Raw genomic sequence first — 45,178 nt, 5'->3', positions numbered from 1 at the left:
TAATTATTATTTAAGTCTACTAAAACGGTCAACCCTATATAGGCATTGACAACTTATTACTTATTACTTATTACTTATTACTTATTACTTATTACTTATTACTTAATATATTCCTCCAACTTTACGCTCCAGCAGCATTTTGTCTTTTGAAACTGGTAAATGTACAGGAGGATTTTCAAATGTAATTTTTTCATTTAATGCTTCGATAAATACAACAATTTTTTTGATTTCAAGCGGTGTTAATTGCAAGGAATCAGAACTCAACGTTTGATTTAAAACAGTCAAGCCTCTGCCAACACCACCCCCATTATTATAAAATTCTATTACTTCTGTCAAGTTGTTAAAAACACCATTGTGCATATAAGGCTTTGTATACGAAGCATTACGAATAGACCCTGTCCGAAATGCATTCTTCATTTCATCCGAAGGATAAATCGATGAACGGCCATTGTCGGTACTTAAGGCTGTAAATAAGTTATCTTTAGGAACGCCAATCACTTCAAATTCAGAATTCACATAGGGTGGTTTTACACCATTAAATTGAGGAACAAAATGACAGGTAGCACATTGTGCTTTGCCCATAAATAAATTAAATCCTTCCTGCACCATTGGATCTATAGGTTTCTTTTCAATCATCGCTTCATCAAATGGTGCATAGCTGTTACTAAATTTTGTGTAATATATTGTGAGCGCCGCTGTAAGATGATCAACAGTAATTTCTTTTTCCTGAGGCGTATATTTCAATAACTTTGTAAAACGCGTAGTGTATTCTTTACAGTTCAATACTTTCTGCAATGCTTCAAGTTCTGTACTTCCCATTTCCACAGGGTTTACCATTACACCCTTCGCTTGATTCTGCATTGTACTATGTGCACCATCTAACATCAATAAATGATTTTGACGAACATTCAGAAGGGAAGGTGTATTTCTCGGTAAACGATCTACACGATTAAATTGTAGAGCTGTTTGGTTTATAGTATCTGTAAAATATTGTGTAGGCAAATGACAGGAAGCACAGCTGCGCATATTATTGCCTGATAAGATGGGGTCATAAAATAACAGTTTACCCAGATCATTTATCTCCTTTAATACTACAGTATCGCTTACTCGAGAAAAAACACCTTTTGCATTTTGAGCGTAATACAAATCTTTATCAAAAATAGATGTACTATTCTTATTCAAAGAATAATCCACCATACTTTTACTAGAAACTTTATATTCAAGAATCATTTTTTGATTCAATACATAAAGTGGGTTTACGTACTGCTGAATAAATGTAAAATGGTCGAACGCATTTATTTCGCTCGATTGATTAAATACAAATTCAATTGTCTTTTTATACAGATTCAAATATTCATCATTCAACGTTGCAGAAGGAAAACGTTTATTATATGATCCATACATATGTTGAACATCTTTCAACATGCTTAATAATTCTGGCAGCACCAGTTCAGTATCGGGACACTCAAAACCTGTTGTATAAATTGCTGCCAAATTCAGCAGATACAATCGATTGCACAAATAAAAATGGTGGTAGCTATCCAATTGTTTTGTAATAGAATCAGCAAGATATACATCCGTTGCCTCAACAGATTCCTGTATCAACCGTTTCAGTTCTATTTTGTCAATTTCGTCCTCCTCTATATATAAATATGCTAAGGTTAATCCAGCGGCTTCTCTTTTATAAGGAGCTTCATGCTTTTCAAATACTTCGGTCTCCCACTCTACAGGTAATGGACCATTAATTTTTTTATACGAAATAGGTTCTAAATAACGCAGCCAAAAATCAATTCCTTTTAATTGAACCCGTGTTTGCTGTATCTTAATTTTTATTTTTTCAAGTTGTTCTTCATTAGACAAATCGCATTCATCGATTAATGAAACCAATCCTATTTGTTTTTGTTTAAACTCTTTTATTCTATTAGAATAGAGTGTTTGATAATCTGCGACATCATTTGAATCTGGTTTAAATATAAACGCAATAGATACAATTAATGTAGTTACGAGTATAATTAATGTTATATTTTTTTTCATTTTAATTTATATTCCGAAAACAAATAAACGGGTTACGTTTTAATACGTAACCCGTTTCAACAATTAAAAAAAATATTAATGCATTACAACGATTCTTAATTTTTTAGAATAGGATTCTGTTGTTATATCTACCAAGTATGTTCCATTACTTAATGAAGAAGTATTTAACAAAATATGTTGCTCTCCACTTTCTAAATGCTCTATAACTATTGGTAATACTACCCTTCCTTGGACATCGTAAACTGCAACAGTTACCTGCACATTATTATCAAGTATCAACGAAATTGTTGCAACATCATTTGTAGGATTTGGGTATAGTTTAATTATTGAAACCAACGATTCAGAAATGTCTACTCCTGTCGGTGGGTCAACAACCAAAGGATATTTCGTATCGAAGTTTGTGAACGCTAATAATTGTCCGCCTTCTACAAATTCACCCGCTATTCCGTAATGTGCTTGAACAACAGTTAAGAACATTCCTCTTCCTAAGATCGCTTCCATATCTATAACACCTGATGCTTCTTCATCTTGTGTTAAGAAGTTTACACCTCCATTCATGAATCTTGTGCTATCATGGTAAGCAATGACTTTCATTGCATCTGTAGCAATTGTGTACTGCCACATTTTGCCAATATGTGCATTACCACCAACATCTTCAACCATTAATACATGACCATAATTGTCAATAGTAATGTTGTCTAACATTTTCTGACCTTCTGTTCCATCAAGAACTGCTGTGATTGTTCCGCCAAGTTCAGGATTTGATGCATCTGTAAACGCTAACTTCCATAAACGGCTTGGTGATGTAATAGAATTCGTTGTTGCAAAGTAAAAATCATTCGGACTCTTTGGATCCCATGCACCATCTTCCGGACGTAAGAATGTTGTTACGTCTGCAGCAACACTATTATCGTTTAATTGTGTCAACGATAATGCTTTAACATCTCCCAAATCTTTTAACGTAAATGCTGTTTTTGCAGTAGGTACGCCAGCACTTGTTTCCATTTTCAAATCAGCTACTGCAACACCAAACAATTTACCGTTTGTTAAACCTGCTTTATCAATTACGGAACCTGTATTGGTTTTTGTTCCAACATAGAAATAAACCTGACCACCGTTACCATCATCCATACCGCCAACAACTGTTTTGTTGCCTTCAATAGGACTTGCAACTGAATTTTCCCATGAAAATTTACCTAATGCGGGAAGTTCATATGCGACACCTGCTTCTGCACCTGTTGCAATATGAGCAATTGCACGGCCTTCGCCACCTTCTTCACCGTTCATAAAAATACGATCCTGCGTACCCAATTGTGTTACGCTATTATAATATGCTGTCGGTGCAGCTAAATCTGCTGAACAAAATCTATTAAATGGTGTAGGCTGAGGGCTTGCTGTATTGTATGTTGTATAACCAGTTCCGTTCCATAGTTTAACAGTGTTCACTAAATCTGAACCACTCTCTACAGACAATGTTGATTTATCAATTACCCACTTCGATACAAATGCACCCATAACACCATGCGCACGTGCTACTCCTTTATCCGCGCCTAATTCATGATTCATCAACAACGTAAATGTACCATCGTTGTTGTCATATGCTCCAAGACCATCTGGTATACCAACCATTTTATAACCATTCACATCATCTTTCACACTTAGGATTGAAGTAAATTCCATTCCTGGAAAAGCTGGTAATAAATACGGATTTTGTGTTGTGCTAGCACCAGTATTTCCACTAGATACAATGTTGCTGCTATTTTTAGTGTCTGGATTTTTGAAAGCCAACAACTGACCACCTTCTACAAATTCACCTGCAATACCATAGTGTGTTTGATCAACTGTTAAGAACATGCCTTTACCTAAGATCGCTTCCATATCTATAACACCTGATGCTTCTTCATCTTGTGTTAAGAAGTTTACACCTCCATTCATGAATCTTGTGCTATCATGGTAAGCAATGACTTTCATTGCATCTGTAGCAATTGTGTACTGCCACATTTTGCCAATATGTGCATTACCACCAACATCTTCAACCATTAATACATGACCATAATTGTCAATAGTAATGTTGTCTAACATTTTCTGACCTTCTGTTCCATCAAGAACTGCTGTGATTGTTCCGCCAAGTTCAGGATTTGATGCATCTGTAAACGCTAACTTCCATAAACGGCTTGGTGATGTAATAGAATTCGTTGTTGCAAAGTAAAAATCATTCGGACTCTTTGGATCCCATGCACCATCTTCCGGACGTAAGAATGTTGTTACGTCTGCAGCAACACTATTATCGTTTAATTGTGTCAACGATAATGCTTTAACATCTCCCAAATCTTTTAACGTAAATGCTGTTTTTGCAGTAGGTACGCCAGCACTTGTTTCCATTTTCAAATCAGCTACTGCAACACCAAACAATTTACCGTTTGTTAAACCTGCTTTATCAATTACGGAACCTGTATTGGTTTTTGTTCCAACATAGAAATAAACCTGACCACCGTTACCATCATCCATACCGCCAACAACTGTTTTGTTGCCTTCAATAGGACTTGCAACTGAATTTTCCCATGAAAATTTACCTAATGCGGGAAGTTCATATGCGACACCTGCTTCTGCACCTGTTGCAATATGAGCAATTGCACGGCCTTCGCCACCTTCTTCACCGTTCATAAAAATACGATCCTGCGTACCCAATTGTGTTACGCTATTATAATATGCTGTCGGTGCAGCTAAATCTGCTGAACAAAATCTATTAAATGGTGTAGGCTGAGGGCTTGCTGTATTGTATGTTGTATAACCAGTTCCGTTCCATAGTTTAACAGTGTTCACTAAATCTGAACCACTCTCTACAGACAATGTTGATTTATCAATTACCCACTTCGATACAAATGCACCCATAACACCATGCGCACGTGCTACTCCTTTATCCGCGCCTAATTCATGATTCATCAACAACGTAAATGTACCATCGTTGTTGTCATATGCTCCAAGACCATCTGGTATACCAACCATTTTATAACCATTCACATCATCTTTCACACTTAAGATGGAAGTAAACTCAACTCCTGGAATAGCTGGTAATAGGTACGGAGTCTGAGAAGTACTTACGCCAGTCTTTCCTTGTGCCAAATAAGGTACAAGTGTTTTGTAATTGTTTAATTTATTTGCGCCTTTTAATCTATATGTAACCAAATGAGACTTAATATTTAAAGCAGTTGCTACGCCATCTTCATCAGGTGAATATTGTCCATAATCATTGTCGTTACAAATTGCAATTGTACTGTCGTTGATAATCGCTAAGCCTTCTGCTTTCTCTAATGTATGATCCCAACCTACTGTAAATAAGTCTAAGAAAAGTGTTTTTTTAACGGGAACAATATTATTTGTAGTCAAACCAGCAAGATTTACTAACGCTTCAACTGTTTTACCACCATACAATGCATTTGTTACTGGAGTAGCATCTTTAATATTTATTTTATAAATATTTTTTTTATCCGTTGCTCCTCTTAATGCCGCTTCAATAACTAAAAAAGTAGTATCACTGATAGCAGCCATATCACTTAACTTCCAATCTTTCAAACGGATTTGATCTCCGCCGGTTCCAATAATACCTTCATTCAAATACACAAACATTTTTGTTGTATTTGTAGCTGGATCAATTTCTAACAAGCGATGAACTTGAGTAGCCTCCCCAACTGATTTTGACGGATTTAATAATGGGCTTTGTATCATGGCATAAATTTTACCACTTGGTGTAATGGATATACCTTCAAAACCACGATTATTTTTACGATATTTAAATACGGTATCAATCGCAATGTCTTGCGCTTCCTTACCCACTAAATTTCCATAAGGAGTGAATCGGTTTACGACAACACCATTTGAATTCAACTTCCAAATTGTTGGACCACCTTCTTCGCAAATCCAAAAATTTCCTTGTTTATCAACTACGATACCTTCTGAATCTATACCCCAAATATCTTTAGGTGCAATCTTCGCATTAAAATTTGTACAATTTTTTACAGTATCAGTGGAAGCTTGCTCAACACTTGTACTACCAAAACCTGTAGGATTTAACAAACCCGTAGCGCCTGTTCCATTTGGACGCTTCATTGATATTGTTTGCAAAATTTGAATAGAGTCACCATGCACGCGAATTCTATGAATTTTAGGTGCATAGTTTGCAAATCCATAAATCTTGTCATAAGTAGGATGACAAGCGGCAGGGTTCGCATTTGCAGCATCTACATTTACTCCTCTATCAGAAACAGTCCAAAATTCTGAACCATTAGTACCTGCTATTGGGTAAAGGCCTGAGAAACCTGCTTCATGGTAATTTATATTTTGAAATGTCCCAATTAGCGCCGAATTATTATTCACATAATCTTGGAGCTTGACAACTTGCGCTGCTACTTCTACTTGAGCAGTAAGCAAAACGCCAAAGCAAACAAGTATGCTCTGTAAACCTTTTTTCATAACAATTAGTTTTTTTGTTTACATCAAAAGTACGATGCGTAGATTCTGAAGAAATTATGTAGCTATTATATAACTGTTATGATATAGGATTGCTGTTAACACATACTTAATATGCAAAATTTCATTAATACCTCGCAAACATGGACTGTATCGTCTGTTTTGCGACCTCTTACAATTGAACATTCCCCAATAGCATACTCATTTTTAATATTTTAAGCACTGTATCTTTTAAAAAAAATTGCATTAGGATACTACATCAAACAAGTACTGCGATGAGTATGAAAAACGATCTTTTATTATCCCTTATAAGTGTTTGTAGCTTTATGTGCTCATGCGAGACCAAAAAGAATAGAGAACAATTAAGCACTACCGCTCATTTAGAACAAAAAAAAAATTCAGATTCTGTTATCTCAAATATATCAGGTAATAAGAAAGTTTTTTTAATAAACCCTTTAAAAGAAAACATCCTTACTTCAAAAAAAGGAATACTATTTTCAATTCCTGCAAATGCATTTGTTAAAAAAGATGGCTTAAATCCTAAAGGGGAAGTGCAAATTGCTATTTCCGAATATCATAATCCCGCAGATATTCTGGTGTCAGGTATTCGTATGCAATACAAAAAACAAAAGGATTACATTCAAATGGAATCAGCGGGAATGTTTTCGATTTCAGCAACATTTAATAATGAAGAACTATCACTTGCAACAGGCAAAGATATTCAGGTACAGGTTCCTTCAAAAAATCGAGATGCAAATTTCAACTTGTATTATTTCGATCCGATTATAAATGAATGGGTTCAAACAACAGATTCATTGCCTATTTCAAATAACGAATCTAATTCAACACTTCCTTCGAAGAAAGTAAATGCAAATCAATTAGCGGCAGCGTCTGCAGCAATAAATGTCGAATGGATTGCAATAGAAGCCAACAAACGTGTCATTGATGGAAAAACAATCACACTCGTAAGACCTGATTGTAGTTATAAAAACAACAATTTTAATTTTACTGTTTCAACGGATCAATTCCCCGAACTCAACATGTATAAAGAAAGCGTTTGGGTGGGATGTAGTACCAGAGAAGAAAAGCAAGTAACATCCGCATTTGAGAGTGACACATTTATAAAGGCATCAATCATACAAAGGGAGTCGCCACTGAATATGTATTTAATTTCATTTGAATTCAAGCACACAAAATTTAATGCCTATATGAAAGTTGCGGGCAAAGATGCTATGTGCGAAATAAACGAAGAAATATATTTTTCATATTATAATAACCGTCCTATGGATGAAAAAAAAGTTGAAAAAATTAAAAATGATGTAAAAAAACATAAACAACAAGATGTAATTCTTAGACGTTTGGCGATCAACAAACTTGGCCTATGGAACTGTGATCGATTATATGTATTACCTGAAATAATGATTATTACTCCAAGATTCAGAAATAGTGTAACGGGTGAATACTATGAGTCGACAACAACTTATATGATTGATAAAAACTTAAACTCAGTATGGAGCTTCGCTAAAGAAATTACTCTAAATCCCAATTCTGAAAATATAGTTTTGTTTGTAAATACCAAAGGTCGGATGTGCTATGCGCGACTTAACACATTCGATAAAAAAGAAAAAACGTTTAATTTAATTATTGATGTGACAGAAATATCAGACACTCCAGACAGCACAGATGAGTTGGATGTACTTATTAAAAGTATGTAGCATAAAAAAACACCACTTAGATCGTGGTGTTTTTTTATTATGTAAAACGAATGTTTACATAATATCATCATCATCATCATCATCGTCCTCTTCTTCTCCTCCATTATATGGCAGATTCTTCTTATATACATGATACAAAATCCAGCTAAATGGGTAAATCCATATGATATCATTAAACACATTTACCCAGAAAAAATCTGGATCTAATTGTCCGGAAAAAATATAATTTAACGCTCCAATTGGCCCTAAGATTTTACCGATTAAACCAACCAATACTAGTGGCCAGTAACGTGCAGGATCCAACGAAGCAAAGTAATAGGCAATACCATAAACCCCTACAAGCATGCCAACACATTGCAATACAATGGTGACAAATATGGAATTGGTATCATCAAATAAAATTACAGTAGGCTGTATTAAAATCAATATCCCCCAAAATATATTGTAAACAGCTGCAAGTGTCAAGATCAATCTTGATAACATGCGTATGGTTTCTGGTTTCATAATTTTATAATTAAATTACATTCTACTACTTAATTATACCTAAGTATACTTGTAATTTATACGTTTACAGTCGACTTACAGTTCATGGTTTCTTAAATTACTTACCTATTTTTGTTATTTTTTGATCGAAGAATTGGACTTTTCTTCTTTTATAAGTTCAAAAGGTCCTTTTCTTTATACTTTATGGTTATATTTGTAAAGAATAACAGATTGGAAAAGAATTAATATGAAAAAAGTTGCCGATTATAGAAAACTATTAGGCGTAGATAAAACCGTTGAACTAAAGGAATTAAAAACCATTTACCGAACATTCATGAAAGAATGGCATCCGGATAAATTCAACGACAATGAAACAGCAAAGTTAGAAGCCGAAGAAAAAAGTAAAGACTTTATCGAAGCATATAATTTCTTGATGAGCATTGCTCCTGAAACAGTTGAATCGTTTAAGGAAGAATTCATGCATACCATCACAAATGCAAGCATGCTCGATTATCGCTACAAAGCACGTGTATTGGAAGTAAAATATTCTGATGGTAGCGTGTATGAGTTCTTTGATGTGCCAAGCAACATCTACAATAAATTATTAAACTCAGATGTTCCAGGCAGATTCGTTCGCCGCAACATCTGTGGTGGTGATTTTGTATATAGAAAAACAGCAAACCCCGCGAACATCGTTTAGTTGCTGTTCTTAAAAAAATAGAAGAAGAGACTCTTAATAGGGTCTCTTTTTTTGATTTAGGCTAAAAGCGGAACGCTTTTAGCTGAAATTAAATAGGTTATTTTTAAGATTTATTTTAACGATAAATCTTAAAAGGGGAAGTAATTGTTATCATATCCCACTTTTCAAAAGTCCCACTGTACAATTAAAAAGTTATTGAGTGATAACCCGCTTTTTAATCCAGCCATTAACCAATTATTTTGTGTCGAACGAACGCTGTCTTTTTTTGTTCTTTTTGATTCTGCAAATATTATTTTATCGTTCTTCCAACCTATTACATCCCAGCATCCAGAAAATGAATTTCCATTTGCCGTTGCTATACTATTTAATAATGTTTGAATAGAGCCATTTGTAATTGGATTGTGAATCTGATTTTTATATTTATCATCTACCCATTCAGATAAACAAATCGGTTCCATTTTACTTTTCCCATACGTCTCAATCCAACGAGATTCCCAGCCATCTGCTATAAAATATTGCATGATTGCTAATTCAGCAAACATGGGTTTTTCATTAATCTTAATAATTACTTTCCCTCCAAAAGTTTCTTTTACAGGTTCGCCATCCCATTTTTCGAATTTTAAGATACATTTAGGAACTTCAAAAATTTGTTCTCCAATTTTAAAAACTTCAAATTCGCTTGGTGTCAAATATTTTGGATACATATTTTTTATTTATCTTAAGTAAAGCCTTTAGTTCACTTGAAAATTCGTGAATACTTATTTTTTACATGTGTATCTATTGATGACTATTTTTAAAAAGTCGTTGGTAATTAAACCAACGACTCTCATTATTATATGTAAAAAAAGCTTTAAGCCTTTAGCATTGAGCCTTCGACTTACAAAGAAACTTTATCCAAATTCAGAAACTGTAAATCGCCTTTATCATCCAACGTTATGCCTACAACGCTTTCTTTTTGAATGCTTCCAGAAAGAATTTCTTTCGATAATTCATTTAAAATTAATCGTTGCATCACTCGTTTCAAGGGACGTGCACCGAACTGTGGATCAAATCCCAATTCACCTAATTTATCTAATACTTCAGAACTTGCTTCGATTTTAATTCCGTTTTCATCCAATCGTTTTTGAATCAAACTAAATTGGATGCCAACAATTTTACGAATCTCTTTTCGAGTAAGTGGTCTAAACATGATGATTTCATCTACCCGATTTAAAAACTCCGGACGAATGGTTTTACGGAGTAAATCAACAACTTGATTTTTTGTTTCTTCAACTACTTCATCTTCGTTTGCTGCAGTTAACTTATCGAAGTTCTCCTGAATGATATGCGCACCCATATTGGATGTCATGATGATGATGGCATTTTTAAAGTTCGCTACACGGCCTTTATTATCTGTCAATCGACCTTCATCCAATACTTGTAAGAGTACATTAAACACATCCGGATGGGCCTTTTCAATTTCATCCAATAAAATTACAGAATACGGTTTACGTCGAACGGCTTCAGTTAATTGTCCACCTTCGTCATACCCTACATATCCTGGAGGTGCACCAACCAAGCGACTTACCGCATGGCTCTCTTGATACTCCGACATATCAATACGCACCATAGCATTGTCGTCGTTGAATAAATAGTCAGCCAATGCTTTTGCCAATTCGGTTTTACCTACACCTGTAGTTCCTAAGAAAATAAACGAACCAATCGGACGCTTCGGATCTTGCAAACCGGCTCTACTCCGTCTTACGGCATCGGAGATCGCTTCTATCGCTTCAGCTTGTCCGGCTACACGCTTACCCAACTCTTCTTCTAAATGCAATAATTTTTCGCGCTCGCTTTGCAACATTTTTGAAACAGGTATACCCGTCCATTTTGCTACCACCTCTGCGATATCTTCAGGTGTAACTTCTTCCTTCAACATAGAAGAGCCTAAGGTTTTTTTCAGTTCTTGTAACTGCGCACTGAATTCTTCCAGATGCTTTTCTGCCTCTTGAATTTTACCATAACGAATTTCTGCAACCTTTCCGTAGTCGCCATTACGCTCGGCTTGATCCGCTTCCATCTTATAACGATCGATGTCTTCCTTCGCTTGTTTCAAACCATCAATCACACGTTTTTCTTCTTGCCATTTCGCCATCATCTGGCTTTTCTGCTCTCCTAATTCAGCAAGCTCCCGCGAAAGAAGCGTTTCTTTTTCTTTATTGTTTTCTCTACGAATCGCTTCGCGTTCAATTTCTAATTGCATAATTCTACGAAGTATTTCATCCAACTCTTGCGGCATCGAATCCAATTCAATACGCAATTTCGCAGATGCTTCATCCATCAAATCGATTGCCTTATCTGGTAAGTAACGATCGCTAATATAACGTTGAGAAAGTTCAACTGCTGCAATGATTGCATCGTCTTGTATGCGTATACCGTGATGTACTTCGTACTTTTCTTTAATTCCACGAAGAATTGAAATTGCATCTTGCGTATTGGGCTCGTCTACAATTACCGCTTGAAAACGACGTTCCAGCGCTTTATCTTTTTCAATGTATTTTTGATATTCTTTTAATGTTGTTGCACCAATTGCATGCAGTTCTCCACGTGCAAGCGCAGGTTTCAATAAGTTCGCCGCATCCATCGCACCTTCTCCACCTCCAGCACCAATTAAGGTATGAATCTCATCAATGAATAAAATGATTTCTCCATCCGAATCAGTAACTTCTTTGATTACCGATTTTAAACGTTCTTCAAATTCACCTTTATATTTTGCACCCGCAACCAACAAACCCATATCCAAGGATATCAATTGTTTGCTTTTTAAATTTTCTGGTACATCACCCGAAACGATACGCTGTGCAAGGCCTTCAGCAATGGCGGTTTTACCAACTCCTGGCTCACCCAATAAGATTGGATTATTTTTTGTACGTCTCGAAAGGATTTGTAGCACCCTTCTTATTTCTTCATCACGACCAATAACCGGATCTATTTTACCAGAGCGTGCTAAATCATTTAAGTTTTTAGAATATTTTTCAAGTGAACGGTATTTTCCTTCTGCATTCTGATCAGTTACTTTACTTCCACCTCTCAACTCTTGTATAGCAGTACGCAAACCCTTTTCAGTAAGGCCTGCATCCTTTAATAAAGTTGCGGCTTTATCTTTACCTGAAACCAAAGCAAGCAACATGTGTTCGATTGAAATAAATTCGTCACCAAACTCTTTAGCCAAGGCGGTAGCTTTATTCAATACTTGCGTAGCATCGTTTGATAAATACGGACTACCACCAGTAACTTTACCATATGTCTTAATTACGGCATCCAATGTTTGATGGAATGTTACTGGATTTATGTTGTTTTTTTTAAATAAAAAAGGAACAACGTTTTCATCTGCAATGATAATTCCTTTCAATAAATGAACAGACTCAATAGATTGCTGTTCATTGGCAGCAGCAATTTCCATTGCTTTTTGAAATGCTTCCTGCCCTTTAATCGTATAATTATTTAAATTCATATTTTTTTTCCTCCTTTATATTATTCAACAAACGACAATCCAATTATTCTCCATTCTTCAAAACGGCCATTTTGTCTCTATTTATCAGAAATTCAGCATCTTCAACTGTCAATTGTTCTTGTTTCAATATAATTATTCGCTTGACAAATGACAATATTTCATACATATTTTTGATTTGTTCATCTAAGAGGTCAAGTATATTAATGCTTTGAATGTTGTACCTTTGTACAATGCAAACCTCTACCACAGAAATCAAAAAAAAGTGTATCCGAAGTTTAAATGCGGAAGAGCTTAACGGTTTTTTCGTAGCCAATGGTGAAAAGGCCTTCCGTTCCAAACAAGTATACGAATGGTTATGGAAACGCTCTGCACGTTCGTTCGAAAGCATGACCAATCTTTCTAAGGAAACGCGCGCGTTATTAGAAAGCAACTTCACCATCAACCCCATTACCATTTCACAAAAACAAGTGAGTAACGATGGTACAATAAAGTTTGGTTTTAAATTACACGACGGCTATTTGGTTGAAGGTGTTTTAATTCCTGCAGATGATCGAATGACAGCTTGTATCTCTTCGCAAGTGGGCTGCTCTTTAACGTGCAAGTTTTGCGCTACTGGCTACATGGATCGCAAACGCAATCTAGAGCCATATGAAATATACGACCAGGTGGTATTGATAAAAGAAACTGCAGAAGAACATTATCAGTTGCCGCTTTCCAATATTGTACTCATGGGCATGGGCGAACCTTTGCTCAATTACACCAATGTGGTAAAAGGCTTAGAAAAAGTAACGGCAGAAGATGGTCTACATATTGCTTCGAAACGCATTACACTTTCAACTGCTGGTATTGCTAAAATGATCACCAAATTGGGCGATGAGAAAGTGAAGTTCCGGTTGGCATTATCGCTGCATGCAGCAAATGACGAGAAGCGCAACACCATCATGCCCATCAACGAGACCAACAATTTAAAAGTATTGAAGGAGTCTTTATTACACTTCTGCAAAGAAACGGGGTCTTCTGTAACCTTTGAATACATTGTTTTTGATGGGGTAAATGATACCGCCCAAGATGCAAAAGAATTATACACCTTCGCAAAAAACATTCCCTGCAAAATTAATATCATTGAATACAATCCAATTGAAGAAGCAGATTTCGTAAATACATCTGTTGATAAATTAGAACAATTCAAAAAGATATTGACTGACAAAGGAATTATCGTTAATATTAGAAGAAGCCGCGGTAAAGACATTGATGCTGCCTGCGGACAATTAGCCATTAAAGAAAATAAATAAAAACATGAAACATATCTTTCGCCTACTAGCTTGTACCTTATTTGTCCCTTTATTTTTTTCGTGTGATAGTTACAACGAAAACACAAACATCGTTTTGGTTGATACACTAACGGTATCAGACCCAATGATTGATCCACTTGCAGGGTATTCTTCATCCTTCAAAATATTAATGGTTTCTGATTCGGGTGTTTTCAGAGGTAAAAAATTGGGCATCACAAAATCCCAAGCAATGGATTCTACCTTAGAAAAAATTGAGCAAGATGCTTCAACGATTACCTACAACATTAATTTAAGCGCTACGGAATACGGAGATATTATGTATACGTTTAATAAGGATGCATTAAGCTCTGTAGAAATTTTTGTTTATCCTAAAAACGATAGCAGTCTGGTTGCTTTGAAAACAGAACTGATAAATTTCTATTCTAAAAAAATCGGTGCTTCTGTTTCAACTAAAAAAGGAAAAACTGTTTTACTCAATACCCAAGAAAATTACGGTGTTGAATGGAGTGAAGAAGGAAATAGAAAGGTGAAAGATTTACGAATGTATGTATTTGCGTTGTCTGCGTTATAAATTTATTTGGTTTCACGTTTACTATGTTTAACGACAACGACGTGAAACCATTTTTTTTAGAATAGCATCTTAACCACGACCTTAAAACCTAGAGATGGAGGCCTGTCGCCGTCACTTTTTCTAGGTCCTGTATACACTTTAACACTCTTTCCATTTACTTCTGCAGGGTTTACAACGCTGCCCATAAAGAGTATTGTTTCGGTTTGTTTATCAACAATAAAAAACAAAAAAGGTTTATTGGCATTAAAGTCTATTGTTCGAGGGGGGACACTCCTGATTATTACTACTGCGGTAGCTGCAGCTGCTTCACTGCCTTTTTCATTTACCTCAATAAATGTTTTATGTATAACATTTGAAATGAACAACCCCTTTGGAGCTATCCCAGAAAAATCTGCACTACCAATAAATGGATCAATTAAGCCCAGTTGTTTTAATTCAGTCGTTAATTCAAACTCTGATGTAAAATTAAATTTTGGTAAAAAAAGATTGACCGTTTTCTCTTCTAAACCCGGTTTGTAATAACCAAATGTCTGTGCGTTCATATTGTCCATTAATTCTGAAAGTGAATATCCTGGCTTAGGCAATACAATTATCATTGATAGTTCATTGCCTTTGTAAGGCATTTCTAAAACTTGACTATATTCATCCTGATAATAATTAAATTTGTTTTTTTGAAACATCATATCTACTATAGATTTTCGATTTCTACTTAAATTAAATGTATCCTTTCTTGTATTTTTCTCATCAAATTCATGAAGCCAATCCCCTTTAAAATAAATAGCATTCGTTAATATTACTTAGGCTTGCTTTAAGGCCTCTTCTGAGATAATATGATCAATCTTATTATTGGTTTTAATTTTCACCCAATCATTTACAGCTTTTGCATTTGTTATTGGATATACCTGAGCATTATAATATTTATTTAGTTGTTCAATGTATTCAGGATACACATGTTCGTTTTCTTTTTCCCAAATGGCATTTGCCATCGCAAGTTTAATAGAAGTATCTCCTTTAAATAAATTTAATTGTCGTTGAATTTCTGCAAATGCTTCATTTGATTTCTGCTGGTTTAAATCATAATGTAATACAGAACTCAAGTGAGCGGCTGTTTTATTTCGGGCACCTGCGTAAGCCATGGATAGTGTAAATGATATACTGTAAGGAGAAAGACAAACACTTGTATCTTTTTTAAACGTTTGTTTAAATAATTCAAAAGCAAAGTCGTTATTCCGAATAACCGTTTTATTTATTGACTGGCCGTTTACGGATACAAAAATCAACACTATTAAAATGGTTGTAAAAATGGATTTAAAATTAATACTGAATAAATTAATTATTAAAATACGTAACCAATAAAAGACAAACGAAAAAATATTTTAAAAAGTATAATAAACTATTACATATTCTCTTCCCTACCATCCGCATGCAATGCAAAACGCCCACGTTCTCGTGCATGTGCTTGTTCATGATTTGGCCAAGGCCAGCCACCAAATTGTGTTTTTTGATATTCTGCAAATGCTTCTCTTATTTCTGCTTCGGTATTCATAACAAACGGTCCATGTTGCACAACTGGCTCATTCATTGGCTTACCCTGTAACAGCAGCAAATAACACGCTTCATCTCCTGCTGCCAACGTTACATCAAACTCTGATTTTAATTGTACCGCGCGATATGCCGCTACATCCGCGGACGCAACTTTCATTGACCCACCTTTATAAAAATATAACATTCTATTGACACCAGCCTCTGTCTTTGGCAATGTCCATATAGCTTGTGCATCCAATTTAATGGTAAGTATAGATACATGATTATTTGAATCAGCCGCCCATGAATCTGGTGTTGGCGCTAATGCATGTATTGCTTTTAAATCGCCTGCAATCACATTCACTTCTATCGTACGGCCATTGCTATCTATTTCTTTTAATACAGGAATGTGTTCCTTCCAAAGCATTTTAAAATGTGGCTGCACAAATTTACTTCTCTTGGGAAGATTCAACCAAATCTGAAACAACTCCATCGGATTGGGTTTGTCCGTATGCAATAATGGAAACATTTCTGAATGCAGAACTCCTTTACCAGCTGTCATCCATTGCACATCCCCTGCACTAAAGCGACCAGCAGCACCCAATGAGTCTGTGTGGTCTACAACGCCTGCTTTTACTGCCGTAACAGTTTCAAAGCCTCTATGTGGGTGATATGGAAAGCCAGGCATTGTCTGACCATGGTACATATTCCATTTGTCTCTGCCAGAAAAATCTTGACCTATGTTTCTGCCAGCTAAGGATACTGCAGGCCCCATTGCATCATTTCCGATTGGAAATTCATCTCTATGATGCACACAAAAAATAAACGGATCCAAGGTTTCCCATGGAAAACCCAATGGTTTTATTTTTATGATTGGAGATGCATCCATAGTTTATAAATTATTTGAAATATTAAAAACGAATTGTTGTGTAACATAAAAAGTCAGTTATTCGACTATTTCTTCTGAAGGAAGTAAATCTTCTTCCTCAGAAATTGCCAAACTATCTACCACTACTCGATCTGGTCTACGCGGACAATTAATATTTATACTCAGTTTCGAAGGCATTTTAAATCTTCCTTCTTTAATATCTAAGGATGTATCTGCATATACCTTCTCCATAAATAAGCCAAATATTGGCAAGGCTGTCTTTGAGCCTTCTCCTGTTGCTGATGTTCTAAAGTGGATGCTGCGGTCTTCACCGCCGACCCATACACCACCAACCAGGTGTGTTGATATACCCATATACCAGCCATCCGAATAGTTCGATGATGTTCCGGTTTTTCCACCCAATTCATTTCCTTTAAAAATATCATATTGAAACAATGCTTGAGACGTGCCTCCGCCTTCTTCTGTACCACCCTTTAACATGTACACCATAACTGCAGCAACATCTTCGCTTATTGCGTCTCTTCTCTTTGGAATGGCTTCAAAAATAACATTGCCGCTATTGTCTTCTATTCGTTCTATAAAAATAGGTTCTGTCCACACTCCTTTATTTAAAAAGGTACTGTAAGCCCCAACCATTTCATATACATTCACATCACTTGACCCTAAACAAATAGAAGGAACAGGCTTTAAAGCACTTTCAATACCCAATTTATGAGCCATCTGTATGATTGGCTCCACACCAACCATATTTGTTAAACGGGCAGCAATCGTATTTATAGACCGCGCCATACCTCTTCTTAAGTTCAACGAATCTCCTGAATATACCCAATCCGCGTTGCGAGGTGTCCAAACAATTTCTTTTCCATCCTCTTGATATTTAAATGTAATTGGTAGGTCAGGAATTAACGTACACGGTGAAATTCCTTCTGCAATGGCTGTTGCATATACAAATGGCTTGAATGAAGAGCCCGGCTGACGTTTGCTTTGTTGCACATGATCGTATTGAAAATGTTTGTAATCAATTCCGCCAACCCAAGTTTTAATGTGTCCAGAATACGGATCCATCGTCATGAAACCTGTATGTAAAAAATGTTTGTAATAAGCGATTGAATCAAACGGACTCATTATGGTATCAATGTCTCCTTGCCAACTGAATACAGCCATTTTTACAGGAGTTTTATAAACAATCATAATAGAGTCAGATCCTTTGCCAAATTTCTTTTCTAAGGCTTTATAGCGATCTGTCTTCTTCGCAATATCTTCTATAAAATTTGGGATTTCCTGTTTGTTTTGATAGCGCCATGGATTTTCTCCTTCCCAATGTTTATTGAACTTGCGCTGCAATACAGTCATGTGTTCCTTAACGGATGTTTCTGCATGATTTTGCATACGAGAATCAATAGTTGTATAAATTTTCAAACCATCACCGTACAAATCTTTATTGTTTTTTTTGCACCATTCTTGTAAGTATTTGCTAACCATTGTTCTAAAATACGTAGCAGAACCATCCGAATGTTTTTCAACTTCATAATCTAATTTTACAGGTTGGATTTTCAACGTATTAAACTGAAGATTGGTGATGTACTTATTATCAAATAACAGTTCTAAAACAGTATTTCTTCTGTTGAGTGCATTCTCTGGATTTAAAATGGGACTATAACTTGTTGGAGCTTTAAGCAAACCTATAAGCATTGCGGCTTGTGAAATACTCAAGCTGTCTTGACTCGTTTGAAAAAATGTTTTAGCAGCAACTTTTATTCCAAATGAATTGCTTCCAAAATCTACGGTATTTAAGTATAAGGCTAAGATTTCATTTTTTGTATAGGTCTTTTCCAAGGTTATTGCCAACTGCCATTCTTTCACTTTTGCAATCACAATATTAAATCCAGGAATATAACCAAGTATACCTTTCTTTTGAATGCCACGCGTTTTAAATAAATTCTTCGCTAATTGTTGTGTAATAGTACTAGATCCCCGCTGATCTCCTTGAATCAAATAAAAAGGTATTGCCATAACACCTTTTAAATCAATGCCCGCATGATCTCTAAAACGAATATCTTCTGTGGTAATTAATGCATTTATTACATTAGGAGAAATTTCGGAATAGGTAACTGGGCTTCTGTTTTCTCTAAAATATTTTCCTAACAAAACGCCATCAGAAGAATACACTTCAGAGGCCAATTCGTTTTTTGGGTTTTCTAGCTTTACCAAATCCGGCATGTCTCCAAATGCTCCGAGATAATTCACACGTATCAGTAACGACCAAAGAAACAATGTATATAGACTGCCGATAAAAAGCGTCCAAAGTATTGTTGTATAACGGGTATATTTATTCATGAATATTTTTTATATCTATTAAATAGACATATTGGTATAACTAAGATTTTTGATTTTATTTTTCTTCAACAAGGATGTAGATATCCTCTGTAGGCTTCTTCATTAAGTAATGCTCTCGAGCAAACTTTTCTAATTTATCTTTGTCTTTTATTAAAGCATCTTCTTCTGCTTTAACTTCTACAATTTTTTGTTCGTAATAGTCGCGCTCACTTTCAAGATCGTTGAGCTGTTTGTTCATTTTATATTGACTGATCAAATCATTCGAATCAAAAAAAATCATCCAAATAATAAATACCATAGAGAACAGGAAGAAAAAATTCCTAAAGATAGGTGGCAACGTTTGTATCCTTTCAAGTATCTTCATACTGCAATTTACAAAAAAAAAGGTCTCGCCAATAGCGAGACCTTTAGTAATATTGCTAGTAATATTACTTACGCATATTTTTACCAGGGAAATAAGCAGACTCGCCCAATTCCTCTTCGATACGAAGTAACTGATTGTATTTTGCCATACGATCAGAACGAGAACAAGATCCCGTTTTGATTTGACCACAGTTTAATGCAACAGCCAAATCAGCAATTGTATTGTCTTCTGTTTCACCAGAACGGTGAGACATTACTGAAGTATATGCATTTCTCTTAGCTAAATTAACAGCAGAAATTGTTTCTGTTAATGAGCCAATTTGATTTACCTTTACAAGGATTGAATTCGCAATGCCTTGATCAATTCCTTGTTGTAAACGACTAACGTTTGTTACAAACAAATCATCACCAACCAATTGTACTTTATCACCAACTGATTTAGTCAATTCAGCCCAACCAGACCAATCGTCTTCATCTAGACCATCTTCAATCGATACGATTGGATAACGCTTAACTAAATCTGCCCAGAATGAAACCATTTGAGAAGATGTTAATTTTTCGCCCGTTGATTTTTTAAGGTGATATAATTTTGTTTCAGAATCATAAAATTCAGAAGCTGCAGCATCAAATGCAATCATAACATCTTCGCCTGGTCTGTAACCAGCTTGTTCGATCGCTTGTATTACTGTTTTCAATGCTTCTTCGTTAGAAGAAATATTTGGAGCGAAACCACCTTCATCACCTACGTTTGTAGACATTCCTTTTGATTTCAATACTTTTGCAAGAGTATGGAAAATTTCAGAACCCATACGCATTGCTTCAGTGAATGATTTTGCACCAGTAGGCATAATCATAAACTCTTGAAAATCGATAGAGTTATCTGCATGTGAACCACCATTGATGATGTTCATCATTGGTACAGGTAATGTGTTAGCACTAACACCACCAACATATCTATAAAGAGGTAAGCCAGCTTCTTGAGCTGCTGCTTTAGCCAACGCCAAAGAAACACCTAAGATTGCATTAGCTCCTAATTTACCTTTGTTTGTAGTGCCGTCTAAATCAATCATTAAACGATCAATTAGGTTTTGCTCAAATACATGAGATCCAATTAATTCAGGAGCAATAATATCATTTACATTAGAAACCGCTTTTAAAACGCTTTTGCCCATGTAAATAGATTTATCATTATCTCTTAATTCAACTGCTTCGTGCTTACCAGTAGATGCGCCAGATGGAACTGCTGCTCTACCAATTAAACCATTTTCAGTAATTACATCTACTTCGATAGTAGGATTTCCTCTTGAGTCAAAGATTTGACGTGCAACAATTTCTTCTATTAAGCTCATCTTTTTTATTTAATTTATTAATATTCTATTTTAAATTTGCTACAAATTGATCGAATAAATAGATCGAATCATGTGGGCCCGGAGAAGACTCAGGGTGATATTGTACGGAGAAAGCATTTTTATTCTTCAAACGAATACCTTCAACAGTATTGTCATTTAAATTAATATGCGTTATCTCAACATTGCTATCTTTAGGTATTGAATTCGCATCTACTGCAAAACCATGGTTTTGAGAAGTAACTTCAGACAATCCTGAAATTAAATTTTTAACAGGATGGTTCAAACCTCTATGTCCATTTGGCATTTTATAAGTTGGTATTCCATTCGCCTCAGCTAAAAGCTGGTGGCCTAAACAGATTCCAAACATGGGCTTGTCTTCAGCTAAAATACTTTTTACGGTATCAATTGCATAGCTCGTAACAGCAGGGTCTCCAGGTCCATTAGAGATAAAGTAACCGTTGGGAGACCACGCTTTCATTTCTGCATACGTTGTCTTTGCTGGGAATACTTTTAAATAGCAGTCTCTAGTTGTTAGATTTTTCAGTATACTTGTTTTTACACCTAAATCTAAAACAGCAACCTTATATGTTGCAGTTGGTTCACCTAAAAAATAACTTTCTTTTGTAGAAACGATACTTGACAATTCAAGTCCTTTCATAGAAGGTACATTTTTAACTGCTTCTTTTAATTTTTCAATATCTAAAATTTCAGAAGAAATTACGGCATTCATTGTCGCTCCTGTAGAACGTATGTGTCGAACTAATTCACGCGTATCAATATCGCTGATCCCAACAATGCCATTCTTTTCGAAATATGCTTGAAGCGAGCTGTCGCCGTCATATCTTGAAAACATATCGGAGAAATTTCTACAAACCAAGCCACTGAATTTTACACCAGCAGATTCTTGTTCGTCTTCTTTAACACCGTAATTGCCGATGTGACTTGTAGTATTGACAATGATTTGACCAAAATAAGATGGATCCGTATAGATCTCTTGATAGCCTGTCATCCCCGTATTAAAACAAATCTCACCTGAAGTAGTACCAATTTTACCAACAGCGATACCTTTATACCAGGTACCGTCTTCTAGCATTAAATAAGCTTCTTTTTGTTCTTGGACTTTCATTGTAATTTTGAATGTTTGAATTTAAACAAAATAAAAAAGGATTCAACAAAAGTCGAATCCTTTTTTATTTAAGATATAGTAAAACATTGTTGCTTTGAAAGCATTATGCTTTTGGTTCAGTATCTGTTGATTCAGTAGATTCATCTTTTTTAGCAGCAGTAGAACGACGCGTTCTTTTTGCAGCTTTAACTTCCGTAGTTTTAACGTAAGTTTCGTTATAATCAACTAATTCAATAATGCACATATCAGCGTTATCGCCTAAACGCGCACCAGTTTTTAAAATTCTAGTGTAACCACCTGGTCTTGCTGCGATTTTCTCAACAACATTGTCAAATAATTCTTTAACTGAATCTTTATTTTGTAGATAAGAGAAAACCGTTCTTCTACTGTGTGTAGAATCTGCTTTCGCTTTCGTAATCAAAGGTTCTACGTACTTTCTAAGTTCTTTAGCCTTAGCAACTGTAGTAGAAATTCTTTTATGAACAATCAAAGAAGAAGCCATGTTTGATAATAATGCTCTTCTGTGAGTACTTGTTCTGCCTAGGTGATTGTCTTTTTTACCGTGTCTCATTGCGATTAATCCTCGTCAAGTTTATACTTAGCCGTATCCATTCCAAAGGTTAAGTTTTTATCAATAATTAACTGCTCTAACTCGTTAAGAGACTTCTTACCAAAGTTGCGGAACTTCATCATGTCAGAAATATCAAGAGTAGCAAGCTCTCCCAATGTTTTGATATCAGCAGCCTTTAAACAGTTGTAAGCACGTACAGACAAGTCTAGATCAGCTAGAGAAGTTTTAAGAAGTTTTCTCATGTGTAAGAATTCTTCATCTACTGTCTCTTCTTCTTCAGCTTTAACAGCCTCAAACGTCATTGTTTGATCTGAGAATAACATGAAGTGTTTTATTAAAATATTAGCAGCACCTTTCAATGCATCTTCAGGATGTATAGATCCGTCCGTTAATATTTCAAGAATAAGTTTTTCGTAATCCGTTCTTTGTTCTACTCTTGTATTCTCAACGCTGTATTTTACATTTTTAATTGGTGTAAAAATTGCATCGATTGGAATATAACCAAAGATTTGTTCTGCTGGTTTGTTTTCCTCTGCAGGCAAGTAACCACGACCTTTTTCAAGCGTTAACTCGATATCAAAGTTGGAATTAGAATCTACATTGCAGATTAATAATTCAGGGTTTAATATTTGATAAGCAGAAGTAAACTTAGCAATATCTCCAGCCTTGAAAGAAGCTTGTTTCTTGATACTAACAACGATTTTATTTTCGTTCACGTCAGAAATCTTTTTGAAACGAACTTGTTTAAGGTTCAAGATAATCTCAGTTACATCTTCCCTTACGCCAGGAATTGTAGAGAACTCATGTAACACACCTGGAACTTTAATTCCAGTGATCGCATAACCTTCAAGTGAAGACAATAAAATTCTTCTTAAAGCATTACCGATAGTTACACCATATCCTTTTTCAAGAGGTTTGAATTCAAACAGACCGTGAAAATCGTCTGCTTTTTCCATAACCACTTTTTCTGGCATTTGAAAAGAAAGAATAGACATAAATATATTTTAGATTATGTGTATTTAATTATTTAGAGTACAACTCGACAATCAGTTGTTCCTGGATATTTTCAGGAATTTCATCACGTTGAGGGTAAGTTACAAATTTACCTAACATACTTGATAGATCCCATTCCAACCAAGTAAATTTCTTAGCAGATTGAGTAGAAAGACTTTCAGTAATTGATTCAAGAGATTTTGATTTCTCACGAACGCCTAACTGATCACCTGGCTTCAATTGGTATGAAGGAATGTTAACGATTTCTCCATTAACAACAATATGTTTGTGAGATACAAGTTGACGAGCAGCTCTTCTAGATGAAGCAATACCTAAACGGTACACTGTGTTATCTAAACGAGATTCAAGCATTTTCAAAAGGTTTTCACCAGTGATACCTTGTTTTCTTGCAGCAGTGTCAAAAGTTTTAGCAAATTGTCTTTCTAATACACCATAAGTATATTTAGCCTTTTGCTTTTCTTTCAACTGAATAGAATATTCAGATTGCTTTCTTTTTTTATTTCTTCCGTGCATTCCGGGAGCGTAATTCTTCTTTTGAAGAGCTTTACTATCCCCCATCACAGGCTCACCGAATCGTCTTGAAATTCTAGACCTAGGGCCAGTATAACGTGCCATTTCTTGTTAATTAATTATTAATGTTCACTTAAATAATTAGACTCTTCTCTTTTTAGGAGGTCTGCATCCGTTATGTGGCATAGGTGTAACGTCTTTAATCATTAACACTTCGATACCAGCATTTTGAATGGTGCGAATTGCAGACTCTCTACCTGAGCCTGGTCCTTTTACAAAAACTTCACACTTTCTCATTCCGCCTTCAAAGGCAACTTGAGCACAGTTTTGCGCTGCAACTTGAGCAGCGTAAGGAGTATTCTTTTTAGATCCGCGGAATCCCATTTTACCTGCAGAAGCCCAAGATATAACTTGACCTGTACTGTTGGTAACAGAAATGATAATGTTATTGAAAGAAGCTCTGATATGAACCTGTCCTGTTGGTTCGATAACTACGATTCTTTTTTTAGCCTTATCTTTTCTTTTCGCGGCTGTTGATTGTTGAGCCATATTCTGAATTAAATATCAGTTTCAGTAATTAATTACTATTTAGTTGCTTTCTTTTTGTTAGCAACAGTTTTGCGCTTACCCTTACGAGTACGGCAATTGTTTTTAGTACGTTGACCACGTACTGGTAAACCTTTTCTGTGACGAAGGCCTCTGTAACAGCCGATATCCATCAAACGTTTAATGCTTAATTGCACTTCAGACTTAAGAGCACCTTCAGTTTTATGTTCAGAACCAATGATCGCACGAATTGCATTCGCTTCTTCATCATTCCACTCATTAACTTTCTTATCCCAGCTTACGCCGGCTTTCGTCAAAATACTTTGAGCTGAGTTACGACCAATTCCATAGATGTAAGTTAAAGAAACTTCACCTCTTTTGTTATCGGGAATATCAACACCAGAAATCCTTGCCATAGTATTATTCAATTATTATTAACCTTGTCTTTGTTTGAACCTTGGGTTCTTCTTATTGATAACTAGAAGTTTGCCGTGTCTTCTGACAACTTTGCAATCTACACTTCTCTTTTTGATCGATGTTTTTACTTTCATCGTCTTATTGTTTTATAAGTTAAATTATTATTATTTGTAACGAAATACGATTCTTCCTTTAGTCAAATCATATGGAGACATTTCCATTCTTACTTTGTCTCCTGGTAATATTTTTATATAATTCATTCGCATTTTTCCAGAAATATGTGCAATAACTTGATGGCCATTGCCTAACTCTACGCGAAACATTGCGTTGGAAAGTGCTTCTAAGATTTTGCCATCTTGTTCAATGGACGATTGTTTCGACATGCGAAGTATTAAATATTAATTATTTTTTCAATGAATTCAAAGGTAGTCAAAATTTCTGGTTTTCCCTTTTTTATAGCTACCGTATGTTCGAAATGTGCAGAAGGTAATCGATCAGAAGTTCGTATGGTCCAACCATCATTTTCCTGAACAACATTTTTCTTTCCAAGGTTTATCATGGGTTCTATTGCTATAACTAGATTTTCTTCTAGTTTCAACCCTTTACCACGATTACCATAATTAGGAACTTCAGGCTTTTCATGAAGGCTTTTACCCAATCCATGACCTACTAATTCTCTCACTACAGTGTAACCTTCATTTTCAACGAACGTTTGTACTGCATAACCGATGTCACCAATTCTATTGCCAACAACAGCTTGTTCAATACCTTTATATAAACTTTCTTTTGTAATACGAAGCAGTTTTAACACTTCTTCTTTTACATTTCCTACAGGATAAGTATAAGCAGAGTCACTGTGAAATCCTTTATACTTAACACCGCAATCAACAGAAATTATATCTCCGTCTTGTAATTCATATTCGCTAGGGAAACCATGAACGACAACTTCATTCACCGAAATACAAAGCGTAGCAGGAAAACCATTATAGCCTTTAAAAGAAGGAAGCCCTCCGTTATCAGCAATGAATTGATAAGCTATCTTATCTAATTCATTCGTTTTAATTCCTGGTCTAATAATTTTCGCAATTTCTGCGTGAGCTTTTCCAAGAATTATACCGCTTTCACGTATAATTTCAAGCTCTTCATTAGATTTATAATGAATAACTGACATTATTGTTAAATAACTGCAGTACTATCCAATCTTCCCTTAACACGACCCGTTTGCATCATTCCATCGTAATGTTTCATTAATAAGAAACTTTCGATTTGTTGCAAGGTGTCTAATACAACACCAATCATAATTAATAAAGAGGTACCACCATAGAAATATGCAAATTCTCTTTCAATACCTGTCATGCTAGCAAAAGCAGGTAAGATTGCTAATACAGCAAGAAATATAGAACCTGGCAATGTAATTTTTGTCAATACGTCATCAATAAATTCAGACGTTGCTGCACCAGGTTTAACACTTGGTATAAATCCTCCATTTCTTCTTAAGTCTTCAGCAATCGTATTCGGATTGACCGTAATCGCTGTATAGAAATAAGTAAATAGAATAATCATCGTTGCAAAAACAACATTGTACTGCCAAGATGTAAAGTCACTCATTGTTGCTCCAATTGTACTTGCAAATTCTGAATCAGGAAATGAAGATCCTAAAATTGCAGGAAGGAACATAACTGATTGAGCAAATATTATTGGCATAACACCAGCAGCTATCAACTTAAGAGGTAAATATTGGCGTTGTCCAATAACTTGTTTACCACCAGCTATTTGTTTTGTGTATTGGATTGGTATTCTTCTTGTTGCTTGTTGTACAAGTACAACTAACATAATTACACCAAACAATGCTGCAAATTCAATCAATAATGGTAGCCCACCAGATAATCCTTTTGAACTTATTTCAGCGGATAATGCGAAAGGTAATCTTGAAACAATACCAATCATAATCAACATCGAAATACCATTACCTATACCTTTTTCAGTTATACGTTCACCTAACCACATACAGAACATAGTTCCTGAAATTAGAGTGATGATCCTAACAATATTCATGAAAGGATTATCCATACCTTCATAGAACATAGATTCATTTAATGTAGCAGCTAAATAGCCTATTGACTGAGCTACAGTAATGAAAATTGTAAGAATTCTTGTATACTGATTAATTTTATTTCTTCCAGATTCACCATCTTTTTGAAGACGTTGAAAATGAGGAACAGCAAAAGTTAATAATTGTAAAACAATAGAAGCTGATATATATGGCATGATACCCAAGCCAAATACAGAAACGTTGTTAAAAGCACCTCCTGAGAAGGTATTAATAACACCTAATATTCCTTCCGAACTACTTGCATCTGTTATTTTACTCGGGTCAACACCGGGTAAAACAACAAAAGAACCTAGTCGAAACATAACTAGGAACATGATTGTAGTGAAGATTCTCGTACGGAGTTCTTCTATTGAGAATATATTTTTAAAAGTAGAAATGAAACGCTTCATTATCCTATAAGGGTAACTTTACCTCCTGCTTTTACAATAGCTTCAGAAGCTGATGTAGAAAAGGCGTGAGCAATAATTTCAGCTTTAATTGATTTAAGTTCTCCTTCTCCTCTTGCAAGGATTTTAACTTTGTCTTTGTTTCCAATCAAACCATTTTGGTTCATCAAAGCAAAATCAACTACAGAAGCACCAGTTCTTTCAATTAATTCAACTAATTCATCTAAATTAATTGGCTTAAACGATATTTTGTTCAAAGGTTTAAAACCAAATTTAGGTAAACGACGTTGTAAAGGCATTTGACCACCTTCAAAACCTATTTTTGAAGAATAACCAGATCTAGATTTTGCTCCTTTATGTCCTTTTGTAGAAGTACCACCTCTACCAGAACCAGTACCTCTACCGATACGTTTTGAAGACTTTACTGCACCTTTTGCAGGTCTTAATGTATGTAATTTCATAATACTTACTCGCTAACAACTACTAAATGATTCACTTTATTAAGCATTCCTTTAATTGAAGGTGTAAGTTCTTGCTCTACTGTAGAATTAATTTTACCTAAACCTAACGATTGTAATACACGTTTTTGATTTTGAGATTTTTTAATTGCACTTACAACTTGAGTAATCTTAACTTTTGCCATGATTATATTAAATTAACCATTAAATACTTTACTCATAGTAACACCTCTTTGCATAGCTACTTTATGAGGAGCTCTCATTTTAACTAATGCGTCGATTGTTGCTTTAACCACATTATGTGGATTTGAAGATCCTTTAGACTTAGCTAATACATCTTTTACTCCTGCACTTTCAAATACAGCACGCATCGCACCACCTGCAAGAACACCAGTACCTGGAGCTGCGGGTTTAATTAATACGAATCCTCCACTATATTTGCCTTCCATTTGATGGGGCAGTGTACCGTTGATAATAGGTACTTTAATAAGATTCTTTTTAGCGTCATCAATTGCTTTAGTAATTGCATCTGTAACTTCATTTGCTTTACCTAAACCATGACCAACAACACCATTTCCATCTCCTACTACAACTATTGCAGAAAAACTGAAACGACGTCCACCTTTTACTACTTTAGCAACACGGTTTATAGCAACAACATGCTCTTTAAGCTCTATTTCGCTAGCTTTAACCGTTTTAACGTTGACTTGAGACATAATATTTTTTCTTTTATTGAATTAGAATGCTAAACCACCTTCTCTTGCACCTTCAGCCAATGACTTAACACGACCATGATACAAAAAACCACCTCTATCAAAAACGATATTTTTAATACCTTTTGCTGATGCTTTTTCTGCTATTGCTTTCCCAACCATTGTTGAAATGTCGCACTTTGTACCTTTGCTAGATTTAAACTCTGTTGAAGAGCAACTTGCAAGAGTAGCTCCACTTATATCATCAATTAATTGAGCGAAGATACCTGTATTACTTCTGAATACAGACAATCTTGGTTTCTCAGCAGTACCAGAAATTTTATTTCTAATACCTCTTTTAATTCTGAGCCTTCTAAGATCTTTCTTAGTTGCCATATCTTAATTATTTAGATGCTGTTTTACCAGCTTTTCTTCGTACAACTTCACCTTTGAATCGAACACCTTTACCTTTGTAAGGCTCGATTTTTCTTAGAGATCTGATTTTAGCAGATACTTGTCCAATTAACTGCTTATCGATACACTCTAACGTAACAACTGGGTTCTTTCCCTTTTCTGTTAATGCAGAAACAGTAAGTTCTGAAGGTAACTTAAAGAAAATTCCGTGAGAGAATCCTAAACTTAATTCTAAGACATTGTTAGCAGCTGTTGCTTTGTAACCAACACCAACTAATTCAAGATCAATTTTGTAACCTTGACTTACTCCAACAATCATGTTGCTAATTAAAGAGCGATACAAACCATGTAATGCTTTGTGTCTTTTTTGCTCTGTAGGTCTAGCAACTACAACCTTTCCATCTTCTACGGAAACTTTAATATCAACATCAACTTGTTGAGTTAAAGTACCTTTAGGGCCTTTAACAGTTACAAGGTTTGATGGAGAAACTGAAAGTTCTACTTTTTCCGGAAGAGTTACAGGTAATTTACCAATACGTGACATACTATTTCGTCCGAATATTTAATTAATAAACAAAGCAAAGAACTTCTCCGCCTATATTTAGATTCTTAGCTTCTTTGCTGCTCATAATACCTTTAGAGGTAGATATGATTGCAACACCAAGACCATTTAAAACACGTGGCATTGTTTCCGCGTGTGTGTATTTTCTCAAACCAGGTTTGCTAATGCGTTCTAATTTAACGATTGCAGACTCTTTTGTAAGAGCATTATATTTTAAAGCTATTTTAATAGTGCCTTGAACAGCGCTATCTTCAAATTTATAACTTTGAATATACCCTTTATCAAAAAGTACCTTGGTTATCTCCTTCTTTACATTTGAAGCAGGAACCTCAACAACACGATGTTTTGCTTTTATCGCGTTTCTGATTTTTGTAAGGTAATCGGCTATTGGATCCATATTTTTAACAATTCTAACAACTTAATAAGAAATTAAAAGCCCTAAAAGGGCCTGCAAAGGTACAATATTATTTTTTAATAATAAAGTATTTTGAAATAAATTACCAACTGGCTCTTGTAATGCCTGGTATTTTACCATTTGCTGCAAGTTCTCTGAAAGTAACACGGTTGATACCGAATTTTCTCATATAACCTCTTGGACGACCTGTCAATTTACAACGATTGTGTAAACGTACTGGAGAAGCATTTTTAGGTAATTTGTCTAATCCAACATAATCACCTGCTTCTTTTAGAGCTTTTCTTTTAACAGCATATTTGTCTACACATGCTTGTTTTTTTCTTTCTCTAGCTTTTACCGATTCTTTAGCCATGGTCTATAATTATTTTTTCAGAGAAGCAAACGGCATACCGAATGCTTTCAGAAGTTCAAAACTTTCTTCGTCAGTCTTAGCAGTAGTCACAATAGTGATGTCCATACCAGTAATTTTATTGATTTTATCAATGCTGATTTCAGGGAAGATGATTTGTTCTTTTACACCAAGTGTGTAATTTCCACGTCCATCAAATCCTTTGTCATTGATTCCTTTGAAATCTCTAACACGTGGTAAAGCCACAGATGTTAAACGATCAAGAAATTCATACATATGATTTCCTCTTAGAGTTACCTTTGCACCGATTGGCATGTTAGCTCTAAGTTTGAAGTTAGAAACATCCAATTTGGATTTGGTAGCTACAGCTTTTTGACCAGTGATCATTGTAAGTTCATCCACTCCAACGTCAACTAATTTTTTATCTGCAACTGCTGCACCGATACCTTTATTGATTACAATTTTAGTAATCTTAGGAACTTGCATAACTGAAGAATATTGAAACTTCGTTTTCAATTCTCCAACAATATCTTTAAGATATTTATCTTTTAATCTAGGATTAGCCATTACTTGATTACCTCCCCTGACTTTTTAGCGTATCTAACCATTTTGCCGTTTTTATCTTCTTTGCGGCCAATTCTTGTTGCTTTACCTGATTTCGGATCAACATGCATAAGCTTGCTAATATGAATAGGAGCTTCCTTTTTAACAATGCCACCGTTTGGTACATTTGCTGTAGGCTTATTGTGTTTAGTAACAATATTGATACCTTCAACAATAGCTTTTTTATTTTCTTTATCTACAGAAATAACTGTTCCAGTTTTTCCTTTGTCATCACCAGAGATAACGATAACGTTATCTTTCGTTTTAACATGTAGTTTAACTTGTTTGTTGCTTGCCATAAGAATTAAAGAACTTCAGGGGCTAATGAAACGATTTTCATAAATTGCTTGTCTCTCAATTCGCGCGCAACTGGTCCAAAGATACGAGTACCTCTTGGTTCGTCATTATTGTTCAATAAAACGGCAGCGTTATCAGAGAAACGGATGTATGAACCATCCGCACGCTTAATTTCTTTTTTGGTGCGTACCACCACGGCTTTAGAAACCGTACCTTTCTTCATATTACCTGAAGAAATTGCTGACTTTACAGTCACCACAACCTTATCGCCTATAGAAGCATATCTCTTACCTGTACCACCTAGTACACGAATTACTAATACTTCTTTAGCACCACTGTTGTCTGCTACGGTTAGTCTTGATTCTTGTTGTACCATGATTACTTAGCTTTTTCAATGACTTCTACAAGTCTCCAACGTTTCAATTTACTCAATGGTCTTGTTTCCATGATGCGCACTGTATCACCAATACCGCACTCTTGATTTTCATCGTGAGCCATTAATTTCGTAGTCTTATGGATAAATTTTCCATACTTCGCGTGTTTTACTTTACGTTCAACAGCTATCGTAATAGATTTATTCATCTTATTACTCACTACTTTGCCAGTTCTTTCTTTTCTGGCGTTTCTTAGAACTTCTTCCATTATAGTTCGGTAGATTTAATCTTTCGACCTTAACTTATTTAACTTTTGCAGTAAGTTCAGTACTCAATTTAGCTATTAGCTTACGAGTATGACTTATTTTCATCGGGTTCTCAATTGGGGAAATCGCATGTGCAAATTTAAGCTTGTGCAAGTTCTCTTTTTCGGCAACGATACGTTGCTTTAAATCTTCTACCGATAAACCTTTTATTTCAGCAGTTTTCATATTATGATGCTACGTAATCGGGTCTAACTATAAATTTAGTTTTGAAAGGCAACTTTTGCGCAGCCAAACGCAAAGATTCTTGTGCCGTTTCTAAGGTTATTCCACCTGATTCGAATAAGATTGTACCTGGTTTGATACAAGCAACCCAATATTCAGGAGCACCTTTACCTTTACCCATACGAACCTCTGCAGGTTTTTGGGTAATTGGTTTGTCTGGAAATACTCTTATCCAAACTTGGCCTTCTCTTTTCATTGCACGTGTCATTGCGATACGTGCTGCTTCAATTTGGCGAGCTGTTAACCAACCACCTTCTAAAGACTTTATTGCAAAAGAGCCGAAAGCAATTCTATGACCACGGGTAGCAACTCCAGTTACTCTTCCCTTTTGCTGCTTTCTATATTTTGTACGTTTTGGCTGTAACATGACGTTATTTTATATACAGACAGAATCTCTGTTCTATTTGTTAGACTTTTTTCTATTACCTTCGCCGCCTCTTTTTCTTCTAGCGCCTTGGTTTGGAGAAGCATTATCGTTGTTAGAAGAATTTGGACCTGAAGTAGTGTTGCCTACATTTGGTGACAAATCTCTTTTACCATATACTTCACCCTTAAAGATCCATACCTTGATTCCGATTTTGCCGTATACAGTTAATGCTTCACCGATTGCATAATCGATATCTGCACGCAATGTATGTAGAGGAATACGTCCTTCTTTATATTGATCGGTACGTGCCATTTCAGCACCACCTAAACGACCAGATAATTTTATTTTGATACCTAGAGCTCCAACACGCATTGTACCAGCAATTGCTTGCTTCATAGCACGACGGTAAGAAATTCTAGCTTTTAATTGTTGCGCAATAGACTCAGCTACTAAAAGAGCTTCCATTTCAGGTCTTTTTATTTCAAAGATATTTATTAAAACATCTTTACCTGTAATTTTCTTTAACTCTTCTTTAATTTTATCTACTTCAGCACCACCTTTACCGATTACAACACCAGGTCTTGCAGTATTAATTGTAAGGGTTACTCTTTTAATCGTTCTTTCGATGATTATTTTAGAGATTCCGCCTTTAGGAATACGAGCTAGAACATACTTACGTATTTGTTCGTCTTCAACTAATTTTTCAGCAAATGTTTTGCCTCCGTACCAGTTAGAATCCCAACCTTTAACAATTCCTAAACGGAAACCTATCGGATTAACTTTTTGTCCCATGGTAATTAATTCGCTTTAGTTTTAGCTTTGCTTTTTTCAGCAGTTGCTTTTTTAGCAACAGCTTTTGGCTTTTTAGCAGTAGCAGCAACAACTTCTTTTTCTTCAACAACTGCAGCTGGTGCAGAAGGTAGTTCTTTTAAAGAATCAATCACAATTGTAATGTGGTTTGATCTTTTACGAACTCTATACGCTCTTCCTTGTGGTGCAGTGCGAAGTCTCTTAAGCATTCGACCACCATCTACAAAAATTTCACGAATATATAAATCAGCATCTTCAACTCTTATTTCAGAGTTCTTCGCTTGCCAATCAGCAACTGAACCAAGTACTAATTTTTCTAATTTTCTAGCACCTAATTTCGCTTGGTATTTTAAAATACCTAATGATAAGGTTACACGCTGCCCTCTAATTAGGTCAGCAACGAGTCTCATTTTTCTAGTAGAAGTTGGAACGTTCTTAAGGTGTGCCTTAACTGCTCCTTTAGCTGCAGCTTCTTTGGCTGCTGCTATCCTCTGTCTTTTGAGAACCGATTTTTTTATTTTAACTGTCGTTTCCATTGGAATACTTTGTCAAATGAATGACTTAATTATTTCTTACCTTTTGCAGCGTGACCTTTGAATGTCCTCGTTGGTGAAAATTCACCAAATTTATGTCCAACCATATTTTCTGTTACAAAAACTGGGATGAATTTATTTCCGTTGTGTACAGCGAATGTATGTCCAACGAAATCTGGAGATATCATTGATCTTCTTGACCAAGTCTTGATAACAGTTTTCTTAACTGAATCATTCAACGCCTGAACTTTATTTTCAAGACGGAAATCTATGTAGGGGCCTTTTTTGAGCGAACGTGACATTATTTACCCAATCTTTTGTTAACTCTCTTTTTTACAATCATATTCTTAGAGTACTTAGTAGCGCTTCTAGTTTTTCCACCTTTAGCGTATAAGCCTTTTCTAGATCTTGGATGACCTCCTGATGAACGACCTTCACCACCACCCATAGGGTGATCGACAGGGTTCATAGCAACACCTCTTACTCTTGGTCTTCTACCAGCCCATCTGTTCGCACCAGCTTTACCTTTTGTAAGGTTCATGTGGTCCGCATTTGAAACTGTACCTATAGTTGCATAGCAAACTACAAGAACCATTCTCATTTCGCCTGATGGCAATTTAAGAGTTGCGTATTTTCCTTCACGTGCTACTAATTGAGCATACGTTCCAGCGCTTCGAGACATTGCAGCACCTTTACCTGGCTTAAGTTCGATATTGTGAACTACAGTACCTAAAGGTATATCAGATAGAGGAAGTGCATTCCCAACTTCTGGAGCAGTACCTGGACCTGATAATAAGGTCATTCCTACTGTTAATCCTGTTGGAGCAATTATATATCTTTTTTCACCATCTGCGTATGACACTAATGCAATACGAGCTGTACGATTTGGATCGTACTCGATAGTTTTAACTACTGCAGGAATAGCGTGTTTATCTCTTTTGAAATCGATAATACGATATTGTTGCTTATGACCACCACCAATGTAGCGCATAGTCATCTTACCTTGGCTGTTACGTCCACCTGACTTCTTAATAGAAGTTACAAGTGACTTTTCAGGAGTAGATGTAGTTACATCGGCATACGATGCACCAACTCTAAATCTTGTACCAGGTGTAATCGGTCTGAATTTTTTCAGTGGCATGATTGAACCTTAATGATTATAGATTACTGTAGAAATCGATGATTTCTCCGTCTTTAACTTTTACGATTGCCTTTTTGAATGAAGATGTCTTTCCAGTTAAAAAAGAACCTTTGCTATAGCGCGTTTTCTTTTTCCCAGGAGCGATCATGGTTCTTACTTCTTCAACATTGACGCCGTACATTTTTTCAACTGCTTGTTTAATGGCAACTTTGTTTGCATTTTTATCTACAACAAAGCCGTATACTCCATTTTCATTCTGTGCAGACACCTTTTCGGTAATAAGGGGTTTCTTTAAAATACTCATGACTCTAATTAGTTGAGTAATGCTTCAATTTTCGCAACAGATCCTTCAGAAATAACTACTTTCTCTGCATTAACTAAATCATATGTATTGATTTGGTCTACACAAACAACTTTCGCTTTTTTCAAGTTTCTGCTTGAAAGGATTACATTTTTATCGATATCAGCTATCACTAATAAAGTCTTTTTCGTATCGAAAGAAAGATCTTTAAGAATTGCTAAATAATCTTTAGTTTTTGGGGCATTCAAAGTGAAGTTTTCAAGAACAGTCACGTTGCTTTCTTTCAGTTTATGGCTGAATGCAGACTTACGTGCTAAATCTTTAACTTTTTTGTTTACTTTGAAACCATATGTTCTTGGTCTTGGACCGAAGATAGTACCACCACCTACAAAAATAGGTGATCTACGACTACCTGCTCTCGCACCACCTGTACCTTTTTGCTTTTTAAGCTTTCTAGTAGAGAATGAAACTTCAGCACGTTCTTTAGCTTTGTGAGTACCTTGTCTTTGGTGAGCAAGATATTGTTTCACATCTAAATATATTGCGTGGTTGTTAGGCTCCACTGCGAAGATCTCGTCAGAAAGAATTACTTTCTTCCCAGTATCTTTACCTTTAATACTAAATAAGGATAGTTCCATGATTACTTCTCAATTAAAACGTAAGAATTTTTGGAACCAGGTACTGAACCGCTAACAACTAGCAAGTTATGTTCAGGATAAAGTTTCAAAATTTGTAAATTTTGAATTTTTACTCTGTTATTCCCCATTCTACCAGCCATACGTGTACCTTTAAATACACGAGCAGGAAATGAGCAAGCACCAATTGAACCAGCATGGCGAGCTCTGTTGTGTTGACCGTGTGTTTGACCACCAACACCAGCAAAACCATGTCTTTTTACAACACCTTGAAAACCTCTACCTTTTGCAGTTCCAACTACATCTACGAAGTCACCTTCAATAAATATGTCTTGTGCTGCTACTGATTGACCTAATGTCAATTCATTTTCAAATCCTTTAAATTCTACAAGTTTTCTTTTTGGAGAAACACCTGCCTTTTTAAAATGACCTAAAAGAGGCTTTGTAGTGCTCTTTTCTTTTTTATCATCAAATGCTAACTGTACAGCTTTATAACCGTCTGATTCTACAGTTTTGATTTGTGTGATAACGCAAGGAGCAGCTTCGATCACAGTACAAGAAATATAATTTCCTGCTGCATCGTACACACTTGTCATCCCTACTTTTTTACCTATAATACCGGACATCACCCTAATATTTTACGGAGAATATAATTTATTTTCTTAACCCTTCGCTAAAAAGGGACTGCAAAGATACGAAAAAATAAATGTAAGCAAAATTACTTTGTGTTTATTTTATCGAAATAGAGCCCTTGGTAGAAAAGAAATGTAATTCTTTCGAATTACATTTTATTATTTCCAAAAGATTGACCTTATCAAACTTTAATTTCTACGTCAACTCCACTTGGCAACTCTAATTTCATTAGAGCGTCAACTGTTTTAGAACTTGTTGAGTAAATATCAACAAGTCTTTTATACGTACAAAGTTGATACTGATCTCTTGATTTTTTGTTAACGTGTGGAGATCTCAAAACAGTGAAGATTTCCTTTTCTGTAGGCAAAGGGATTGGGCCACTTACGATAGCGCCAGTTGCTTTTACAGCTCTTACAATTCTCTCAGAAGATTTATCTACTAAGTTGTGATCGTAAGATTTAAGTTTAATTCTAATTTTTTGATTCATGATATTATTTGCTTACAGCAGTACCTTTAACTTTAGCTACTATAGTTTCTGCAAGGTTTGCAGGAACGAATTCATAATGAGAGAATGTCAATGAAGCAGTTGCGCGACCAGAAGTGATTGTTCTCAAATCTGTAACATAACCGAATAGTTCAGACAATGGAACAGCTGCTTTGATTACTTGAGCACCCATCTTAGTATCCATACCTTTCATCATTCCTCTTCTTCTATTCAAGTCACCTGTAACAGGGCCTGTATATTCTTCCGGAGTAACAACTTCTACAGACATGATTGGTTCCATGATTTTAGCACCTGCATTTTTAGATGCTTCTTTGAAACCTTGTCTTGCTGCTAATTCGAATGACAATGCATCTGAATCGACATCGTGGAATGAACCATGGAATAAACGTACTTTCATTGATTCCACAGGGAAACCAGCTACTACGCCATTCTTCATAGCTTCTTCAAAACCTTTTTGAATAGATGGTATAAATTCTTTAGGAATAACACCACCCACAATTTTATTTTCGAATTCTAATCCTAATTTCTCATCTTCACGAGGAGATAATTCGAATACGATATCTGCAAACTTACCACGACCACCTGATTGTTTTTTGAAAACTTCGCGATGTTCTGTGCTTTTCGTTAATGCTTCTTTGTAAGCAACCTGAGGAGCGCCTTGGTTAATTTCAACCTTGAATTCACGACGCATACGGTCAATGATAATTTCAAGGTGCAATTCACCCATACCTCTCAAAATTGTTTGGCCTGTTTCTTGGTCTGTATGCACATGCAAGGTAGGATCTTCTTCTACCAATTTAGCAATAGCGATACCCATTTTATCCGCATCTACTTGAGTTTTTGGCTCAATAGCATAACCAATTACTGGTTCTGGGAAGTCCATGGATTCAAGAACAATTTTATTTTTTTCATCGCACAGTGTATCTCCTGTTTTGATATCTTTAAAGCCTACTACAGCTCCGATATCTCCACATTGTAAACTGTCGATTTGATTTTGCTTATTTGCATGCATTTGGAAGATACGAGAAATTCTCTCTTTGTTTCCAGAACGCGTATTGTAAACGTATGAGCCTGATTCTAATATTCCAGAATACGATCTTACAAAACACAAACGACCTACAAATGGATCTGTTGCAATTTTGAAAGCTAATCCACAGAAAGGTTCACTTTCAGATGGCTTACGCGTAACTTCTTTCTCAGTATCAGGATTAATCCCAACGATATCATCTTTATCTAATGGAGATGGTAATAACTCCATTACATAATCAAGCATTGTTTGAACACCTTTGTTTTTGAATGAAGATCCACATAACATGGGTACAATCTTCATATCTAAAACTGCTTTACGCAAAGCGTTTAATATTTCAGTTTCCGAAATTGAATTAGGATCATCAAAGAATTTCTCCATTAATGACTCATCATAGTCGGCTACTGCTTCCAATAAGTTTTCTCTATACTTTAAGGTATCTTCAAGCATATCTTCTGGAATTGGAATTTCAGTAAAGGTCATACCTTTATCTGCTTCATTCCAAACCATTGCCTTATTACTAACTAAGTCAACAACACCTTTGAAAGTATCTTCAGAACCAATTGGCAATTGCAAAGGAACAGCGTTACTACCCAACATTTCTTTAACTTGCTTACACACGTTTAAGAAATCGGCACCAGAACGGTCCATTTTATTAACAAAACCTAATCTAGCAACTTTATAGTTGTTTGCTAAACGCCAGTTTGTTTCAGATTGAGGTTCAACACCATCAACCGCACTAAATAAAAATACCAATCCATCAAGTACACGTAATGACCTATTTACTTCAACAGTAAAATCAACGTGACCTGGTGTATCAATAATGTTAACGTGATATTGTTTGTCTTTATATTTCCAGCCAACTGTAGTTGCAGCAGAAGTAATAGTAATACCTCTTTCCTGCTCCTGCGCCATCCAGTCCATTGTTGCGCCACCTTCGTGTACCTCTCCTAATTTGTGACTTACGCCAGAATAGAAAAGGATACGCTCTGTAGTTGTTGTTTTACCAGCATCAATGTGAGCGGCAATACCAATATTTCGTGTGAGTTTTAAATCGCGAGCCATATTATTGTTTTGCAGAAATTAGAATCTGAAATGTGAGAATGCTTTGTTTGCTTCAGCCATTCTATGTACATCATCTCTCTTTTTAACTGCAGCGCCTTCGCCCTTTGAAGCAGAGATAATTTCACCAGCCAATTTATCTGTCATAGTCTTTTCACCACGAGAACGAGCATAGTTAATTAACCATTTCATTCCCAAAGCCATTTTTCTATCTGGACGAACTTCAGTTGGTACTTGGAATGTAGAACCACCTACACGACGAGAGCGAACCTCAACTTGAGGACTAACGTTGTTTAATGCTTTTTTCCAAATTTCTAAGCCGTTCTCAGAAGTTTTCTTTTCAACTAATGCAACTGCATCATAAAAAATAGTGTATGCTGTGCTTTTCTTGCCATCATACATTAAGCTGTTAACAAATTTAGTTACAGTTGTGTCGCTAAATTTAGGATCAGGAAGAAGATATCTCTTCTTTGGTTTCGCCTTTCTCATATTCTAATTATTTTTTCTTGCCTTTAGATTTAGCAGGGGCAGCGGCAACTTGGCCTGGTTTCGGTCTCTTAGCACCGTATTTAGATCTACTTTGTTTTCTACCGCTTACGCCAGCTGTGTCTAAAGCTCCACGAACGATGTGATAACGAACACCTGGAAGATCTTTTACTCTACCACCACGGATCAACACAATACTGTGTTCTTGAAGGTTGTGACCTTCTCCAGGGATATAAGCATTCACCTCTTTAGAGTTTGTTAAACGCACCCTCGCAACTTTACGCATTGCAGAGTTTGGTTTCTTTGGTGTTGTAGTGTACACTCGTGTACATACGCCCCTTCTTTGTGGGCAGGAATCTAGAGCAGGAGATTTTGACTTGAATACAAGTTGTTCTCTTCCTTTTCTTACTAATTGTTGTATAGTAGGCATTTATCCTAAGTATTTAACTATTCTCAATTTATCGGACTGCAAAGGTACGCATATTTGGCTATTCTGCAAATTGTGGATATTATTTTTTTCGAAATTCATCCACATATTATCACCAAATATGTTTTTCTTTATTATTTTATGCTCAATTAGCCAAATTAAGGGCTAAGCCTCTCCCATTGTTCCTCCAAAATTCATTGGAAAACGAGGAAATTCTTCTTGATCTTTTATTGCACCAAACGATTCTTCGTATTTTACGATATTATCGGTCAATGCCTGTAACAAGCGTTTCGCATGTTCTGGAGTAATTACTACACGTGATTTAACACGTGCTTTAGGTACGCCAGGCATCATACGAATAAAATCTAATACAAACTCACTGTTTGAATGTGCAATCATTGCTAAATTAGCATAAACACCTTCTGCCATTTCTTCGGGCAATTCAATGTTTAATTGATTCTGCATCATTTCCTCAGTTGGATTATTTTTGACTGCCATTTCTATTGTCGCTTTAAGAAAAAACAAGGGCAAAGGTTACAGAACCAATGCCCTTATATATTTTTTTAATATACAATTAACTTTGTTGTAACTCGCCTTTGCGAGCAGCATTGAAGGCTTCTTTAGAAGCAATCAAACTATCGTATTCTTCTTTTGAACCTACAATAATGTCATTGAATACTCGTTGACCAGTACCAGCAGGAATTAAGTGACCTACGATTACGTTTTCTTTCAAGCCTTTTAAGAAATCCATTTTACCTCTTACTGCTGCTTCACTTAAAACTTTTGTAGTTTCTTGGAATGATGCTGCAGAAATAAAGCTTTCTGTATCTAATGAAGCTTGTGTAATACCTTGTAACGTTGGCATAGAAACAGCAGGTTCAGCATCTCTAACTGCAACCAAACGTTGATCTTTACGCTTCAAGCTAGAGTTTTCATCTCTCAATTGACGCGCTGTAATGATCATACCTGGTCTTAGTTTTTCTGAGTCACCGCATTCTACAACAACTTTTTTATCTAAGATCGTATCGTTTTCTTCTCTGAATTTGAAACGATCCACTGCTTGGTTTGTTAAGAAAGATGTATCACCAGCTTCAATAATCTGAACCTTTTGCATCATCTGTCTTACAATTATCTCAATGTGTTTATCATTGATTTTTACACCTTGCAGACGGTATACTTCTTGAATTTCATTTACAAGATATTCTTGAACTGCAGTCGGTCCTTTGATTGACAAAATATTTGATGGCGTAATTGCACCATCTGTCAACGGGTTACCTGAACGGATGAAATCATTGTCCTGAACAAGGATGTGTTTAGACAAAGGTACCATGTATCTTTTCTTAACGCCATCTTTAGATTCAATAAAGATTTCTCTATTACCTCTCTTAATAGTACCATATGTAACGATACCATCAATTTCACTTACAACTGCAGGGTTAGAAGGGTTACGCGCTTCAAACAATTCCGTTACTCGAGGAAGACCACCCGTAATATCTCTTGTTTTACCGACAGAACGAGGAATCTTAACTAATACCTGACCTGGTTTAACAGCTTGTCCATCTTCGATTGCTAAATGGGCTCCAACTGGAATAGAATATTCTTTCGGATCACCTTTTTTAGGATTTACAATGATTGCAGGGTTTTTAGTTTTGTCTTTTGTATCAACAATAACTTTTTCTCTGTGTCCAGTTTGTTCATCTGATTCTTCGCGGAAAGTAACACCTTCTTCGATTGAATCAAATTGAATCGTACCTTCAAATTCAGATAAGATAACTGCGTTATATGGATCCCAGAAACATAGCTCTTGTCCTTTTGTAACTTTATCGCCGTCTTTAACTACTAAGAATGCACCGTATGGAACGTGATTACTCAATAACGTTTTGCCAGATACTGGCTCAACGATACGAATTTCACCTGAACGGCCCATTACTACTGTAACTTTCTCGCCTTCTAAATTTGTAGATTGAATTACTTTTAAATCATCAAAAGCAACTACGCCATCAAACTTAGCTTTAATTTTTGCATCAACAGTAATGTTGGATGCGGTACCACCTACGTGGAATGTACGAAGTGTTAACTGAGTACCTGGTTCACCAATGGACTGAGCTGCAATAACACCTACAGATTCACCTATACTAACCATTCTTCCGGTTGTTAAGTTTCTTCCATAACATTTAGCACAACATCCTCTTCTTGATTCACACGTCAATACCGATCTGATTTCCACAGCTTCAATACCTGACTCATCTATCGTTCTAGCAATTTCTTCCGTAATTTCTTCTCCTGAAGAAACCAATAATTCATTAGAAATTATATGGAATACATCGTGAACACTTACTCTACCAAGGATACGTTCTGTTAATGGTTCAACAATATCATCGTTATCTTTTAACGCTGAAACCGTAAGACCTCTTAATGTACCACAATCTTGCTCGTTGATAATTGCATCTTGTGCAACATCTACCAAACGACGTGTTAAGTAACCAGCATCTGCTGTTTTAAGTGCTGTATCGGCAAGACCTTTACGAGCACCGTGTGTAGAGATAAAGTACTCAATAACATCTAGACCTTCTTTGAAGTTAGATAAGATTGGGTTTTCAATGATTTCACCAATTGAACCTTGTAAGTTCTTTTGAGGCTTAGCCATCAAACCTCTCATACCACCTAATTGACGAATCTGTTCACGAGAACCACGCGCACCGGAGTGCATCATCATATAGATTGGGTTGAAGCCTTGTTGATCTGCTTCTAATTGTTGCATCAATGTATCTGTAATCTCAGAGTTAACGCGCGTCCAGATATCAATAACCTGATTGTAACGTTCGTTATCTGTGATAAGACCCATTAAGTAGTTACTCCAAACAGCATCTACTTCTTTTTTAGCACGATCAATCAATATGTGCTTATCTGCTGGGATACCAATGTTATCCAAACCAATAGAAAGACCACCTCTGAAGGCCATTTGGAATCCTATTTGCTTGATATCATCTAAGAACTTCGCAGTTTTAGACATACCAGCAATTTTGAATACCGTACCAATGATTAACTGTAATTTTTTCTTCGTTAAAAGTTCGTTTACAAAACCTACTTCTTCAGGCATTACTAAGTTGAACAATACTCTACCAGCAACGGTTTCGATCATTTGTTCAACTAATTCGCCATCTTCAGAACGTACTTTACCTTTAACTTGAATATGCGCATGTTGTGATAAACGACCTTCGTTGATAGCAATCACAACTTCTTCAGCGCCATAAAACTTCATACCTTCACCCATGATAGGATGTTCAGGAGTTGATTTACGGCCTTTTGTTACATAATAAAGACCCAAAACCATGTCTTGTGAAGGTACTGTAATAGGAGCACCATTCGCAGGGTTAAGGATGTTATGAGATGCAATCATCAATAAAGATGCTTCAAGAATAGCTTCATGTCCTAGTGGAACGTGAACCGCCATCTGGTCACCATCAAAATCGGCGTTGAAGGCAGTACACACTAATGGGTGTAACTGAATTGCTTTACCTTCAATTAATTTTGGTTGGAATGCTTGAATACCTAAACGGTGAAGTGTAGGAGCACGGTTAAGAAGGATCGGGTGACCTTTCAATACGTTTTCAAGAATATCCCAAACTACTGGATCTTTACGATCCACTATTTTCTTAGCAGATTTAACTGTTTTTACAATACCACGTTCGATTAACTTACGAATAATAAACGGCTTGAATAATTCAGCTGCCATATCTTTCGGAAGTCCGCATTCGTGTAGTTTCAATTCAGGTCCTACAACAATTACAGAACGGCCAGAGTAATCAACACGTTTACCAAGTAAGTTTTGACGGAAACGTCCTTGCTTACCTTTCAACATATCAGACAATGATTTCAATGCTCTGTTTCCTTCTGCACGAACTGCATTAATCTTACGAGAGTTATCGAACAATGAATCTACCGCTTCCTGAAGCATACGTTTTTCGTTACGTAAGATTACTTCTGGAGCTTTAATTTCAATCAATCTTTTCAAACGGTTGTTACGAATAATAACACGTCTGTATAAATCATTTAAATCTGAAGTAGCGAAACGACCACCATCCAAAGGAACTAATGGACGTAATTCTGGTGGAATTACAGGAACCATGCGGATAATCATCCACTCTGGTTTGTTTTCGATACGAGATTTAGCATCACGGAAAGCTTCAACAACTTTCAAACGCTTTAAAGCTTCCGCCTTACGTTGTTGAGAAGTATCGTTTGCTGCTGCGTGACGTAAGCTGTATGATAATTCATCTAAGTTCAAACGAGAAAGAAGTGTTTCTAACGCATCTGCACCCATCTTAGCGATGAATTTATTTGGATCTTTATCGTCTAATAATTGATTCTCACGAGGAAGTTTATCTAAGATATCTAGATATTCATCTTCTGTTAAGAAATCTAAATAGTTGATACCATCTTCAGATTTAACACCTGATTGAATAACAACGTAACGTTCGTAATAAATAATTTGATCAAGTTTTTTTGTAGGTAAACCTAACATATAACCGATCTTGTTTGGTAATGAACGGAAATACCAGATGTGTGCTACAGGCACAACTAATTCGATGTGACCCATACGCTCACGACGAACTTTTGCAGTCGTTACTTCAACGCC

At 35.8% G+C, this 45,178-nt stretch carries 49 protein-coding genes and 1 pseudogene; 4 read left to right on the top strand and 46 right to left on the bottom strand.

Features of this window, described 5'->3' with window-relative positions; translation table 11 throughout:
* Nucleotides 1–102: 102 nt before the first annotated feature.
* Together Q0543_RS14560 and Q0543_RS14555 are read right to left on the bottom strand one after the other, a co-directional pair.
* On the bottom strand, nt 103–2,034 hold the full coding sequence (locus Q0543_RS14560; RefSeq protein ID WP_299254678.1) for a cytochrome c peroxidase: 1,932 nt from the start codon (nt 2,032–2,034) through the stop codon (nt 103–105).
* A 75-nt stretch (nt 2,035–2,109) separates the two neighbouring features.
* Entirely contained in the window at nt 2,110–6,504 is a 4,395-nt protein-coding gene (locus tag Q0543_RS14555; protein ID WP_299254676.1) for an esterase-like activity of phytase family protein, read from the bottom strand.
* 278 nt (nt 6,505–6,782) lie between these two features.
* Here Q0543_RS14555 and Q0543_RS14550 point away from each other — a divergent pair, with 278 nt between their 5' ends.
* Entirely contained in the window at nt 6,783–8,216 is a 1,434-nt protein-coding gene (locus Q0543_RS14550) for a hypothetical protein (protein WP_299254674.1), read from the top strand.
* Between the two features lie 54 nt (nt 8,217–8,270).
* Here Q0543_RS14550 and Q0543_RS14545 read toward each other — a convergent pair whose 3' ends face one another.
* Complete coding sequence (locus tag Q0543_RS14545) at nt 8,271–8,720, bottom strand: hypothetical protein (protein ID WP_299254671.1); 450 nt, start codon at nt 8,718–8,720, stop codon at nt 8,271–8,273.
* A gap of 226 nt (nt 8,721–8,946) precedes the next feature.
* Between Q0543_RS14545 and Q0543_RS14540 the strand changes: the two genes are divergently transcribed.
* On the top strand, nt 8,947–9,399 hold the full coding sequence (locus tag Q0543_RS14540; protein WP_299254669.1) for a KTSC domain-containing protein: 453 nt from the start codon (nt 8,947–8,949) through the stop codon (nt 9,397–9,399).
* 164 nt (nt 9,400–9,563) lie between these two features.
* Here the strand turns inward: Q0543_RS14540 and Q0543_RS14535 are convergent, their stop codons facing one another.
* Together Q0543_RS14535 and clpB are read right to left on the bottom strand one after the other, a co-directional pair.
* Complete coding sequence (locus tag Q0543_RS14535) at nt 9,564–10,103, bottom strand: hypothetical protein (RefSeq protein ID WP_299254665.1); 540 nt, start codon at nt 10,101–10,103, stop codon at nt 9,564–9,566.
* Between the two features lie 173 nt (nt 10,104–10,276).
* Nucleotides 10,277–12,892: an ATP-dependent chaperone ClpB gene (clpB, locus tag Q0543_RS14530; RefSeq protein ID WP_299254663.1), complete on the bottom strand. Its 2,616-nt coding sequence runs from the start codon at nt 12,890–12,892 to the stop codon at nt 10,277–10,279.
* Between the two features lie 230 nt (nt 12,893–13,122).
* Between clpB and rlmN the strand changes: the two genes are divergently transcribed.
* On the top strand, nt 13,123–14,184 hold the full coding sequence (gene rlmN / locus Q0543_RS14525; protein ID WP_299254660.1) for a 23S rRNA (adenine(2503)-C(2))-methyltransferase RlmN: 1,062 nt from the start codon (nt 13,123–13,125) through the stop codon (nt 14,182–14,184).
* 4 nt (nt 14,185–14,188) lie between these two features.
* Nucleotides 14,189–14,755: a hypothetical protein gene (locus tag Q0543_RS14520; RefSeq protein WP_299254657.1), complete on the top strand. Its 567-nt coding sequence runs from the start codon at nt 14,189–14,191 to the stop codon at nt 14,753–14,755.
* 56 nt (nt 14,756–14,811) lie between these two features.
* Here Q0543_RS14520 and Q0543_RS14515 read toward each other — a convergent pair.
* The 41 genes and pseudogenes from Q0543_RS14515 to rpoC form a co-directional block, all read right to left on the bottom strand.
* Nucleotides 14,812–16,038, bottom strand: a pseudogene (locus Q0543_RS14515) (serpin family protein).
* 113 nt (nt 16,039–16,151) lie between these two features.
* Nucleotides 16,152–17,168: a pirin family protein gene (locus Q0543_RS14510; RefSeq protein WP_299254654.1), complete on the bottom strand. Its 1,017-nt coding sequence runs from the start codon at nt 17,166–17,168 to the stop codon at nt 16,152–16,154.
* Nucleotides 17,169–17,225: 57 nt separating this feature from the next.
* On the bottom strand, nt 17,226–19,505 hold the full coding sequence (locus Q0543_RS14505) for a transglycosylase domain-containing protein (RefSeq protein WP_299254651.1): 2,280 nt from the start codon (nt 19,503–19,505) through the stop codon (nt 17,226–17,228).
* A gap of 55 nt (nt 19,506–19,560) precedes the next feature.
* Nucleotides 19,561–19,803, bottom strand: coding sequence for a septum formation initiator family protein (locus Q0543_RS14500; protein ID WP_299254648.1), 243 nt, complete (start codon nt 19,801–19,803; stop codon nt 19,561–19,563).
* Between the two features lie 130 nt (nt 19,804–19,933).
* Nucleotides 19,934–21,217 (bottom strand): phosphopyruvate hydratase, encoded by a 1,284-nt coding sequence (gene eno / locus Q0543_RS14495; protein ID WP_299254645.1) that lies wholly within the window; start codon nt 21,215–21,217, stop codon nt 19,934–19,936.
* 25 nt (nt 21,218–21,242) lie between these two features.
* Nucleotides 21,243–22,343 (bottom strand): glutamine-hydrolyzing carbamoyl-phosphate synthase small subunit, encoded by a 1,101-nt coding sequence (gene carA, locus Q0543_RS14490; RefSeq protein ID WP_299254642.1) that lies wholly within the window; start codon nt 22,341–22,343, stop codon nt 21,243–21,245.
* Nucleotides 22,344–22,446: 103 nt separating this feature from the next.
* A complete protein-coding gene (gene rplQ, locus Q0543_RS14485; protein ID WP_299254639.1) occupies nt 22,447–22,914 on the bottom strand; it encodes a 50S ribosomal protein L17 in 468 nt (155 codons plus the stop codon).
* A gap of 5 nt (nt 22,915–22,919) precedes the next feature.
* On the bottom strand, nt 22,920–23,909 hold the full coding sequence (locus tag Q0543_RS14480; RefSeq protein WP_299254636.1) for a DNA-directed RNA polymerase subunit alpha: 990 nt from the start codon (nt 23,907–23,909) through the stop codon (nt 22,920–22,922).
* A 28-nt stretch (nt 23,910–23,937) separates the two neighbouring features.
* Complete coding sequence (gene rpsD / locus Q0543_RS14475; protein WP_299254633.1) at nt 23,938–24,543, bottom strand: 30S ribosomal protein S4; 606 nt, start codon at nt 24,541–24,543, stop codon at nt 23,938–23,940.
* Nucleotides 24,544–24,579: 36 nt separating this feature from the next.
* Nucleotides 24,580–24,987 (bottom strand): 30S ribosomal protein S11, encoded by a 408-nt coding sequence (rpsK, locus tag Q0543_RS14470; RefSeq protein WP_299254630.1) that lies wholly within the window; start codon nt 24,985–24,987, stop codon nt 24,580–24,582.
* Nucleotides 24,988–25,022: 35 nt separating this feature from the next.
* Nucleotides 25,023–25,400 (bottom strand): 30S ribosomal protein S13, encoded by a 378-nt coding sequence (gene rpsM / locus Q0543_RS14465; protein WP_299254627.1) that lies wholly within the window; start codon nt 25,398–25,400, stop codon nt 25,023–25,025.
* An 18-nt stretch (nt 25,401–25,418) separates the two neighbouring features.
* Nucleotides 25,419–25,535 (bottom strand): 50S ribosomal protein L36, encoded by a 117-nt coding sequence (gene rpmJ, locus Q0543_RS14460; RefSeq protein WP_072356053.1) that lies wholly within the window; start codon nt 25,533–25,535, stop codon nt 25,419–25,421.
* Nucleotides 25,536–25,565: 30 nt separating this feature from the next.
* Nucleotides 25,566–25,784, bottom strand: a complete 219-nt coding sequence (gene infA / locus Q0543_RS14455) for a translation initiation factor IF-1 (protein WP_299254618.1) — start codon at nt 25,782–25,784, stop codon at nt 25,566–25,568.
* 8 nt (nt 25,785–25,792) lie between these two features.
* On the bottom strand, nt 25,793–26,572 hold the full coding sequence (gene map / locus Q0543_RS14450) for a type I methionyl aminopeptidase (RefSeq protein WP_299254615.1): 780 nt from the start codon (nt 26,570–26,572) through the stop codon (nt 25,793–25,795).
* 5 nt (nt 26,573–26,577) lie between these two features.
* Complete coding sequence (gene secY, locus Q0543_RS14445; RefSeq protein ID WP_299254612.1) at nt 26,578–27,903, bottom strand: preprotein translocase subunit SecY; 1,326 nt, start codon at nt 27,901–27,903, stop codon at nt 26,578–26,580.
* Nucleotides 27,903–28,361, bottom strand: coding sequence for a 50S ribosomal protein L15 (rplO, locus tag Q0543_RS14440; protein ID WP_299254609.1), 459 nt, complete (start codon nt 28,359–28,361; stop codon nt 27,903–27,905). The genes secY and rplO overlap by 1 nt, the downstream gene beginning before the upstream one ends.
* Before the next feature lie 5 nt (nt 28,362–28,366).
* Complete coding sequence (gene rpmD / locus Q0543_RS14435) at nt 28,367–28,543, bottom strand: 50S ribosomal protein L30 (RefSeq protein ID WP_299254606.1); 177 nt, start codon at nt 28,541–28,543, stop codon at nt 28,367–28,369.
* A 12-nt stretch (nt 28,544–28,555) separates the two neighbouring features.
* Entirely contained in the window at nt 28,556–29,074 is a 519-nt protein-coding gene (gene rpsE, locus Q0543_RS14430) for a 30S ribosomal protein S5 (protein ID WP_299254603.1), read from the bottom strand.
* Between the two features lie 21 nt (nt 29,075–29,095).
* Entirely contained in the window at nt 29,096–29,446 is a 351-nt protein-coding gene (rplR, locus tag Q0543_RS14425) for a 50S ribosomal protein L18 (protein ID WP_299254600.1), read from the bottom strand.
* A 7-nt stretch (nt 29,447–29,453) separates the two neighbouring features.
* Nucleotides 29,454–30,008, bottom strand: coding sequence for a 50S ribosomal protein L6 (rplF, locus tag Q0543_RS14420; RefSeq protein WP_299254597.1), 555 nt, complete (start codon nt 30,006–30,008; stop codon nt 29,454–29,456).
* Nucleotides 30,009–30,030: 22 nt separating this feature from the next.
* Nucleotides 30,031–30,423, bottom strand: a complete 393-nt coding sequence (rpsH, locus tag Q0543_RS14415; RefSeq protein ID WP_299254594.1) for a 30S ribosomal protein S8 — start codon at nt 30,421–30,423, stop codon at nt 30,031–30,033.
* A 100-nt stretch (nt 30,424–30,523) separates the two neighbouring features.
* Nucleotides 30,524–30,793: a 30S ribosomal protein S14 gene (gene rpsN / locus Q0543_RS14410; protein ID WP_299254591.1), complete on the bottom strand. Its 270-nt coding sequence runs from the start codon at nt 30,791–30,793 to the stop codon at nt 30,524–30,526.
* Between the two features lie 9 nt (nt 30,794–30,802).
* Nucleotides 30,803–31,357, bottom strand: coding sequence for a 50S ribosomal protein L5 (gene rplE, locus Q0543_RS14405; protein ID WP_299254588.1), 555 nt, complete (start codon nt 31,355–31,357; stop codon nt 30,803–30,805).
* Nucleotides 31,357–31,692 (bottom strand): 50S ribosomal protein L24, encoded by a 336-nt coding sequence (gene rplX / locus Q0543_RS14400; protein WP_299254585.1) that lies wholly within the window; start codon nt 31,690–31,692, stop codon nt 31,357–31,359. The genes rplE and rplX overlap by 1 nt, the downstream gene beginning before the upstream one ends.
* A 5-nt stretch (nt 31,693–31,697) precedes the next feature.
* Complete coding sequence (gene rplN / locus Q0543_RS14395) at nt 31,698–32,066, bottom strand: 50S ribosomal protein L14 (protein WP_299254582.1); 369 nt, start codon at nt 32,064–32,066, stop codon at nt 31,698–31,700.
* A gap of 2 nt (nt 32,067–32,068) precedes the next feature.
* The gene (gene rpsQ, locus Q0543_RS14390) at nt 32,069–32,332 is read right to left on the bottom strand and encodes a 30S ribosomal protein S17 (RefSeq protein ID WP_018344552.1); all 264 of its coding nucleotides are present in this window, start codon (nt 32,330–32,332) and stop codon (nt 32,069–32,071) included.
* Nucleotides 32,333–32,366: 34 nt separating this feature from the next.
* Complete coding sequence (gene rpmC / locus Q0543_RS14385; protein ID WP_299254574.1) at nt 32,367–32,555, bottom strand: 50S ribosomal protein L29; 189 nt, start codon at nt 32,553–32,555, stop codon at nt 32,367–32,369.
* A 1-nt stretch (nt 32,556) separates the two neighbouring features.
* Nucleotides 32,557–32,979 (bottom strand): 50S ribosomal protein L16, encoded by a 423-nt coding sequence (rplP, locus tag Q0543_RS14380; protein ID WP_299254571.1) that lies wholly within the window; start codon nt 32,977–32,979, stop codon nt 32,557–32,559.
* A gap of 33 nt (nt 32,980–33,012) precedes the next feature.
* Entirely contained in the window at nt 33,013–33,771 is a 759-nt protein-coding gene (rpsC, locus tag Q0543_RS14375; RefSeq protein WP_299254568.1) for a 30S ribosomal protein S3, read from the bottom strand.
* 5 nt (nt 33,772–33,776) lie between these two features.
* Complete coding sequence (gene rplV / locus Q0543_RS14370) at nt 33,777–34,325, bottom strand: 50S ribosomal protein L22 (protein WP_299254565.1); 549 nt, start codon at nt 34,323–34,325, stop codon at nt 33,777–33,779.
* 29 nt (nt 34,326–34,354) lie between these two features.
* Complete coding sequence (gene rpsS / locus Q0543_RS14365) at nt 34,355–34,624, bottom strand: 30S ribosomal protein S19 (protein ID WP_299254562.1); 270 nt, start codon at nt 34,622–34,624, stop codon at nt 34,355–34,357.
* Entirely contained in the window at nt 34,624–35,463 is an 840-nt protein-coding gene (rplB, locus tag Q0543_RS14360; RefSeq protein WP_299254559.1) for a 50S ribosomal protein L2, read from the bottom strand. Before rplB ends, rpsS begins: the two co-directional genes overlap by 1 nt.
* A 16-nt stretch (nt 35,464–35,479) precedes the next feature.
* Nucleotides 35,480–35,767: a 50S ribosomal protein L23 gene (rplW, locus tag Q0543_RS14355; protein ID WP_299254556.1), complete on the bottom strand. Its 288-nt coding sequence runs from the start codon at nt 35,765–35,767 to the stop codon at nt 35,480–35,482.
* 8 nt (nt 35,768–35,775) lie between these two features.
* Entirely contained in the window at nt 35,776–36,402 is a 627-nt protein-coding gene (gene rplD, locus Q0543_RS14350) for a 50S ribosomal protein L4 (protein WP_299254553.1), read from the bottom strand.
* Between the two features lie 2 nt (nt 36,403–36,404).
* A complete protein-coding gene (gene rplC, locus Q0543_RS14345; RefSeq protein ID WP_299254550.1) occupies nt 36,405–37,025 on the bottom strand; it encodes a 50S ribosomal protein L3 in 621 nt (206 codons plus the stop codon).
* A gap of 188 nt (nt 37,026–37,213) precedes the next feature.
* The gene (gene rpsJ / locus Q0543_RS14340) at nt 37,214–37,519 is read right to left on the bottom strand and encodes a 30S ribosomal protein S10 (protein WP_299254548.1); all 306 of its coding nucleotides are present in this window, start codon (nt 37,517–37,519) and stop codon (nt 37,214–37,216) included.
* A gap of 4 nt (nt 37,520–37,523) precedes the next feature.
* Nucleotides 37,524–39,629: an elongation factor G gene (fusA, locus tag Q0543_RS14335; RefSeq protein ID WP_299254546.1), complete on the bottom strand. Its 2,106-nt coding sequence runs from the start codon at nt 39,627–39,629 to the stop codon at nt 37,524–37,526.
* An 18-nt stretch (nt 39,630–39,647) separates the two neighbouring features.
* Nucleotides 39,648–40,115, bottom strand: a complete 468-nt coding sequence (gene rpsG / locus Q0543_RS14330; protein ID WP_299254543.1) for a 30S ribosomal protein S7 — start codon at nt 40,113–40,115, stop codon at nt 39,648–39,650.
* 7 nt (nt 40,116–40,122) lie between these two features.
* Nucleotides 40,123–40,542, bottom strand: coding sequence for a 30S ribosomal protein S12 (rpsL, locus tag Q0543_RS14325; protein WP_299254541.1), 420 nt, complete (start codon nt 40,540–40,542; stop codon nt 40,123–40,125).
* Nucleotides 40,543–40,704: 162 nt separating this feature from the next.
* Entirely contained in the window at nt 40,705–41,037 is a 333-nt protein-coding gene (locus Q0543_RS14320) for a DUF3467 domain-containing protein (protein WP_299254538.1), read from the bottom strand.
* Nucleotides 41,038–41,113: 76 nt separating this feature from the next.
* The coding region (gene rpoC, locus Q0543_RS14315) for a DNA-directed RNA polymerase subunit beta' (RefSeq protein ID WP_299254535.1) at nt 41,114–45,178 on the bottom strand (4,065 nt) is incomplete at its 5' end.

Source organism: uncultured Cytophaga sp. (genome assembly GCF_937863595.1).
Lineage (GTDB): Bacteria > Bacteroidota > Bacteroidia > Cytophagales > Cytophagaceae > Cytophaga.
Note: the sequence above shows the minus strand (reverse complement) of the source record. Positions and strands in the feature narration are given on the sequence as shown.

Coding starts and splice junctions, on each gene's coding strand:
- Q0543_RS14510 (WP_299254654.1), bottom strand. CDS start 17,168: ATGGATGCATCTCCAATCATAAAAATAAAACCATTGGGTTTTCCATGG.
- eno (WP_299254645.1), bottom strand. CDS start 21,217: ATGAGCTTAATAGAAGAAATTGTTGCACGTCAAATCTTTGACTCAAGA.
- rplW (WP_299254556.1), bottom strand. CDS start 35,767: ATGAGTATTTTAAAGAAACCCCTTATTACCGAAAAGGTGTCTGCACAG.
- rpsH (WP_299254594.1), bottom strand. CDS start 30,423: ATGGATCCAATAGCCGATTACCTTACAAAAATCAGAAACGCGATAAAA.
- map (WP_299254615.1), bottom strand. CDS start 26,572: ATGTCAGTTATTCATTATAAATCTAATGAAGAGCTTGAAATTATACGT.
- rpsG (WP_299254543.1), bottom strand. CDS start 40,115: ATGAGAAAGGCGAAACCAAAGAAGAGATATCTTCTTCCTGATCCTAAA.
- Q0543_RS14555 (WP_299254676.1), bottom strand. CDS start 6,504: ATGAAAAAAGGTTTACAGAGCATACTTGTTTGCTTTGGCGTTTTGCTT.
- clpB (WP_299254663.1), bottom strand. CDS start 12,892: ATGAATTTAAATAATTATACGATTAAAGGGCAGGAAGCATTTCAAAAA.
- infA (WP_299254618.1), bottom strand. CDS start 25,784: ATGTCGAAACAATCGTCCATTGAACAAGATGGCAAAATCTTAGAAGCA.
- rpsE (WP_299254603.1), bottom strand. CDS start 29,074: ATGTCTCAAGTCAACGTTAAAACGGTTAAAGCTAGCGAAATAGAGCTT.
- rlmN (WP_299254660.1), top strand. CDS start 13,123: ATGCAAACCTCTACCACAGAAATCAAAAAAAAGTGTATCCGAAGTTTA.
- Q0543_RS14320 (WP_299254538.1), bottom strand. CDS start 41,037: ATGGCAGTCAAAAATAATCCAACTGAGGAAATGATGCAGAATCAATTA.
- rpsM (WP_299254627.1), bottom strand. CDS start 25,400: ATGGCAAGGATTTCTGGTGTTGATATTCCCGATAACAAAAGAGGTGAA.
- Q0543_RS14505 (WP_299254651.1), bottom strand. CDS start 19,505: ATGAATAAATATACCCGTTATACAACAATACTTTGGACGCTTTTTATC.
- rplC (WP_299254550.1), bottom strand. CDS start 37,025: ATGTCCGGTATTATAGGTAAAAAAGTAGGGATGACAAGTGTGTACGAT.
- rplN (WP_299254582.1), bottom strand. CDS start 32,066: ATGGTACAACAAGAATCAAGACTAACCGTAGCAGACAACAGTGGTGCT.
- rplP (WP_299254571.1), bottom strand. CDS start 32,979: ATGTTACAGCCAAAACGTACAAAATATAGAAAGCAGCAAAAGGGAAGA.
- carA (WP_299254642.1), bottom strand. CDS start 22,343: ATGAAAGTCCAAGAACAAAAAGAAGCTTATTTAATGCTAGAAGACGGT.
- rpmD (WP_299254606.1), bottom strand. CDS start 28,543: ATGGCAAAAGTTAAGATTACTCAAGTTGTAAGTGCAATTAAAAAATCT.
- Q0543_RS14520 (WP_299254657.1), top strand. CDS start 14,189: ATGAAACATATCTTTCGCCTACTAGCTTGTACCTTATTTGTCCCTTTA.
- Q0543_RS14535 (WP_299254665.1), bottom strand. CDS start 10,103: ATGTATCCAAAATATTTGACACCAAGCGAATTTGAAGTTTTTAAAATT.
- Q0543_RS14560 (WP_299254678.1), bottom strand. CDS start 2,034: ATGAAAAAAAATATAACATTAATTATACTCGTAACTACATTAATTGTA.
- fusA (WP_299254546.1), bottom strand. CDS start 39,629: ATGGCTCGCGATTTAAAACTCACACGAAATATTGGTATTGCCGCTCAC.
- Q0543_RS14540 (WP_299254669.1), top strand. CDS start 8,947: ATGAAAAAAGTTGCCGATTATAGAAAACTATTAGGCGTAGATAAAACC.
- Q0543_RS14545 (WP_299254671.1), bottom strand. CDS start 8,720: ATGAAACCAGAAACCATACGCATGTTATCAAGATTGATCTTGACACTT.
- rplD (WP_299254553.1), bottom strand. CDS start 36,402: ATGGAACTATCCTTATTTAGTATTAAAGGTAAAGATACTGGGAAGAAA.
- rpsK (WP_299254630.1), bottom strand. CDS start 24,987: ATGGCTCAACAATCAACAGCCGCGAAAAGAAAAGATAAGGCTAAAAAA.
- rplV (WP_299254565.1), bottom strand. CDS start 34,325: ATGGAAACGACAGTTAAAATAAAAAAATCGGTTCTCAAAAGACAGAGG.
- rpsC (WP_299254568.1), bottom strand. CDS start 33,771: ATGGGACAAAAAGTTAATCCGATAGGTTTCCGTTTAGGAATTGTTAAA.
- rpsN (WP_299254591.1), bottom strand. CDS start 30,793: ATGGCTAAAGAATCGGTAAAAGCTAGAGAAAGAAAAAAACAAGCATGT.
- rpmJ (WP_072356053.1), bottom strand. CDS start 25,535: ATGAAAGTAAAAACATCGATCAAAAAGAGAAGTGTAGATTGCAAAGTT.
- rplO (WP_299254609.1), bottom strand. CDS start 28,361: ATGAAATTACATACATTAAGACCTGCAAAAGGTGCAGTAAAGTCTTCA.
- Q0543_RS14500 (WP_299254648.1), bottom strand. CDS start 19,803: ATGGTATTTATTATTTGGATGATTTTTTTTGATTCGAATGATTTGATC.
- rpsS (WP_299254562.1), bottom strand. CDS start 34,624: ATGTCACGTTCGCTCAAAAAAGGCCCCTACATAGATTTCCGTCTTGAA.
- rplQ (WP_299254639.1), bottom strand. CDS start 22,914: ATGAGACACGGTAAAAAAGACAATCACCTAGGCAGAACAAGTACTCAC.
- rpsD (WP_299254633.1), bottom strand. CDS start 24,543: ATGGCACGTTATACTGGCCCTAGGTCTAGAATTTCAAGACGATTCGGT.
- rpsQ (WP_018344552.1), bottom strand. CDS start 32,332: ATGGAAGAAGTTCTAAGAAACGCCAGAAAAGAAAGAACTGGCAAAGTA.
- secY (WP_299254612.1), bottom strand. CDS start 27,903: ATGAAGCGTTTCATTTCTACTTTTAAAAATATATTCTCAATAGAAGAA.
- rplR (WP_299254600.1), bottom strand. CDS start 29,446: ATGGCAACTAAGAAAGATCTTAGAAGGCTCAGAATTAAAAGAGGTATT.
- rpsL (WP_299254541.1), bottom strand. CDS start 40,542: ATGCCTACTATACAACAATTAGTAAGAAAAGGAAGAGAACAACTTGTA.
- rplX (WP_299254585.1), bottom strand. CDS start 31,692: ATGGCAAGCAACAAACAAGTTAAACTACATGTTAAAACGAAAGATAAC.
- rplB (WP_299254559.1), bottom strand. CDS start 35,463: ATGCCACTGAAAAAATTCAGACCGATTACACCTGGTACAAGATTTAGA.
- rplF (WP_299254597.1), bottom strand. CDS start 30,008: ATGTCACGTATTGGTAAATTACCTGTAACTCTTCCGGAAAAAGTAGAA.
- Q0543_RS14550 (WP_299254674.1), top strand. CDS start 6,783: ATGAAAAACGATCTTTTATTATCCCTTATAAGTGTTTGTAGCTTTATG.
- Q0543_RS14480 (WP_299254636.1), bottom strand. CDS start 23,909: ATGTCTATTCTTTCTTTTCAAATGCCAGAAAAAGTGGTTATGGAAAAA.
- rpmC (WP_299254574.1), bottom strand. CDS start 32,555: ATGAAAACTGCTGAAATAAAAGGTTTATCGGTAGAAGATTTAAAGCAA.
- rpsJ (WP_299254548.1), bottom strand. CDS start 37,519: ATGAATCAAAAAATTAGAATTAAACTTAAATCTTACGATCACAACTTA.
- rplE (WP_299254588.1), bottom strand. CDS start 31,357: ATGGCTAATCCTAGATTAAAAGATAAATATCTTAAAGATATTGTTGGA.